Consider the following 57,671-nt stretch of genomic DNA (forward strand, 5'->3'; position numbering starts at 1 on the left):
ACGTCCATCGTCGACGTCGCGCAGTGGACCGTGTCGGACACGCGCCGCTGGATCGATGGGCTCGAACTGCAAGGCCGCGAGGCCGAAATCGCGCGCGATGTGATCAGCGAAATCGGCAGCCGGTTGCAGTTTCTGGAAGAAGTGGGCCTCGGCTATCTGAGTCTCGACCGCGCGGCGCCTAGCCTGTCGGGCGGCGAAGCGCAGCGTATCCGTCTCGCCGCGCAACTCGGCAGCAACCTGCAGGGCGTCTGCTATGTGCTCGATGAACCGACGATCGGCTTGCATCCACGCGATAACCAGATTCTTCTGAACGCGCTGCGCAAGCTCGGTGACAAGGGCAATACGCTCGTCGTCGTCGAGCACGACGAGGACACCATTCGCCGCGCGGATCACATCATCGACATCGGTCCGGGCGCGGGCAAGCGTGGCGGTACGCTCGTCGCGCAGGGGCGTGTCGGCGATCTGTCCGCGCAGTCCAGTTCGCTGACGGGCCAGTTCCTCGCACAGCCGATTCTGCATCCGTTGCAGACCCGGCGCCCGGTATCGGTCGCGACGAAACGCGCGCCTGCCATGCCCGACAACTGGCTGACCGTGCACGGCGCGACGCTGCACAATCTGCGCGACGTGACGGTCGGTATTCCGCTGGGGCGCCTCGTCGCCGTGACGGGCGTGAGCGGGTCGGGAAAATCGACGCTTGCTCGCGACGTGCTGATGACGAATCTGCTCGATGCCGTCGGCCGGTCCGTGCTGTCGTCGCCGGCTGTCCGGCGTGCCCGCAAGGCTGCGCAGTCCGAACAGGGGGAACAGTCGACTGCGGCGAACCGCCGGTCGAGCGTGCTTGCGCGCAGCGCGCCGAAGCCGTCGCTGAACGTCACGCATGCGTGGCAAGGCTGCGAGTGGATCAGCGGTTTCGAATCGATCGACCGCGTGCTCGAAGTCGATCAGACGCCGATCGGCAAAACGCCGCGCTCGTGTCCCGCCACGTATATCGGCGTGTGGGACACGATCCGGCGTCTCTTTGCCGACACGCTCGAAGCGCGGGCGCGCGGCTATACGGCGTCGCGTTTCTCGTTCAATACGGGCGACGGCCGCTGTCCCGCGTGCGAAGGACAAGGCGTGCGCACGATCGGCATGAGCTTCCTGCCTGACGTGAAGGTGCCGTGCGACGTATGTCACGGGCAGCGCTTCAACCCGGAAACGCTCGCAGTCACATGGCGTGGCAAGAACATCGGCGACGTGCTGACGATGGAGATCGACGAGGCCGTCGATTTCTTCGCGTCGATGTCGAACATCGCGCATCCGCTGCAACTGATGAAGGACGTCGGCCTTGGCTATCTGACGCTTGGTCAGCCGTCGCCGACGTTGTCGGGTGGCGAGGCGCAGCGCATCAAGCTCGTTACCGAACTGAGCAAGGTGCGCGACGACATCACCCGGCGCGGACAGAAGGCGCCGCATACGCTGTATGTGCTCGACGAGCCGACGGTCGGTCTGCATATGGCCGACGTCGCGAAGCTGATTCGCGTGCTGCACAGGCTGGCCGATGCGGGTCATAGCGTCGTCGTGATCGAGCATGATCTGGACGTGATCGCGGAAGCCGACTGGATCATCGATCTCGGGCCGGAAGGCGGCGTAGGCGGCGGATCGATCGTCGCGGCGACAGACCCTGAGGGTCTGGTGCGCGTTGCGGCGAGCCATACGGGGCGCGCATTGCGGCCGGTGCTGGCTCGCTCTGCAACCACGTCCGACGAGGACGCCGACGGCAAGCGAGTCAGCGCGGGGTAGGACGCACAACAGGAAGCAAGGCGATGCACACACGTCACAGCGCGGCTTTCACTGCGATTCTGGCGGCCGTCCTCTTCGGCGCGACGACGCCGTTCGCGAAGGCACTGCTCGGTACGTTGTCGCCGTTCATGGTGGCGGGGTTGTTCTATCTCGGCAGCGGGGTTGGACTCGCCATCGCGATTCTGATCCGGCAATTACGGCGCGGGCAGGGCGCTGACCATCCGGACGCGCATCCAATGCCTCTGGCAGAAGTGCCCTGGCTGATCGGCGCAATCGCTGCCGGTGGCATCGCCGGACCGGCGCTTCTGATGTTCGGCCTGAACGCGACACCTGCCGCAACGACTTCGCTGCTGCTGAACCTGGAAGGCGTGTTCACTGCGCTGATCGCGTGGGTCGTGTTCCGCGAGAACGTCGACGCTCAGGTGTTTATCGGGATGGTCGCAATCGTCGCGGGCGGCGTGCTGCTGTCATGGCAGCCTGGAGGAGGCGGAGCGGGCGCGGGCGCGTCGCTGGTCGCCGCTGCCTGTCTGTGCTGGGCCATCGACAACAATCTGACGCGCAAGGTCTCGAACAACGACGCGATGGTCATCGCGTGCATCAAGGGGCTGGTCGCCGGTTCTGTCAACACGGCCATCGCGCTATTGTCGGGCGCGCACGTGCCGGGTGCGGAGCTGATCGTCGCGTCGATGGCAGCGGGTTTTGCGGGCTACGGCGTGAGTCTCGTGCTGTTTGTGGTCGCGCTGCGGCATCTCGGCTCGGCCCGCACGGGCGCGTATTTTTCGGTGGCGCCGTTGTTCGGCGTCGCCATTTCGTTCGCTCTGTGGCCCGAGAGGCCGCCTCTATTCTTCTGGCTCGCAGCGGCGTTGATGGCGCTTGGCATCTGGCTGCATTTGCGCGAACGACACGTTCACGAGCACACGCACGACGCGCACGCACGCTCACTTCCCCGACATCCATCATCGGCACCAGCACTGACGGCAGCCAGCCGATACCGTCGATACGCATACATACGGGCGAGAAGCGCGGACTGAACCCGTCTCACTCAGCTTCGCGCGCAAGAAAGACGGCGCAAGCAAAGACGGCGCAACGCGTCTATATTGACCGTCTGTTTGCCGATCAACGACGAGGACCTTACATGCCTGACCCATCCGTTTTTCCGATCGCGAAGAAGTGGCCCGCCGAGCATCCCGAGCGCATCCAGCTCTACTCGTTGCCGACGCCCAATGGCGTCAAGGTATCGATCATGCTGGAGGAGACGGGCCTTGCGTACGAGCCGCATCTGGTGCGCTTCGATACGAACGATCAGATGTCGACGGAATTCCTGTCGCTCAATCCGAACAACAAGATTCCCGCGATCATCGACCCGAACGGACCTGATGGCGAGCCGCTGCCGCTGTTCGAGTCGGGCGCGATCCTGATCTATCTCGCGGACAAGTCGGGCAAGTTGCTGCCGAAGCGCGCGTCTGATCGCTACGAGACGATTCAATGGCTGATGTTCCAGATGGCGGGCATCGGGCCGATGTTCGGCCAGGTCGGCTTCTTCCACAAGTTCGCGGGCAGGGAGTACGAAGACAAGCGTCCGCGCGACCGCTACATCAACGAATCGAAACGGCTGCTCAATGTACTGAACGAGCGGCTCGCGACGCGCAAGTGGATCATGGGCGACGAGTACACGATTGCCGATATCGCGACCTTTCCGTGGGTGCGCAATCTGGTCGGCTTCTACGAAGCGGCCGATCTGGTCGAGTTCGACAACTATCCGCACGTGAAGCGCGCGCTCGATGCGTTTCTCGCGCGTCCCGCTGTCGCGAAGGGGCTGGATATTCCTAAGCGCGGATAAGCCCCAATCCACAAGCGTTGGACAAAACAAGAAAAGCCCGTACCGTTTTCGACGGCACGGGCTTTCCTTTTCGGATCCTTCCCGTAGAGCGTTACATGCCGAGCGCCGGATCGCTCACGCTTGGCTTGCCCGTCTCGACGTGACCGGCATAGCGGCGCACGAACGACGCGTCGCCATCGACAGTGATCGTCAGGTCGTACCAGCCGTACACGTGACGCAGATCGAGATACACGGTGTCGCTATCGCCGCCGCGAACAGCGTGCTTGACGGGACTGCCCGCGTCGTACGCATTGACGATCGTGAACTGGCAGCGCGCATTGCCGTCGTTCTTCAAGCGCAACTGCAGATTGCCGTTCGCGACATCGTAGCCCTCGACGACTTCCGGTTTCGCGTGATCGTGGCTGTTCCAGAAATGCTGCGTCGTCTGCTTGCCGGCGAAGCGGCGCAGGAAGCCGTTCGGTCCGTGCACCGTGAAGTCGTACGTACCATCGGCATTCACGTTGAGCTGGTCGACGAGGCGCTTGTTCGCTTCGACCGTGTACGTGCGAGGCGCATTCGCGCTCATCGCCGCGAATACGAGGAAGTTCGCGCCGGCCTTGCCCGTATTGACGAAGCGCATCGACAGCTTGCCGCTGCTGCTGTCGTCGATGCGCACGAACAGTTCATACGGCACGGCGCGCGCGGGACGCACGCCCGACTCCTGCTTCGGCACCGAGCCGACGAGGGGCGGCACGGGAATATAGTCCGCGTGACGGTTCTGGTCCTGCGGTTTGTATGAGGTCGTCGACGGCAGCGTCGGGAGTGCATCGTTCGGATTGTCGAAGTTGAACGCCGACGTCAGATCGCCGCACACCACGCGACGCCACGGCGTGATATTCGACTCCGACACGTTGTTCCCATGTCCGAAGCGCTTCTCGATGAAGCGGATCACCGACGTGTGATCGAACACTTCCGAGCACACCCAGCCACCCTTCGACCACGGCGACACGACGAGCATCGGCACGCGCGGCCCAAGGCCGTATGGACCGGGCGCGTACTTGCCGCCGTTGCCGCCCGGATAGATTTCGTTCGTCGTATCGACGGTCGAAAGGCCATCCGCATTCGACGACGGCGCGAACGGCGGCGACACGTGATCGAAGAAGCCGTCGTTCTCGTCATAGTTGATGAGCAGCACGGTTTTGCTCCACACGTCGGGGTTCGACGTGAGAATCTGCAAGACCTGATCGACGTACCACGCGCCGTAATTCGCAGGCCAGTTCGGATGCTCGGAATACGCCTCGGGCGCGACGATCCATGACACCTGCGGCAACTGGTTGCTCTGCACATCCTGACGCAGCACGTCGAAATACGTGCCGCCCGCCGACACGTTCGTGCCCGTGCGCGCCTTTTCGTACAGCGGACTGCCGGGCTGCGCGTTGCGATACTGATTGAAGTAGAGCAGCGAGTTGTCGCCGTAGTTGCCGATGTACGGATTTTCCGTCCAGCCCCACGAGCCGTTCGCGTCGAGACCCGTGCCGATGTCCTGATAGATCTTCCACGAGATGCCTGCGGCTTGCAGCACTTCCGGGTACGTCGACCAGCCGTAGCCCAGTTCCGAGTTATCGACGACGGGACCGCCGCCCGAGCCGTCGTTGCCGACCCAGCCGGTCCACATGTAGTAGCGGTTCGGATCGGTCGCGCCCATTAGCGAGCAGTGGTACGCGTCGCAGATCGTGAACGAATCGGCAAGCTGATAGTGGAACGGGATGTCGTTGCGCGCCAGATACGCCATCGTCGTCGTGCCCTTGTTCGGCACCCACTGGTCGTTGCGGCCGCCGTTCCACGCGCCGTGCGTCGTGGGCCAGTCGTGCGGCAGGTCTTGCAGAAATTGCAGGCCGAGATTCGGCGCGGTCGGACGGAACGGCAACACTTCTCCGACGCCGCCGAGCCCCGGCTGATGCCACACCGGCTTGCCGTTCGGCAGATTGATCGCGCGCGTATCGCCGAAACCGCGCACGCCTTTGAGCGTGCCGAAGTAGTGGTCGAACGAACGGTTTTCCTGCATCAGCACGACGATGTGCTCGACGTCGCGGATGCTGCCCGTTTTGTTGTTGGCGGGAATCGCCAGCGCGTTGCGGATGCCGAGGGGCAGCATGCTCAGTGCGGTTGCGCTGCCGGCTGCGTGGGCGGCGGTGCGCAGAAAATTACGGCGGTTCTTTGAGGTCATGTTGGCTTCGATCGTGAAGAAAGAAACGGAAAGGGACGGCTTCCATGCGGGGGCGGGAGCCGTGCTGGGCAGAACTCAATCGACGGTGTGAATCACGGGTGGTGCGAGTACGACGGAATCCGTTGCGCTGGCGCTGCTGGCGGAGGCGGCCTGTGACTGCGCGGATGCTGACTGCGGGGCTTGAAGCGAGGGGCTCGCGGGTGAAGCTGACTGCGATGGGACGGCGTTGAAGATCGTCGCGAGGGGCGGTTGCGGCTGACTTTGCTGTTGTTGCGGTTGCTGTGCTTGCGGCGGTTGTTGCAGTCGCTGTTGCTGTTGCTGTGCATGCGATGCGTCGGTGGAGATGCCGTCGCTGCACGCCGCGACCGCGATCGATGCCGTGATGACGGCGAGTGCAGCGCGCAAACGCTTGCGACGCTGGCTACATGCGGCGGCGTGCAGAGCGGGCATCGTCATCCTCCGGCGTCAGGCGTGAGAGCCGCGAAAGAATAGCCAGTGCGTATGTAGATATTGTGAAGCGGGGATGGGAAAGGAAATGCAGACGGAACTGCACTGCATAAGATGCAGTGCATATTCAGTGTGACGGCTCAATGACTTGTGTGCGTTATCGGCATGTTGTCCACAGGGTTGGTCACGGATTCTGTGGACAAGGCGTGTGTCAGGTCCGGCATGCGCGAGGTTTCATCAACGGCGCGGTTGCGCAAGCATCGTGTTCAATCCGAATCGCATCAATGACTTGTTCGGGTCTTGCACGGGTTACGCACAACCTTGTGCACGGATTCTGTGGAGAACTTTGATGCAGCGTGTGCGCTATTCGCTGCTGTGCTCGTTGACGAATGCGACGATCGCATCGTTGAGAGCTTGCGGCGCGTCGCGATGAGGCGAGTGTCCGCACTTGTCGAGCCTGGTCAGTTGCGTCTGCGGCGCGTGTTGCGCAATCGTGTCGATCTGCATCATCGTGCCGTAGTGATCGTCGTGACCTTGCACGGCGAGCAACGGGCAGCGAATGCGCTTTAGTTCATCGACGATGCTCCACGACCGGAATGCCGCGCTCAGCCACACATCGTTCCAGCCGTAGAACGCCGAATCGATATCGTCGTGATAGCGGGCAAGCCTGCTGCGCAGGTCGGATTGTTCATACGCCGTTTTCGCGTCGGCAATGCTCGAGACGGAAATGTCCTCGACGAAGACGTGCGGCGCAATGACGACGGCGCCCGCGAGTGCATCGGGGAAGGCGGCAGCATAAAGCAGCGTGATCGATCCGCCGTCGCTGTGACCGATCAGCCACATGCATTGCCGTTCCTGAGCGCTGACATCGAGTGCATCGAGCAGCGCGGGCAGTACATCGCGGGCCTGCACCGACATGAAGTCGACGGGCAGCTTGACATCGTGCGGACGCGGCGTCGAACGGCCGTAGCCGGGGCGCGAGTACGCGAGACCGCGCATGCCGAGCCTGTCGCACAGAACCTGAGGCCAGTCTTTCCACATCGCGACCGATCCCAGCCCTTCATGCAGAAACACGGCCAGCGGCGCATCGACCAGATGCGCGTTGAGCCAGCGGTATTCGATCTCCAACGCGCCGCGGTGCGCATTGGCCGGCAATGCGATCGACGCACTCTTCGCATCGTCGCGCAAGCTCATGACAGGTTCGGACATTCCGTTCATCAGCCGATTGGCTGTTCTCGAAGTTTGAAGCGTTGAATCTTACCCGTTGCCGTCTTCGGCAGATCGTCGACGAAGACGATATCACGCGGATACTTGTGCGGCGCCAGCTTGCCCTTGACGAACGACTTCAGTTCATCCGCGAGTGCATCACATGCACCGGCAGTTTGCTTCAGCACGACGAATGCACGCGTTTTCACAAGACCACCATGATCGACGCCGACGACGGCCGCTTCGAGGACGGAAGGATGTTGCACGAGCACCATCTCGACCTCGACGGGCGATACATACTGTCCGCTGACTTTCAGCATGTCGTCGCTGCGGCCCGCGTACTGATAGCAGCCGTTCGGCAGACGGCAATACTTGTCGCCGCTGCGAATCCATTCACCTAGAAAGGTCGCGCGAGACTTTTCGCGATTGGACCAGTACATCAGCGCCGCGCTCGGCCCTTTGATGAACAGATCGCCCACTTCACCGTCAGGCACGAGATGACCTGCTTCGTCGCGCAACTCCACTTCATATCCGGGCACGGGACGGCCCGTCGTTCCGTATTCCACTTCACCTGCGCGATTCGACAGGAAGATATGCAGCATCTCGGTCGAGCCGATGCCGTCGAGAATCTCGCAGCCGAAATGCGCGGTGAACCGTTCGCCGATCTCGCGCGGCAACGCTTCGCCCGCCGACGCGCAGATGCGCATCGCGACCTGCTCGCGCGGCGGCAGATTGGGCGAAACCAGCATGCTCGCGTACAGCGTCGGCACGCCGTAGAAGATCGTCGGCCGATGCGCGACGAGACGCCTGAAGATCGCGTCGGGTGTGGGCCGCTCCGCCATCAGCACGGCCGTTGCGCCGACCGAAAGCGGAAACGTCAGCGCGTTGCCGAGGCCATACGCGAAAAACAGCTTGGCGGCCGAGAACACGACATCCTGTTCGCGGATACCGAGTACCGGTTTCGCGTAAAGCTCGGCAGTCCAGTACAGGTTCGCATGCGTGTGCACCGTGCCTTTCGGCTTCCCTGTCGAGCCCGATGAGTACAGCCAGAATGCGATGTCGTCGCCGCTACATGCATTCGGTTTCAACATGGGCTCAGCGCCGTCGATCAACCGGTTCAACATGTATTCCGGTGGCGGATCGACCTGCGCTGGCTGCGACGCGATCAGCAGGCAGCCATCGTGTTCCGCTTCGCGCATTGCTTTTTCGACGTTCGGCAGCAGTGCGCACGATGCGATTACGGCGCGCGCGTGGCTGTGCGTGAGCATGTACAGATAGTCCGCGGCCGTGAGCAGCGTGTTTGCGACAACGGGGACGACGCCCGCGTACAGTGCGCCGAGAAACGCGATCGGCAGTTCGGCGGTGTCGAGCATCACGAGCAGGATGCGTTCTTCGGGATGCACGCCGAGCGAGCGCAACGCGGTGGCGAAACGGCGCGCGCGGTCTTCGAGTTGCGCATAGGTGACGACGCTCGCGTCGTCGATGTAGGCGGGTTTGTCCGGGCGCACGTCGTTGAGGCGGAACAGATGCGACGCGAAGTTGAATTGCGCGGGCGGCGCTTCGACTTTTCGCGCGGGCTCGCTCGGGCGCGATTCCAGCAAGGCTTCCATGTGTCCTCCGGCGTGTGTTGAGGCGGCGTGCGTATCAGTGCAGGTGATGCGAGTGCAGGTAGGGCGCGGTTCGGTGCGCTCTCAGGCACTCGACGCGTCCTGTGTGAATTGGATTGCACCTTGCGGCAGCAGATACAGCACGAGTGCCTGTCCGTGTGCGACTGTCGGCCGATGTGCACTGCCGGGCCCATAGACGCACCAGCCGGCTGGGTGCCCGTCGAATGTCGTGCCGTCGGTGAGCGGCATGATCAGATCGATTTCGCCATTCGGATGCATGTGATGCGGACCGGCAATGTCCTGCATGTCGACGACGTCGACGGAAAAACCGTGCGTGTCGGGTGTAGGCTTGATAACACGTCCGTAACGGATGCCGCTGTGCTCGCGGTTGCACAGCCAGCCTTCGGCGACACCCGTGCGGCATGCGTCGGCGAGTTCGCGGTACGTATCGCTGCCGGAAGGCCAGGTCGCGTTGAGCCAGGCAGCCAGCGACGCGTCGAGCGGACGATCCGCCAGTTGCGCGGTGACGCGAGCGATCAGACGCTGAAAGTCCTGGGGGAACATGCTTGCCTCCTTGTCGACCGGAGTTAGCGCTTTAGCTGTCGGCTGGAGTTAGTGCTTCAACACGTGCTCCGGTCCCATGCAGAGCGGTCGACGCGAGTTTGTGCTTTAGCGCTTGCTCCCGTCCCATACCCAGCATCGACGAAAGTTGGCGCTCCAGCGCTGACCCCGTCCAAATGCGGAGCGCCGCCCGGCGTTCACGCTTTATCGCGTCGCTCCGATCCAACGCATCCGCGGTTGATCACCGTCGGCGTGTCGACCGGGTTCGGACGTTGGTACCTGTTACGGGTCCATGCCTCGCTCTGATCATATGCAAGATGTCGACCGACACGCACCTTAGTTCATGTGGTGTGCGACCGATCGTCTCCGATTTCGCCTATGCCATCCGGAAGAGGGCTCGCGGCGTTGTTATTGCATCAATATGCGGCGAAAATTAACCGTTCACCTCGTGCGTGTCAAGCACTATAGTACATATACCTATGCGATGAGGGTTCGCGATATGAATCAAACTTACTCTGCTATAGCGGCCAATGCGACGCCGTCTCCGGGTGCCGACGACGAAGCGCCGAAAGCCGAGCGCGAAGAGCGCGACCCGTTTCTGACGGCGATGGGCGAGCGCGTGCGCCTGCTGCGCGCCCGGCGCGGCATGACGCGCAAGACGCTGGCTACGGAAACGGGCCTGTCCGAGCGGCATCTGGCGAATCTCGAATCGGGTCTGGGCAACGCGTCGGTGCTGGTGCTCCGGCAGATCGCGGCCACGCTGAACTGCCCGCTCGCTGAAGTCATCGGCGACGAAACCACGTCCTCCGCCGAATGGCTGCTGATCCGCGAACTGCTGCAGGGCCGAGACCAGGCGGCATTGCAGCGTGCCCGCGTCGCGCTGTCGGAGATGTTCGCGCAGGCGCCGCGCGATCCGCACCGGAAGGACCGCATCGCTTTGATCGGGTTGCGCGGCGCGGGCAAGTCGACGCTCGGCCGCATGCTCGCGCAGGAGCGCAAGGTGCCGTTCATCGAGATCACGCGCGTGATCGAGCAGATGGCGGGCTGCCCGCCGTCGGAGATCCATTCGCTGTACGGCGCGAGCGCTTATCGGCGCTACGAGCAGCGCGCGCTCGAAGCCGTCATCGGCGAGCACGAGCGGGCCGTGATCGCGTCGCCGGGCGGGCTTGTGTCCGAGCCTGCCACGTTCAACATGCTGCTCGCGCACTGCTTCACCGTCTGGCTGCAGGCGAGCCCCGAGGAGCACATGCGCCGCGTCGTCGCGCAGGGGGATCTGCGGCCGATGGCGGGCAGCAAGGAGGCGATGGAGGACCTGAAGCGCATTCTGGCGGGCCGCAGCGAACTGTACGGACGCGCCGACATGAGCTTCGACACCAGCGAGCGCACGCTGGCCGACGCCTATCTGCAATTGCGCGATCGGCTGGCGGCGCGGCTGGCGGCCGAACTGGGCGACGAAGCGTGATGCATTCGCGCGTCACCAGATGGCGCTTGCCTGCCAGGGATAACCCGGGAACATGAAGTAAAGTGCTTTACATGGGTAATATGGTGCATTATTGTTCCTTCAAGCAATCCGCATCCGCCTCAGGAGACGCCCCATGTCCTCAGCCATGTCTTCAGAAGACGCCGCCGCCGCGCGAGTCGACTACCGCACCGCTCCCTCGCAGTACAAGCACTGGAAGCTCTCGTTCAACGGCCCGGTGGCGACGCTCGGCATCGACATCGCCGAAGACGGCGGCATCCGCGATGGCTACAAGCTGAAGCTCAATTCATACGACCTGGGCGTCGACATCGAACTGCACGATGCACTTCAGCGCATCCGCTTCGAGCATCCGGAAGTGCGCACGGTCGTCCTCACGAGCATGAAGGACCGCGTGTTCTGCTCGGGCGCGAACATCTTCATGCTGGGGCTGTCGTCGCATGCATGGAAGGTCAACTTCTGCAAGTTCACGAACGAAACGCGCAACGGCATCGAAGACTCGTCACGTCATTCCGGCCTGAAGTTTCTTGCAGCCGTCAACGGTGCATGTGCAGGCGGCGGATATGAACTGGCACTCGCGTGCGACGAGATCTATCTGGTCGACGACCGCTCGTCGTCCGTCGCGCTGCCTGAAGTGCCGCTGCTCGGCGTGCTGCCCGGCACGGGCGGCCTGACGCGCGTCACCGACAAGCGCAAGGTCCGGCACGACCGCGCCGATATTTTCTGCACGCTGGTCGAAGGCATTCGGGGCGCGCGGGCCAAGGAGTGGCGCCTCGTCGATGAAATCGTGAAGCCGAACCAGTTCGAGCCGGCGATCGCGGCGCGTGCACTGGAACTCGCGCAGCAAAGCGACCGTCCCGCAGATGCGAAGGGCGTGACGCTCACGCGCATCGAGCGCGCCGAACGTGAGGATGGCCTCACGTATGCGACGCTCGACGTCACGATCGACCGCGCGAAACGCACGGCCACATTCACCGCGAAAGCGCCCGCGACCGATCAGCCGACCGATATCGAAGCGATTGTCGCGAAGGGCGTCAACTGGTGGCCGCTGCAGTTCGCGCGCGAGCTCGACGATGCGATTCTCTCGATGCGCACGAACGAGCTGGAGATCGGCACGTGGATACTGAAGACGCAAGGCGACGCGCGCGCGGTGCTCGCCGCCGATGCGACGCTGCTTGAGCACAAGGACCATTGGTTCGTGCGCGAAACGATTGGCCTCTTGCGTCGCACGCTCGCGCGCATCGACGTCTCGTCGCGTTCGCTGTTTGCGCTGATCGAGCCGGGTTCATGCTTCGCGGGCACGTTCGCGGAGTTCGCATTCGCCGCCGATCGGACCTACATGGCGGCGCTGCCCGCCAACGAGGACGAAGAGCCGGCGATCACGCTGTCGGAAGTCAACTTCGGCCTGTATCCGATGGTCACGCATCAGTCACGCCTCGCTCGGCGCTTCTATGAAGAAGCCGAGCCGCTCGATGCCGCGCGCGCGAAAATCGGCCAGCCGGTGAAAGCGGTGGAAGCCGAGCGTTTGGGTCTTGTGACGGTCTCACTGGACGATATCGACTGGGCCGACGAAATCCGCATCGCGCTCGAAGAACGCGCGGCAATGTCACCCGATGCGCTGACGGGCATGGAAGCGAACCTGCGCTTCAACGGACCCGAGACGATGGAGTCGCGCATCTTCGGCCGTCTGACTGCATGGCAGAACTGGATTTTCAACCGGCCGAACGCCGTTGGCGAGAAGGGCGCGCTCAAGGTGTACGGCAAGGGCAGCAAGGCGCAATTCGACGTGTCGCGCATTTGAGTTCCTAAGCCGCGTCATCGCACGCACATCGACACAACGGCACGACGCCTCTCGCCAGACAACACGCACTGCGCTCAAGGAACCGACATGTCCACGATCAACTACAGCGACAAAATCCCCAACAACGTCAATCTCGCCGACGACCGCACGCTGCAACGCGCGCTCGAACAATGGCAGCCGAACTTCCTGTCGTGGTGGAGCGACATGGGACCGGACGGCTCGCACAACTTCGACGTCTATCTGCGTACCGCGATCAGCGTCGACCCGGGCGGCTGGGCGCACTTCGACTACGTGAAGATGCCCGACTATCGCTGGGGCATTTTCCTGTCGCCTGGCGACCAGGACCGCAAGATCCATTTCGGCGAGCACAAGGGCGAAGCCGCGTGGCAGGACGTCCCCGGCGAGCATCGCGCGAACCTGCGCCGCATCATCGTCACGCAAGGCGATACGGAACCCGCGTCCGTCGAGCAGCAGCGTCATCTCGGCCTGACGGCGCCGTCGCTGTACGACCTGCGCAACCTGTTTCAGGTGAACGTCGAAGAAGGGCGTCACCTGTGGGCGATGGTGTATCTGCTGCATCGCTATTTCGGTCGCGACGGGCGCGAGGAAGCAGAAGCGCTGCTCGGCCGCCGCTCGGGCGACGAAGACAATCCGCGCATCCTCGGTGCGTTCAACGAGAAAACGCCCGACTGGCTCGCGTTCTATATGTTCACGTATTTCACGGACCGGGACGGCAAATTCCAGTTGAGCGCGCTCGCCGAATCGGGCTTCGATCCGCTCGCGCGCACGACGAAATTCATGCTGACGGAAGAAGCGCATCACATGTTCGTCGGCGAGTCGGGTGTATCGCGTGTCGTGCAGCGCACCGCTCAGGTGATGAACGAACTGAAGACGGACGACGTCAGCAAGCTTCGCGCAGCGGGCGTGATCGATCTGCCGACCATCCAGCGCTATCTGAACTTCCATTACTCGGTGACGATCGATCTGTTCGGCGCTGATCAGTCGTCGAATGCGGCGACGTTCTACAGCTCGGGCCTCAAGGGCCGCTATGAAGAAACGAAGCGCGATGACGATCATCAGCTAAGCGGCCTCAACTACAAGCTGCTCGACGTGGAAGACGGCAAGCTCATCGAGCGCGAAGTGCCGATGCTCAACGCGATGAACGAAGTGCTGCGCGACGACTACATCAAGGATTCGATGGCGGGCGTCGCGCGCTGGAACAAGGTGCTCGAAAAGGCCGACATCGACTTTCGTCTGAGCGTCCCGCACAAGGCGTTCAACCGGCAAATCGGCACGTTCGCGGGCACGCATGTTTCGCCCGATGGGCGCGTGATCGGCGAGGCCGAATGGGCAGCGAACGAATCGAAATGGCTGCCGACGCCGGAAGACCGCGCGTTCGTCGCATCGCTGATGGGGCGCGTCGTCGAGCCGGGCAAGTTCGCGAACTGGATCGCGCCGCCCGCGATGGGCATCAACCGGCAGCCCGTCGATTTCGAATACGTGCGCTTCAACTGAACGCAGCGCAGCGCCATCGCAAGAGGGCAGGAGACAGCAATCATGAACGCGCCTGTGTCGATCGAAATCCTGAAGCAGCATCTGATCGATCCGGAGATCTGCATTCGCTGCAACACGTGCGAAGAGACCTGCCCGATCGATGCGATCACGCACGACGGCACGAACTACGTCGTGAAGCCGGACATCTGCAATGCGTGCATGGCATGCGTGCCGCCGTGTCCGACGGGCGCGATCGACAATTGGCGCTCGGTGCTCAAGGCCGACGCGTACAGCATCGACGAGCAGTTCACGTGGGACGTGTTGCCCGAGCAGGGAACGATGGCGCCACCGCCATCCGCCGAATCACAAAACGCGCCGTCAGCAAGCAGCGACGATACCGATGAGGCGGAAGGCATCGAGGTCGATACGGTGCGTGGCGCAGTCGTGCCGCCGTGGTCCGCGGCGCGTCCTTATGTGAATCTCTACTCGCACAGGAATCCGACGACGGCGACCGTCGTCGGCAACTATCGGCTCACGGATGAAGCGACGCAGAGCGACATCCATCACATTGTGATCGATTTCGGACAGATGCCGTTCCCCGTGCTCGAAGGACAATCGATCGGCATTCTGCCGCCCGGCGGCACCGCGGATGGACGCGCGCATCATGCGCGGCAATATTCGATCGCGAGTCCGCGCGATGGCGAACGCCCCGGCTACAACAACGTGTCGCTGACCGTGAAGCGCGTCACGCAGGACTACGAGGGCAATGCGACGAGCGGCGTGTGCTCGAACTATCTGTGCGATCTGAAGAAGGGCGATGTCGTCAACGTGATCGGCCCGTTTGGCAGCACGTTCCTGATGCCCAATCATCCGAACTCGCATCTGCTGATGATCTGCACGGGCACAGGTTCGGCGCCGATGCGCGCAATGACGGAGTATCGCCGCAGACGAAGGCTGAAGGGCGCAACGGGCAAGCTGATGCTATTCTTCGGCGCGCGCACGAAAGAAGAACTGCCTTACTTCGGCCCGTTGACGAACCTGCCGAAAGATTTCATCGATACGAACCTCGCGTTTTCACGCACGCCCGGCGAGCCGAAGCGCTACGTGCAGGATGCGATGCGCGAACGTGCCGCCGACGTCGCGCAGATGCTCAAGGACGACAACACGTACATCTACGTGTGCGGATTGAAGGGCATGGAAGACGGCGTGCTGCAGTCGTTGCAGGATATCGCCGGGCAGCACGGTCTCGATTGGGATGTGCTGTGGCAGAAGCTCAAGCGCGAAGGGCGCCTGCATCTGGAAACGTATTGAACGCGCGGATGAAGTGACTGAAGTGACTCAAAGCAAAGCGCTCAGGTCTTCGCAGAAGGAGACCTGGCGCCGCACGCGCGAATCACGAGCTGCACGACCTGTTCGGTCGCCGCATCGAAGGCCTTTTGCGACAATGCCCGCTTGCCGCCCAGCGCGCGTATCTGCGCATCGAAATCCGCGTAGTGCTGCGTCGTCGCCCAGATCATGTACATCAACGTCTGCGCATCGACGTTCGCGAGCAGTCCGCGCGCGATCCAGTCGTCGATGACTTTCACGCGCGTGTCGAGCCACGGTTTCACGCGCTGATCGAGGATGTCCTGCATGTGTCCGGCGCCGTGGATGATCTCGTTCGCCCACACCTTCGAGCCGAGCGGCCGCCGCCGCGACAATTCCATCTTCGCGCGCACATAGCCGCCGATCGCTTCGACAGGATCGTCGCTGCCTTCGAACGTATTCGCCGCGCGATGCCAGTCTTCGAACAGGTCTTCGAGCACGCGCCGGTAGAGCGCGAGCTTGGTTGGGAAGTAGTAATGGACGTTGGCTTTCGGTAAGCCCGCGCGCTCCGCGATCATCGCGGTGCTCGCGCCTTCGAAGCCTCTTTCCGCAAAGACCGCCTCGGCGCACGCGAGCAGATGCGCTTCGTTGCTCTCGCGAATGTGAGCCTTGCGCCGCCGCAAAGGTCGCGCCGCTTCGTCGTGATTCGTCTCGCTCACCACTGCGTCGTCCACTCGCTTGTCGTCTTTCATCATTGGCCTCGCGCGGTCCGGTGCCGCGTCGCGCTTCATTCTAGCCGCTTGCGCACGCGCCGACACGGACATTCTCGTCGGTGCGCGGCCGCAACAAAGTGCGTTGCTGCGTTGCGACGGGCATGCTTCTCGCTCTGTTTCCGCCGGCACGAAAGAGATTGATTTGCTGATTTTGATCGACTACAACCTGTCCAATCGGACAGGATTCGCAAGGCGCGCCATACCACCCGTCGACCGGGGCACGAACGTATTCACGCGATGCATGCGATGCGTGCATCGATGCCCCAAAGCGAATCCGCTGACGTATCCGACGCACCGGTTTCACGTCGTCGCGAGGCATCGCAAGCCCCTCGCGCCTGAACTGCAAAGCGTGTTGATCCAGAGGAGCAAGACGAATGAATGCGGTATCCGAAGCGTTGAAACAGGGACTCGATACGTCGATAGCCGTGAACGGAAAGCGGCTGTGGGACAGCCTGATGACGATGGCGAAAATCGGCGCGACACCGAAGGGCGGCGTCTGCCGTCTCGCGCTCACCGATCTCGACAAGCAGGGCCGCGACCTGATCGTCAACTGGGCGAAGGAGGCGGGCTGCACGGTGAGCGTCGACCAGATGGGCAACGTGTTCATGCGTCGCGCGGGCGCGAACCCGAATGCGTTGCCCGTGATGACGGGCTCGCATGCCGACTCGCAACCGACGGGCGGCCGCTTCGACGGCATCTACGGCGTGCTCGGCGGACTCGAAGTGATCCGCAGCCTCAACGATCGCAACATTCAGACCGAGCATCCGATCGAAGTCGTGATCTGGACCAACGAGGAAGGCTCGCGCTTCGCGCCTGCGATGGTGGCGTCGGGCGTGTTCGCGGGCGTCTTCACGCTCGACTATGGCCTGTCGCGCAAGGACGTCGACGGCAAGACGATCGGCGAAGAACTGAACCGTATCGGCTATGCGGGCGACGTGCCGTGCGGCGGACGTCCGCTGCATGCCGCGTTCGAACTGCACATCGAGCAGGGACCGATACTCGAAGCCGAGCAGAAAACGATCGGCGTCGTCACCGATGCGCAAGGGCAGCGCTGGTACGAAATCACGCTGACGGGGCAGGAAGCGCACGCGGGCCCGACGCCGATGCCGCGTCGCAAGGATGCGTTGCTGGGCGCGGCGCGCGTCGTCGATCTCGTCAACCGCATCGGCCTCGATCACGCGCCGCTCGCGTGCGCGACCGTCGGCATGATGCAGGTGCATCCGAACTCGCGCAACGTGATTCCCGGCCGCGTGTTCTTCACCGTCGACTTCCGTCATCCCGACGATGCCGTGCTCGCGAAGATGGACGCTGGACTACGCGAAGGCGTTGCGAAGATCGCGGGCGCAATCGGCCTCGAAACGCAGCTCGAACAGATCTTCTACTACGAGCCCGTCAGGTTCGACGCGGCGTGCGTGAAGTCCGTGCGCGCCGCTGCTGAACGCTTCGGCTATTCGCATCGCGATATCGTGTCGGGAGCGGGTCACGATGCGTGCTACCTGTCGCAAGTCGCGCCGACGTCGATGGTCTTCGTGCCTTGCGTCGACGGGATCAGTCACAACGAAATCGAAGACGCGACGCCCGAATGGATCGAGGCGGGCGCGAACGTGCTGTTGCACGCGATGCTGGAGCGTGCTTGCGAGCCCGCATCGTGAGCCGTCGATAACGCTGTAACGCTTTTACCTCGCTTCTAGCTCTATAAAACACGCCGCCCCGGCTTCGTTCACACGAAGCCGGCAGGCACGGCTACGTCCTCACTTTGACGAAGGAACGCGTATGGCCATCAAGCAAACCGGCGACATCGCCGCGCGGCGTTTGTCGTCCGAACAGCTTTCGTGCGAGTTCGCGGACATTGCGCCGCTGCTGGATGCGACGGCAGCCGCCGCGGCCGCGAGCCGCTGTCACTACTGCTACGACGCGCCATGCGTGCAGGCCTGTCCGACGCAAATCGACATACCTGGCTTCATTCGCAAGATCGGCAACGGCAATCTGAAGGGCGCGGCCACCGACATTCTTTCGGCGAATCCGCTAGGCGGCATGTGCGCGCGCGTCTGCCCGACGGAGATCCTTTGCGAAGGCGCGTGCGTGCGCAATCATCAGGACGCGAAGCCCGTCGCGATCGGCGGGTTGCAACGTCACGCGACGGATTGGGCGATCGCGCGCGATGCCGTGCGGTTCAGCCGCGCGCCCGATAGCGGGCGTCATGTGGCCGTGGTCGGCGCGGGGCCCGCCGGGCTCGCGTGCGCGCATCGTCTAGCCGTCGCGGGTCATCGCGTGACGATCTACGACGCGCGCGACAAAGGCGGCGGCCTCAACGAATACGGCATCGCCGCATACAAGAGCGTCAACGACTTCGCCCAGCGCGAAGTGCAGTGGCTGCTGTCGGTGGGCGGCATCGAACTGAAGACGGGTATTGCATTGGGTCGCGACGTGACGCTCGACGCGTTGCGTCAACAGCATGACGCCGTGTTCCTCGCGGTGGGCCTCGCGGGCGTGCGCGCGCTCGAACTCGAAGGCGAGTCGCTGAACGGCGTGATGAACGCGGTCGATTTCATCGAGCAGGTGCGTCAGGCGAAAGACCTGTCGACCGTGCCTGTCGGGCGTCGCGTGGTCGTGATCGGCGGCGGCAATACGGCCATCGATGCCGCCGTGCAAAGCCGCAAGCTCGGTGCGGCGAGCGTGACGATGGTGTACAGGCGCGGCGTCGAATCGATGAGCGCGACATGGGCCGAGCGCGAGTTTGCGCAGACGCAGCGCGTGACGCTCGTCACACATGCAAGGCCCGTGTGTTTGATCGGCAGCGATGGAACGGTGACGGGCGTCGAGTTCGAACGCATCGCGAATGATGACAGCGTGGAGCGCTTCACCGTCCAAGCCGACATGGTGCTCAAGGCGATCGGCCAGACGCTCCTGCCCGTCGGTCTCGATCGCGAACTGCTGACGCTCGACGGCAGCCGCGTTGCCGTCGATGCGGACATGCGCACGTCGTTGGACAAAGTCTGGGCGGGCGGCGATTGCGCGGCATCGGGCGGTGTCGATCTGACCGTGCAGGCCGTGCAGGACGGCAAGCTCGCGGCGGCGTCGATCGACGCGGCGTTTGCGCTCGCAGCCGTCAAGGCGGCCTGAAACGCAAGCACGCGCAACGTCACAACGCAACGGAATCCCACGGAGCCGATCATGGCCGATCTACGCTGCACGATTGCCGGCATCAATTCGCCGAATCCTTTCTGGCTCGCATCCGCGCCGCCGACCGACAAGGCGTACAACGTGAACCGCGCGTTCGAAGCGGGCTGGGGCGGCGTCGTGTGGAAGACGCTTGGGCTCGATCCGCATGTGGTCAACGTCAGCTCGCGTTACGGCGCGGTGCAATGGAACGGCCAGCGCATCGCGGGCCTCAACAACATCGAGCTGATCACGGATCGGCCGCTCGATGTCAACCTGCGCGAAATCACGCAGGTCAAGCGCGACTGGCCCGAGCGCGCGCTGATCGTGTCGCTGATGGTGCCTTGCAACGAGCACGACTGGAAAGGGATTCTCACGCTCGTTGAAGACACGGGCGCGGATGCCGTCGAGCTGAACTTCGGCTGTCCGCATGGGATGAGCGAACGCGGGATGGGCTCGGCCGTCGGCCAGGTGCCCGAGTACGTCGAGATGGTCACGCGCTGGGTCAAGGAGGGCACGAAGCTGCCGTGTCTCGTGAAGCTCACGCCGAACATCAGCGATATCCGCATGGGCTCGCGTGCCGCTTATAAGGGCGGCGCCGATGGCGTGTCGCTGATCAACACGATCAACTCGATCGTCGCCGTCGATCTCGACCAGATGGCGCCGATGCCGACCGTCGACGGCAAGGGCACGCACGGCGGCTACTGCGGCCCCGCCGTCAAGCCGATCGCGCTGAACATGGTCGCCGAAATCGCGCGCGACCCGCAGACGCCCGGTCTGCCTATCTCGGGCATCGGCGGCGTTTCGTCGTGGCGCGACGCGGCGGAGTTCATCGTGCTCGGCGCGGGCAGCGTGCAGGTGTGCACGGCGGCGATGCACTACGGCTTTCGCATCGTGTCCGATCTTGCGGACGGCCTGTCGAACTGGATGGACGAAAAGGGCTACGCGACGCTCGACGATATTCGCGGCCGCGCGGTGCCGAACGTCACCGACTGGAAGTATCTGAATCTGAAGTACGACATCAAGGCGCGCATCGATCAGAACAAGTGCATCCAGTGCGGCCTGTGTCACATCGCATGCGAGGACACGTCGCATCAGGCGATCACGCGCGAGAAGGACGGCAAGCGCCATTTCGAAGTGATCGACGCGGAGTGCGTCGGGTGCAATCTTTGCATGCATGTGTGCCCGGTCGAGCAATGCATCACGATGGAGCGCGTCGACAGCGGCGAGTACGCGAACTGGACCACGCATCCGAACAATCCGGCGCGCGTCGTTGCCGATGCACCCGAATCGGGCCACGCGCAAGCCGATGCGCAGCACGCGGCGAAAGCGGCCTGAGACCAACGTACCGACAGTCAACGAGCAGTCAACGAGCGATCAAGTGGAGATCCATCGATGAAGCAGACAGCGCAATCCGCCGACGCGCCGCACGGCAGCAGTCTCTATAACGACGACCTCGCGCCGACGGGCCCCGCGCAGCGCACATGGAAGTGGTATCACTTCGCGGCGCTGTGGGTCGGCATGGTGATGAACATCGCGTCGTACATGCTCGCAGCAGGTTTGACCGAAGAGGGCATGTCGCCGTGGCAGGCTGTGCTGACGGTCCTGCTCGGCAACGTGATCGTGCTGGTGCCGATGCTGCTGATCGGACATGCGGGCGCGAAGCACGGCATTCCGTATGCGGTGCTCGTGCGCTCGTCGTTCGGCACGCAGGGCGCGAAGCTGCCGGCGATGCTGCGCGCGATTGTCGCCTGCGGCTGGTACGGCATCCAGACGTGGCTCGGCGGCAGCGCGATCTATACGCTGCTCAACATCCTGACGGGCAACGCGCTGCACGGCGCGGCGCTGCCGTTTCTCGACATCTCGGTCGCGCAGCTCGCGTGCTTTCTCGCCTTCTGGGCGTTGCAGATCTACTTCATCGTGCACGGCACCGATTCGATCCGCTGGCTCGAAAGCTGGTCCGCGCCGATCAAGGTCGTGATGTGCATTGCGCTCGTCTGGTGGGCGACGTCGAAGGCGGGCGGCGTCGGCTCGATGCTGTCGGCGCCTTCGCAGTTCGCGCCGGGCGGCAAGAAGGAAGGGCTTTTCTGGGTCACGTTCTGGCCGGGCCTCACGGCGATGGTCGGCTTCTGGGCGACGCTCGCGTTGAATATCCCGGACTTCACGCGTTTTGCGAAGACGCAGCGCGACCAGATCGTCGGGCAGTCGATCGGCCTGCCCGTGCCGATGGCGTTGCTGTCGGTGATCTCGGTCGTCGTCACGTCGGCGACGGTCGTGATCTACGGCAAGGCGATCTGGGACCCGATCGACCTGACGAGCCGCATGACGGGCATCGGCGTCGGCATCGCGCTCATCATCCTCACGCTCGATACGATGTGCTGCAATCTCGCCGCGAATCTCGTCGGACCCGCGTACGACTTTTCGAGCCTGTGGCCGAAGGGCATTTCGTATCGCACGGGCGGCCTGATCACCGCGACGATCGCGATCGTGATGATGCCGTGGAAGATTCTCGCGACCACGCAAGGCTATATCTTCACGTGGCTCGTCGGTTACTCGGCGCTGCTCGGACCCGTTGCGGGCATCCTGATGGTCGATTACTTCCTGATTCGCGGCACGCGGCTCGATCAGCGCGAACTGTTCGACGAAAACGGCGAATACAGCTACACGGGTGGCTGGAACATGGCCGCTGTCGTCGCGCTCGTGATCGGCGTGCTGCCCAATCTGCCGGGCTTTCTGCACACGGCGTTTCCCGCGTCGTTCCCCAACGTGCCTGGGTTCCTCAATACGCTCTACACGTATGCATGGTTCGTCGGACTCGCGCTCGCATCGATCGTGTACGGCATGTGGATGAAGCTGCGTGGCAGTCCCGGCGCGAGCATGGCGAATGCGTGAACACGGGACTTAACGGAGGAGGCAACCGATGACAACCCTGATTCGCGGCGGCACCGTGATCGACGCCGACCGCACGCACAGAGCCGACGTGCTGATCGCGGACCCGCAGGACGGCGGGACGATCCTGCAGATCGACCGCACGATCGATCCGCCCGACGGCGCGAAGATCGTCGATGCGCACGATCAGTATGTGATGCCCGGCGGCATCGATCCGCACACGCACATGGAGCTGCCGTTCATGGGCACGACGGCGAGCGACGACTTCTATACGGGCACGGCGGCGGGCCTGTCGGGCGGCACGACGAGCATCATCGATTTCGTGATTCCGAGCCCGAAGCAGCCGCTGATGGATGCGTTCAAGGAATGGCGCGGGTGGGCCGAAAAGGCGTCGGCGGATTATGGCTTTCACGTGGCCGTCACGTGGTGGGATGACTCCGTCTATCGCGACATGGGCACGCTCGTGCACGAGCACGGCGTGTCGAGCTTCAAGCACTTCATGGCCTACAAGAACGCGATCATGGCCGACGACGAAGTGCTCGTGAACAGTTTCTCGCGTTCGCTCGAACTCGGCGCGCTGCCGACCGTGCATGCGGAGAACGGCGAGCTCGTATTCCAGTTGCAGAAGCAACTGCTCGCGAAGGGATTCAAGGGACCGGAGGCGCATCCGCTGTCGCGTCCCCCCGAAGTGGAAGGCGAGGCCGCGAATCGCGCGATCCGCATTGCGCAGGTGCTCGGGGTGCCCGTGTATATCGTGCACGTCTCCGCGAAAGAGGCCGTCGAAGCAATCTCGCGCGCGCGCAACGAAGGGCAGCGCGTGTTCGGCGAAGTGTTGCCTGGCCATCTCGTGATCGACGAGTCCGTGTATCGCGACCGCGACTGGACGCGCGCCGCCGCGCATGTGATGAGCCCGCCGTTTCGCACGAGCGAGCATCGCGAGGCGCTGTGGCGCGGCCTGCAATCGGGTCAACTCCATACGACGGCCACCGACCATTGCGTGTTCTGCGCGTCGCAGAAGGCGATGGGCCGCGAGGACTTCACGAAGATTCCGAACGGCTGCGGCGGCGTCGAGGACCGGATGTCGGTGCTATGGCACGAGGGCGTGAACCGTGGGCGCATCACGCCGAACGAGTTCGTGCGCATCACGTCGACGAACGCCGCGCAGATCTTCAATCTGTATCCGCGCAAAGGGGCAGTGGAGGTTGGCGCGGATGCGGACCTCGTCATCTGGGACCCGGTCGCGACGAAGACGATCTCCGTGAAGACGCATCATCAGAAGGTCGACTTCAACGTGTTCGAAGGGATGACGGTGCGGGGTGTCGCGATGCACACGTTCACGCGCGGCGCGCATGCGTGGGCCGACGGCGATCTGCGCGCGCAGCGCGGCGCGGGCCAGTATCTGAAGCGTCCGCCCAATGCCGCGTACTACGATGCGGTGCGGGTCGCCAACAAGCTCAAGGAGCCGCGTCCCGTCGAACGTTGAACAACCGCGCCTATCCACTCGGCCCGACCGGCTCGATCTGGCTGCACGACACGAACGGCCGCTTCGCCTCGCAGGGCTGGAGCGGCCGTTGCTATTTTCGGGTATGCTTCCGGCCTCGCTGCGGGAGCGACTTGCGAAGCACCACGGCGCGTGCAAGGAACGAGTAAGGGCGGCAGGAAAGAAGCGGCAAATCGACGCCGAAGCCATCGCGAAGCGATAGCAACGCAAACGCAATGCAAACGCAATGCAACGCAGCGACGAACTGCACGCTAACGCCCCATGCGGCGCAAGGATTCGCGTGCGTCCGTATACTTGCGCATTGCCAACCCTTCTGTTTCGGTCTAGTTTATTCCGCCGCGGCATATATATAAGCCTTCAAATGCGTTGTGGAAATAAAGACCGTTTGCTACAGTCCGCCCACGCTGCCGGACGGGTGTTTCGGCAGACGCACGCACAACCGGATAAAACGAACCTCGGAGCACACATCATGAAGTCGATTCGATCCCTCCTGCTGATCGGCCTGCTGCAAGTCGCCACTGCGACGGCCGCCTTCGCCGCCGACGACCTCTCGAAGATCAAGTCCGCCGGCGAGATCAAGTTCGGCACGGAAGGCACCTACGCGCCGTTCACGTTCCACGACGCGTCGAACCAGCTGACGGGCTTCGACGTCGAAATCGGCCGCGCGATCGCGCAGAAGCTGGGCGTGAAGCCGGTGTTCGTCGAAGGCAAGTGGGACGGCCTGATCGCAGGTCTCGACGCGAACCGCTATGACGCCGTGATCAACGAAGTGGCCGTCACCGATGCGCGCAAGCAGAAGTACGACTTCTCCACGCCGTACATCACGTCGCACGCGGCGCTGATCGTGCGCGCGGACAACAGCGCGATCAAAACTTTCGACGACCTGAAGGGCAAGAAGTCGGCCAACACGCTGACCAGCAACTTCGGCAAGATCGCCGCTGCGCACGGCGCCGAAGTGGTCCCGGTGCAGGGCTTCAACGAATCGATCGATCTGCTCACTTCCGGCCGCGTCGATGCGACGGTCAACGACTCGCTGTCGTTCCTCGACTTCAAGAAGCACAAGCCGGACGCGAAGGTGAAGATCGCTGCGATCGACACGTCGTCGGATAGCTCGGACAAGTCGGCGGTGCTGATCCGCAAGGGCAATCCGGAGCTGCAGGCCGCGATCAACAAGGCGCTCGCCGACATCAAGGCCGATGGTACGTACGAGAAAATCTCGAACAAGTACTTCGGCAAAGACGTTTCGCAATAAGCAAGAAGGGCGAGCCTGAATCATGCCTGCATGGTTGCACCTGATGGGGGAGTCGCTGTGGCCGCTGCTGTATGCGGGCCTCGTGTTCACCGTGCCGTTGACGCTCGTGTCGTTTGCGATCGGCCTCGCGCTGGCGTTCATCGTGGCGCTGCTGCGGCTGTTCGGGCCGGCGTGGTCGGTGGCCGTCGTGCGCTTCTACGTGTGGCTGTTTCGCGGCTCGCCGCTGCTCGTTCAGCTGTTCGTGATCTTCTATGGCCTGCCGAACGTCGGCATTGTGCTCGATCCGTTGACGGCCGCGATCATCGGATTCTCGCTGAACGTCGGCGCGTATAACTCGGAAGTGATTCGCGGCGTGATCGAGTCGATTCCGAAAGGGCAGTGGGAAGCCGCGTACTCGATGGGCATGACGCGCGCGCAGGCGCTGCGTCGCGCGATCCTGCCGCAAGCGGCGCGCGTCGCGCTGCCGCCGCTGTCGAACTCGTTCATCGCGCTCGTCAAGGACACGTCGCTTGCTGCCGTGCTGACCGTGCCGGAGATTTTTCAGGCCGCGCAGCGCATCGCATCGGTGACATACGAGCCGCTGATTCTCTATACGGAAGCCGCGCTGATCTATCTCGTGTTCAGCTCGGTGCTGTCGTCCGCGCAGGTGCGTCTCGAACGCCGCTTCGGCCGCCACGCGCTTTTCACGTCGGGTAGCTGAACGATGATTCGCCTCGAAAAAATCGAAAAGTATTTCGGCGACCATCGCGTGCTGAACAGCGTCGATCTCGCGCTCGATCAGGGCAATGTGACGGCGCTGATCGGCCCGTCGGGCAGCGGCAAGAGCACGTTGTTGCGCTGCGTGAACCTGCTGGAAATTCCAGAGGCCGGTTCGCTCGAGCTCGGCGACCAGCGCATCGCGTTCAGCCGTACGGAAAAACTGTCGAAGGAAGCGGTGCTCGCGATTCGCCGCCGCACGGGCATGGTGTTCCAGAACTTCCAGCTGTTCCCGCATCGCACGGTGATCGAGAACGTGATGGAAGGGCTCATCACGGTGCAGAAGTGGGACCGCGAAAGGGCGCGCGCGCGGGCGCTCGAACTGCTGGAAAAGGTCGGCATTGCGCACAAGGCCGATGCGTGGCCCGTCACGCTGTCGGGCGGCCAGCAGCAGCGCGTGGCGATTGCGCGGGCGCTCGCGCCGTCGCCGGAAGTGCTGCTGTGCGACGAACCGACTTCCGCGCTCGATCCGGGCCTCGCTGCCGAAGTGGTCGAAGTGCTGCGCCAGCTCGCGAAAGAAGGCATGACGATGCTGATGGCCACGCACGATTTGCGGCTCGCTGCATCGATCGCGCGCAATGTCGTGTTCCTGAGCAACGGGTCGATCGTCGAGCAGGGCCATTCGCGCGACATCTTCACGCGGCCGAAGCAGGCGGAAACCGCGAGCTTCGTGTCGACGCTCACGCAGACGCTGCCGGAGGGCTGGGAAGACTGATCGCCTCTTCCGCCCGATCTACGTCAATATATGGATGACAGCGAGGGCGCCTGCGGGCGCCTTTGTTGTTTTTGTTTCGCGCGAGGCCCGCGCTTCAGGCGGGCTTCCGTCGTGCCGGCATCCAACAGCCAGGCTACAATGGCCGTCGCCTTTAGCCACGGAACATCGATGAAGACACGCACTCTGTTGATCGCATGCTGCACGGTTGCCGCCGCTTTGTCCGCGGGGTGCGCGTCCGTGTACAAGAACACGAGCGCATGCGAGCAGATGATGCGGCAATCGGCGAGCGAGCTTTCCGCCGACGATACGTTGAAGATCGTGCACGCGGGGACAGGGATTCACGGCAGCCGAGTCGTCGTGGAAGGCACGCTCGAGCATCCGCAGACGGCGTCGGAAGCGGCCGCCGCCAGGCCACGAAATACGAACATCAACGAAGCCGGGCTGCTCGCGCCCGTCGCGGCCGCAATCGAAAAGACCAAGCCGCGCAAGACCGTGGTGCCGGCAGCCGTCGAATGCACTTATGACGCCAACGGCTTGAGCGCGTTCCGCTGGCTCGCGCCCGCGCGCCTCGCGAGGACGGGCGCGGCCGCCGACGTCGGAGAGCAGACCGGCGAGTGAAGCGGGCGGCGCGGCATGCTGCGACGCACCTGCCACATCCAGGCCGACATGCTAGGATTTCTGCGTAATGCGGGCACGTTACTGCGGGCACGTTATGCATGGGTCAGGAGGGCAGCATGGACGGCTTCGTCAGACATCACATAGAGGGCGCATCCGTCGATATCGACGTGGTGCCCGCCACGCCGCGCGGCTATTGCGCGCGCTTCCGCATCTTCCGCGACGCCGCCGACAAACCCGAATGGCATCAGGTTCACGTGTCGGGCAGCGTGTTCGACACCGCCGAAGAGGCCGAGGAGGCGGCGCGTTCGATGGCACTCGAAAAGGTGCTCGCAGGCGGCGGCGCCTAGCCTTGCGTTTGCGGGCGCATTGCCGGCACTTCCTTATCTTTCCGGTCAGTTTCGTTCGCGTGGCGCGCTAGCGTCGCACGCGTTCCCTTCGTTCTCTTCGATGCGCTCGATGCGTCGCGCATGTTCATGCGCGCACGTTGAGCAACGTCGTCCGCGAATATCGAAGAAATCCGACTTTGGGAGTTTTCTTGTATTGAGGAATTCCCCGTCTCCGTAGGATTTACCCGTCGTAACCGACATCGAAGAAGTGGCGGTACGTAGGAGGCATCTTGCGCAATCTCGGTTCCGTCGTTCGCCGAATACCTTGTCAAAATTGATTTGGTATCCGAAGTAATGAAGGCAGAAGCAAATCGTTCGATGCTGCATTTTGGGGAGAGAAGTGAATTATCCGTATCAAGGTTCTAGATGAGCAATGTGCAGAGCGTAGCGCGCGATCAACGCGCGCCGGTTTCTTCTTTGTCGATTGGTGCGCAAGGCGGCGTTGGCATGATTGGCCGCCGCGCCGCCCTTTATGATGCAGTTGGTCGTTTGGGCTGCTTCGATCACTGTGGACGCACTAGCATGGTCGTCGCAGTGTTGGGAGCGATCGCATGGTTGCCTGCGGCGCACGCGGCGCCCGTCACCGATTACATCGCCGTGAGCGGCAACGTGATGACGGGCGCGCCGACCACAGTGTCGAATGACCTGAACACAATGGCGATCGGCCCATCGGCGAGCGCGTCGGGAGACTATGCGCTCGCCGTGGGCGCTGGCGCGGGCGCGGCACGCGCCGGCTCGACGGCCGTTGGTGCGCGCGTTGCGGCGTTGGGCCTGGACACGACAGTGATCGGCTATAGCGCGTCGACGGGATTCAACGCGGACAGGGCCGTTTCGATCGGCTACATGTCGGCGGCGGACGGCGCGGATTCACTCTCGTTCGGTTCGATGTCAATGGCGCGCGGTCAGCGTTCGACGGCGATCGGCGTGAACGCGCTGGTGGGTGACACTGCCGCCGACGGGGTGGCCTTGGGTTCGAACAGTTCGGTCATGGCAAGCGGTTCCGTCGCGTTAGGCGCGAATTCAAAGGCCGATCGGGCGAACGTCGTCTCCGTCGGCAACGCGACGCTTCAGCGGCAGATCGCCAATGTTGCGGCGGGCACGGCGGATACCGATGCCGTCAACGTCAGCCAGTTGCGGGCCGCGGTATCGGCTGGCGTACCGGACGCGGTCACCTATGACTCGGCGGCTCATGACGCCGTCACGTTGGGTGGCGCAGCAGCGAGTGCACCCGTCCGGCTCGGCAACGTGGCGAACGGTATCGTCGACGCAAGCAGCCACGACGCGATCAACGGCGGCCAGTTGCACGGCTTGAGTGCGAGCGTGGCGTCGGCGTTGGGAGGCGACGCGGCGGTGGCGACTGATGGAACGGTCGTCGCGCCGTCGTATCGTGTCGGCGGCAGCGTGTTTCGCAATGTCGGCGATGCGCTCGGCAACCTCGATGGCCGCGTTGCCAGCAATACGAGTGCAATCAACGATCTCAACGTCGCGCTCGGCAACGTAATGAATAATGGCGTCGAGCCGCGCTATTTCCATGCGAATTCGACGCTCGCCGATTCGCTGGCGACGGGCGCCAATTCGGTTGCGATTGGTGGAGGCGCGCAGGCGGCCTTTGATAACTCAGTGGCGCTCGGCGCAAATGCGATCGCGGATCGGGCCAATTCGGTATCGGTCGGCACGACGGGCGGCGAACGGCAGATCACGCATGTCGCGGCGGGCACGGCGGATACGGATGCCGTCAACGTCGCGCAATTGAAGCAGGCGGGTCTCGTCGATGGAAACGGTCGTGCAACGAGCGCCGTCGTGTACGACCATGCGGGCGATCAGGTGGACTATGCGAGCGTGACCTTGGGTCAGGGCGTGGCTGGCGGCACGATCCTTCACAATCTGGCCAACGGCGTTCTCGCTAGCGACGCGGTCAATCTCGGTCAGTTGAACGACGTGATGAATCAGATCGTCAACGTGCAAACGCAAGGCGCGACGAATCCCTTCGTGAGCGTGAATGGCGACGCTACGACGGAAGCAGCGACTGCGACGGGCACGCATACGACGGCTATGGGCGCGAGCGCAGTCGCAAACGGGGATCAGGCCACCGCGCTCGGCGCAAATGCACAGGCGAATGGCGTGACGACGACGGCTGTCGGCGCGCAAGCTGTCGCGAACGGCGCGAATGCGTCGGCATTCGGCACGGGCAGCCAGGCCGTCGCCAATGGCGCGGTTGCCTTGGGCGCCGGGTCCATCGCGGATCGCGCGAACGCCGTGTCGGTGGGCCAGGCAGGCGGCGAACGGCAGATCGTCAATGTCGCGCCGGGCACGCGCGGCACGGACGCGGTCAACCTGAACCAGTTGAACGCAGCGATCGATCAGACCCATCAGTCGCTTCACGACCTTGACACGAGCACACGAAAGGGGATCGCCGCCGCGTCGGCGTTGCAGATCGTCACGCCGTACTTGCCGGGACGTACGACCCTTAATGCCGGTATCGCTGGCTATCGGGGACAGGCGGCGCTCGGTTTCGGCGTATCGCGCTGGAATGAGAAGGGGACGATCAATTTCAATGCGGGCGTCGCGTCGTCGGGCAGCAACAGCACGATTGTGCGTGCCGGGATTGGCATCGTGCTTGGCAACTGATCGGGCTTGCACGCTGGGCGCAGGCGCTGTCTCACCGTCGCGGTCCCGCCGCGGGCCCGTTCTGGGGGCCGTTGTGGTTCCGCTGTAGTCGGCGGCGCTTGCGTCGGCGAAAGAGGTGAACGGTCGAGAGTGGCGCGCGACACGTCGCTTGCTCAAAACGCGTAGTACGGGCCGTTGCCGGCCGACGTCAGCCTCGACTCGATCGCGGTGTAGATGCGTCGTCCGAAGAAGAAGGGCAGCCCCCAATCGAATGCGTTTGACGGCCCGCCCAGGTTGTTGAATGCGTAGTTGTTGGTGGCAAACAAGCTCTGCGCGTTGGCGATGGAAAAATCCGGTGACGCCGTTGCGCCGTTGACACCCGTCAGTGTCGCCGACAGCGATTGCGTCGACGTAGGGCACCACCAGACGCCGCAGCGCGTAAGCGTCGTGCTTGGGAAAAACAGGCCGTTCGAACCGCTATCGATAAAGCTTTGCGAGTACGGTTGTCCGTTCAGGGAGGTGGTTACATAGCCTGTCGTGGTATTGGCCTTCAGCACGGTTGCGCTGCCGAGCGTGTTGTTGGCCTGTGTGCCGATGCCGAAGATCATCGATCCGTAGATAGTCGCTTCGCCGCCCGGACCCACCGTCGGTAGGTCGATCACAACGCCGTTGTTGTCGAGCGCAAACCGGCTGATCGGGTTGGTGACTTGCTGGTCAAGCGGTTGCGTACTCGATGCGCAATAGCCTGTCATATCGCATGCGTAGTACCAGCGCGGTAGTGCCGACGCAACACAGCCGCCGCCGCAATCGGCGGAGAACAGGCCGACGCCGAGGATGCCGTTCACGCGCAGCGCCGTGGGCGTCATCATCGGCAGGCCGGAGGCCGCGCAGTCGGAAGGGACAGTCGGCACGGACGGATCGGCGATCAGCTGGATCGACAGGCTCGGCGCGAGCTGGCCTGCCATCCGGACGTCGGCCGTTCGTACGGCGCCCCATGTGTAGCCTGTGCCGAACACGCCGCATTCTCCACTAACGCCGTTCGTCGTACCGGAAGGCGTGGTCGCCGGCACGGCGGGCAATGCGAGACTCGCTGGCAATTGCGAAGCGAGTATGCGCAGTCCTTGCGAACCGGTATCGACCTGCACGTTGTCGATCGTCACGCAGTTCGATGTCCCCGGTGCGCATACTGTCACGCTCGTCGTGAGCATGTTCCGGGTCTGCATGGGCGTCGATGTGACGACGACCGGCTGGACATTGGGTATCGTCGATTGAGGAACCGTTACGATGGGTGCGCTGGCCGAGGCAGGGGCGCTGGCCGTCGGCGCGCCACTCGCGCCGCTGCCCGGCGAGGCGGATGTCGTCGGGGACGCGTTGCCAGCCGTATCCGAACTGCCTGAATTTCCGCCTCCGCCGCCGCAACCGGGCAATCCGATGAGTGCTCCCACGAGAAAGCCGAGCGCGAGAAACCGGTTATTTGTCATCGCGCATCTCGTCAGCGCAGATCGGCGAGCGAGATGCCGGATGGAATGGCAGCGGGCAGCCAGGCGCGGCCGACGTAGCTGCGCATCTGACCACCTGACTCGACGATGACTTCCGGTTGCTCGACGCGCGAAGCGTGGAGGTGACTGCGCTCGTTCAGTTGCGCGGCCGCTTTCGCGCGGTAAGGGTCTGCATACCGTCCGAGCATCCGCGTGAGATCGGGCATCGTCGGGCCTTGCCATGTGTAGGCGAACACATAACCGTCGCTAGTCGCGTATTCGTTGATGGTCGTGCCGCCGGCATCGACGGTTGAGCCTATCCGGACCGCACCGCCTGGCAATACGCGTTGCGTCGAGCCGTCGTCCGATCGAATGGCGGAAATCGTGCCGCCGAGTTCCGCATGCGCGGGGTCGGCGAGCAATGGCCCGCCTGCCGCCAGCACGCTGAATGCGGCGAAGATCATCGCCCGATGGTTGTCGATACGCATCATGGTTCTGCTCCCCGAAGGCTCTCGATTTTTATTGAGACGGTCATTTCAAGATATCACCGAGGTTTTGAGACGCGATTGGCGCACACAAAAGGGTCGCATGCCCGTTTCTTCCGAAAGGGCACGATCGATGCGCGTTTAGCCCAAAGAATCAAGGGCATAGCTCATCGCCTGCGGCACGCCCGATTGCGCCGGAAATTGTGGTGGAGTGTTAAATTTCGGCGTGAAATAGGCTCTGGCGCGTCGGCTTTCCAGATGATTATGAGATGATGCGGGCGGCTTTTGCGTTGCGGGCCGCAGTGTCCTGGCTCCGCGCGTTTAGAGCCTCGGCGGCGTGCCGGCAGGGCGTCGCGGAAACGTCGTCGAAAGCGCATCCGCGCGCGGCAAACCCCGCTTTTTGCACTTCGCGACGCCGGACCGGTAAAATGACGGGTTAGTCCACGGACTTGCCGTGGCGTAGCGGAAGGATTTCCAGAACATGACAGATCTTCGTCTCACCAAGCGGTTCGCAGCATTGCTGATGGCAGGCGGTCTGGTCGCCGGCTGCGGCACGTCGTCGCCGACCAAAATCGACTACAAGAGCGACTCGAAGTCGAAGGAAGTGTCACTCGCTGTTCCGCCGAACATGATGGAAGAAACGGCGGACCAGCGTTCGTTGCCGCCGCAAAGCGGTCAGACGTCGCTGTCCACCTTGCAGCAGGTGCAAAGCGATGCCCCGTCCACCACGGCGGTCGCGCCCGTCGTCAGCGGTATGCATATCCAGCGCGACGGCACCGAAAGCTGGCTCGTGCTCGACAACAAGACGCCGGATCAGGCGTGGCCGCAAATCCGCCGCTTCTGGCAGGAGCAGGGCTTCCTGCTCGTCGTCGATCAGCGCGACAAGGGCGTGATGGAAACGGACTGGAACGAAACACATCCGTCCATCAACGACGGTTTCATCCGCAGCACGCTGTCGAAGGCGATGGGCAATTCGTATGTGACGGCCGAGCGCAACAAGTACCGCACGCGTCTCGAAGCAGCGCCGAACGGCGGCACGTACGTGTTCGTCAGCCAGAAGGGCCTGCGTGAGGCGCTGAGCGGCGCCAATAACGACACGAGCAAGTGGGAGCCGAAGCCGAACGATCCGGCGCTCGAAACCGAATACCTGAAACGTCTGATGGCGTCGCTTGCTCAGGCCGATTCGGGCGCGCGCGTGGCAGGTTCTCCGGCTGCGCCCGCCACGGCGCCCGCTGGCTCGCAACTGGCGCCGAACGCCGCGACGAATGGCGCGAAGTCGGCGGCTGCCGCGACGGCTGCGCAAAACGTCTCGCTGTCCGCGCAGACGCCGGTGCCGGATGCGTCGTCGTCGGGCGATACGTCGGCGCAGGCTTCGTCGACGGAGCTGACCCTCGGCGAGCCGTACGACCGCGCATGGCTACGCGTCGGCCTTGCGCTCGATCGCAGCAACTTCACCGTCGACGACCGCGACCGTACGCGTGGCCTGTACTTTGTCCGCTACGTCGATCCGAAGGACTTGTCGTCGGAGGAACAGGGCTTTTGGAGCCAGGTGTTCCACGGGCGCAAGGAGAAGGTCGCCAAGCAATATCGCGTGAACGTGCGCGAGGTGACGCCGAATCAGACGCGCATCGCAGTCGTCGACGACAAGGGCAACATCGACGCGTCATCGCAAGCGAAGCAGATCATGTCGCTGATGGTCGATCAGTTGCACTGAACACGGAACACGGTCGCGCTTTTCGCGCGGCCTCGTATCAAGCCCGCATGACGCTCGCCGTCATGCGGGCTTTTTTGTTGCCGTCGAGTTCATTTCGCGCAGCTGTCTCTGGCGGAAAAAGGATTCTCGTGCCGAACGAATACCCGCGAACGCGGACGTAACGTGACGTTAGGCCGTAACGCTGCGCATCTGCGACCACACAAAAAGTCGTCTTGCATCGTTCCCATCACCAGATCAACGGCTTGCGCGGCGCAAGACACCATGTAAGCGCGGGGCACACGATGCCTTTAACAGCCGCGTCCGCATGAAACCTCGGCGCGCAAGCCTTGTGCGGCCTGCGTCCGAGCCATAGAAGCAACGCTCGCGCAAACGCTCGACGAGTTGGATAACGACGGGCGCGAGAGAGCAACTGTCCGATGGCCTAGTCGCCTATCGCTCGTAGGGGCGATAAAGCCACCCGCGCTCCACGGTTGGAGCGCGGGCTATTTTCCTGCTATCGCGTCAGATCGCGATGACGAAATCAGCAGCGTTCGCTGACGCCGCGTCCGCCAAAGCCCGGAATGCGTTTGACCACGCCGGTTGCGAGCGCGGTACCGACAAGGATCACTGCGCAGCCTTCGAGCATGCCGACCGACACGCGTTCGCCGAGGAACAGCGCGCCCCACAGAATGCCGAAGATCGGGATGACGAACGTGACGGTGATCGCGCGAGCGGGGCCGGCGACGGCGATCAAATGGAAGAACAGCATGTACGCGATGCCCGTGCACGCGACGCCGAGCGCGATCACCGAGCCCCACGCCTTGAGCGACGGCGCGGTTGCCGGCCAGGAGGCCAAGGCGAGCGGCAGCAGCACGATGGTCGCGCCGATCATCGTGCCCGTCGCGACGGTGAGCGCATCGACGCCGGTCAGGTGCTTTTTCGTGTAGCTGGCCGCGATGCCGTAGAGCAGCGTCGCGCCGAGCGCGGCAGCGGCGGCGAGTGCCGTCGTCGTCGGCGATGCGTTCGATCCCGTCGGCGCGGCGATCTGATCCCATACGAGCGTCAGCACGCCCGCGAAGCCGATCACAAGGCCCACACTGCGCAACGCGCTCAGCCGGTCCTTGAGCCACACGAAGGCGACGAGCGCGCCCCACAGCGGCGTCGTCGCGTTGATCACGGACGTGACGCCCGCTGATAGCGTGATTTCCGCGTAGGCGAACAGACAGAACGGCGCGGCCGAATTCAGGATGCCGACGACCAGCAGCGGCAGCGCGCGCGTGCGCAACGTCACGGCGGATTCGCGCAGCGGGCGCCGCACGACGAGCACGATCAGCAGGAACAGCGCGCCGATGCCGACACGCAGCGCCATCAGCGGCGCCACGCCGAAGTCGGCCACGCCGACGCGGATGAACAGAAACGACGCGCCCCATAGCGCGGCGAGAATCAGAAGCTGGAAGACGTTGACTGGATTCATCGTGGAGGTGTCGCGCGCAGTTGAGTCGCGACGCGTACGCATGCTAACACCGGGCATGAACCTGTCGTTTCACGATGGAATGAAATAGCAAGAATCGGCAACCGGGCGGACAGGAAGGGGACTATGAGGCGAACGGAAAGCGGCAAGCAAAAAGCGGGCGCCTGGTACACGGCGCCCGCTTCCATTTTGACCGGCCGAAGCCTCCGGCTAACTCAATGCGGAATCATCCCTTGCAGCACATTCTGTTGCAGCCACACGAGAATGCCGAGCACGATCGTGAGCAGAATCGAGTGCTTGAAGGTCTTCGCGAACACGTAGCCTTCCTTGCCTTTGAGATCGGTCGTCGCGACGCCCGTCGAAATGTTCTGCGGCGAGATCATCTTGCCCATCACCCCACCCGACGAGTTGGTCGCGGCCATCAGCACCGGATTCAGGTTCAGCTGATGCGCGGCCACGACCTGCAGGTTGCCGAACAGCGCGTTACCCGACGTATCGCTGCCCGACAGGAACACGGCCACCCAGCCGAGGAACGCCGACACCAGCGGGAAGAACGGGCCCACCGACGCGACGCCCAGACCCAGCGTGTAGTTCATCCCCGAGTAGTTCATCAGGTACGCGAGGCCGACGATCGTCGCGACGGTCAGAATGGCGATGCGCGTCTGCACCCACGTATCGACGATCGCGCGTCCGAAGTCGGCCACCGACAGCCGCACGACCATAGCCGTGATGATGGCCGCGACGAGAATCGCGGTGCCCGTCGCGAGCGGCTGGAAGTCCCAGATCGCGCCATAGGGCGTGTTGTACAGCGTGATATAGACGGCTTTGTCGAGACCCGGCCACGCCACCTTCACGTCGCCGATCATGAAGATCTTCGCGATCGTCCAGATGATCACGACAGCCGACACGATCAGCCACGGATACCAACCTTCCGCGCCCGTGACCTTGCCGCGCGTCTCGTTCACGCGATCGACGTTGATCGCGAAGGCCGGGTCCGCGGCGGGACGCCAGACGCGCAGGAACGCGATCGTCAGGATCAGGGAAACCAGCGACGACAGCACGTCCGTCAGGCTGTAGTTGATGTAGTTGGACGTGACGAACTGGGTCAGCGCGAAGCTGCCGCCCGATACCAGCAGCACGGGCCACACGCGCAGCATGTTGCGAAAGCCCGCATACACGCCGATCACGTAGAACGGCAGCAGTAACGCGAAGAACGGCAACTGGCGGCCGACCATCTTGGCGAGGGCATCGGTGGGCAGGTGCGTGACGGCGCCGAGCACGGTGATCGGCACGCCGAGCGCGCCGAACGCGACGGGCGCCGTGTTGAAGATCAGCGTGAAGGTCAGCGCTTCGAGCGTCGGGAAGCCGAGCAGGATTAGCAGCGAGCTCGTGATTGCGATCGGCGTGCCGAAGCCCGAGATGCCTTCGAACAGCGCGCCGAACGAAAAGCCGATCACGACGAGCACGATGCGCCGGTCGTTCGGCAGGTTATCGATCATCCACATGCGAAAGGCGGCGAAACGTCCCGAATACTGCGCGATGTTGTAGAGCAGGATCGCGGTGAAAACGATCCACATCACGGGCCAGCAGGCGAATACAGCGCCCGCCGCGACCGAGTTGAACGCGAGCCCCGCGGGAAACTGCCAGCCGAAGATCGCGATCACGAGACCGACGATCAGGCCAGCCAGCGACGCCTGCCACGCCGGCCGCCGGGCCCAGCCGAGCAGCGCAAGCACGACGACGATGGGTAGCACCGCGACGAGAAACGACGGCAGCAGCGAGTTACCGATGGGGGTCAATAGCTGATGGAACATCACGTCTCCTTCGTTGTTGTTCGATTCGACGCGAAGACTGCGCCTACGCGGCGAAGCGGCAGGGCTGGACGGATGAAGACGGCGACGGGCGCTGGGTGTCGACGAAAAAACGCGCGGGGCGCCGGATCACGCAATTAAACAGGCGTTGCACTGGCATCCGCCAGCATAGATAGCGCTGGCGAATCCAGTCAAGCAGGGAAAACGAAGGAGCGCATTGCGGGAATAGAAGCGGGTTCTGCTTCGTATCGGGCCCGCGCGATGACTGCGGCGCGCTCTGCGGTGCCGTCGACGGCGGCGTCGTCGAGTCCGCCATGGGCCCGCCGGACTGTCGCGCGCCGCTCAGTGCGAATGGCCGTGGCCGCCGCCTCCCCAGTAGTGGCCGCCGCCACCGCCCCACCCAGCGTGCATGCCACCCCAGGTGCCATGGCCGCCACTCCAGGTGCCATGACTGCCGCCCCAGTATCCGTGACCGCCCCAATAGCCGTGATGCCCCCAGTAGCCATAATGGCCATGGCTGCCGCAACATCCTCCCCAATACCCGAAGCTGAACGACACCGACGGCCACCAATAGCCCGGCCAGCCGTACCCGTAGCCGTAGTACGGATAGGGATACGGATAGGCATAGGGATACGCGACGGGGTAGTACGCAGGCGCGCCATAGGCGGGAGCCGGCGCGACGTCATAAGCGGGCGGCGGCGCCTCGGGCGACGAGCCGTCGGGCATCGCGAACTGCGCCTGTGGTGCAGGCTGCGACGCGTCGCCAGGGGAAACTGGAATCTCGGACAGCGTGGCTGCCGTCGGAACTGTCGAATAGGGGGGATAAGCGGGGTAATACCCGTAGCCCGGGTAGTAGCCATACGGCGCGTAGTAGTAGCAGCCGGACAGCGTCCCGGACAACACCAACACTGCAACGGCGCTGCCGACGCGCAACGTTGCATCGAGCGGTTTCATGACGTGCTCCTCGTTATCGCGCGACATCACTGGCGGCGCGCGCTTTATCTATTGAGCTTACGTCACGGCTACGTGCTGCACGTCATAAAGTGGTAACGGCTTATTTCACCGCAAGCCTGTTACAGGACATGTCCGGCGCGTACGTGCGCGCCGGACTCTGCCCATCTCCCTTCGGCTTTCGAGCGTCACGCGTACAACGATGCGTGCGTTCGATGCCGTTTGCCCGCATCGCCTTCGATGGCGATTTGTCGTATTCCCGGTTGCGCTTCGCTGGGGCCGTCTGGATCGCGGCAGCGATCGCTGTGGCGCGTCAGCTAAACGTTCGAGTTTGATTCAGTGCTGCTGAGAGCGCGCGCGGCTCACTTGCCGACCTGGTTGCCGACCACGCCGCCGACGGCAGCGCCACCCAGCGTCGACAGCGCGTTGCCGCCGATCACCGCGCCCGCTGCGCCGCCCACGCCCGCGCCGATCGCGGTATCGCGTTGCCGCCGGGTCATGCCGTCGCATGCGGAAAGACTCGCCACCACGGCTACCAGCGTGGCCAGCGCACCGATTCGATGGAACGTTCTCATGATTGCGACTCCCTCTCTCTCTTCTATCGACGGGACGCGCAAGCTGCGCGCCCGCTCCGTTGATTCGTTGAATTCGATGGTATCGCCGCGTGCCGTTTCTGTTTGTATGGGCTTGTCAGCAAAGTGTCCGTTTCGTAATCAAATGTTTCCCCAAACGTTTTCCCTCTACGGCGGCCCGTTGCCGCATGGAACTTCCTTATGCCGTGCTCGCGAAAAACACGCTGCACGAGATAAAAACGGAAAAAAAAAGCCCGCCATCGATGAGGCGGGCTTTGCGTTCCACGAAGCGCCGCGACGCGGCGCCACAAAGATGCGCTGACGGCAGCGCTTGCGTGACTACTGACGCTGATAGATCTCCGCGCCGCTCTTGATGAACTCGACGGCCTTCACTTCCATGCCTTTCTTCAGCGCGTCGCTGTCGCTCATGCCTTCCTTCGCGGCGTAGTCGCGCACGTCTTGCGTGATCTTCATCGAGCAGAAGTGCGGGCCGCACATCGAGCAGAAGTGAGCGACCTTCGCCGAATCCTTCGGTAAGGTCTCGTCGTGGAATTCGCGTGCCTTGTCGGGATCGAGGCCGATGTTGAACTGGTCTTCCCAGCGGAACTCGAAGCGTGCCTTCGACAGCGCGTTGTCGCGCACCTGCGCGCCCGGATGGCCCTTCGCCAGATCGGCGGCATGCGCGGCGAGCTTGTACGTGATGATGCCCGTCTTAACGTCATCCTTGTTCGGCAGGCCGAGGTGTTCCTTCGGCGTCACGTAGCAGAGCATCGCCGTGCCGAACCAGCCGATCATCGCCGCGCCGATGCCCGACGTGATGTGGTCGTAGCCCGGCGCGATGTCGGTCGTCAGCGGCCCGAGCGTGTAGAACGGCGCTTCGTCGCACCAGTCCAGTTGCAGGTCCATGTTCTCCTTGATCAACTGCATCGGCACATGGCCGGGGCCTTCGATCATCGTCTGCACGTCGTGCTTCCACGCGATCTGCGTGAGCTCGCCGAGCGTCTTCAGCTCGCCGAGCTGCGCTTCGTCGTTCGCGTCGTAGATCGAGCCGGGGCGCAGGCCGTCGCCGAGCGAGAAGCTCACGTCGTACGCCTTCATGATTTCGCAGATGTCTTCGAACTGCTCGTACAGGAAGCTCTCCTTGTGATGCGCGAGACACCACTTCGCCATGATCGAGCCGCCGCGCGACACGATGCCCGTCATCCGGTTGGCGGTGAGCGGCACGTATTGCAGACGCACGCCCGCATGGATCGTGAAGTAGTCGACGCCCTGTTCGGCCTGTTCGATAAGCGTGTCGCGGAAGATTTCCCACGTGAGGTCTTCGGCCTTGCCGTTGACCTTTTCGAGCGCCTGGTAGATCGGCACCGTGCCGATCGGGACGGGCGAATTGCGGATGATCCACTCGCGCGTCTCGTGGATGTGCTTGCCCGTCGACAGATCCATCACCGTGTCGCCGCCCCAGCGGATCGCCCACGTCATCTTGTCGACTTCCTCGCCGATCGACGACGTCACGGCCGAGTTGCCGATATTCGCATTGACTTTCACGAGGAAGTTGCGGCCGATGATCATCGGCTCGCTTTCCGGGTGATTGATGTTCGCGGGGATGATCGCGCGGCCGCGCGCGACTTCGTCGCGCACGAATTCCGGCGTGATCTCCTTCAGCGCGTTCGCGCCGAATGCGGCGGCGCCGAACGCCTGGCCGGGATGCTGGCGGCCCATCATCTGCGCGAGCTTGGCGCCGTTCGGGCCGCTCGCCTTCAGGCTTTCCAGATACTCGGCGCGGCGCTGGTTCTCGCGGATCGCGATGTATTCCATTTCCGGCGTGATGATGCCCTGCTTCGCGTAGTGCATCTGCGACACGTTCTTGCCGGGCACCGCGCGCCGCGGCGTGCGATGCAGGCCGGGAAAGCGCAATTGCGCAGTGGCGGGGTCGGCGGCGCGCTCGCGGCCGTATTCGCTCGACAGGCCGCTCAGCGATTCCGTGTCGCCGCGCGCTTCGATCCAGCGCTGGCGCAGGGCGGGCAGGCCTGCGCGGATGTCGATCTTCGCGTCCGGATCGGTGTACGGGCCCGACGTGTCGTACACGTAGATGGGCGGATTCTTTTCGCCGCCGAAGCCCGTGGGCGTGTCCGACTGCGTGATCTCACGCATCGGCACGCGGATATCGGGTTGCGAGCCGCTCACATAGACCTTGCGCGAGTTCGGCAGCGGCGCAACGGCGGCCTCGTCGACGTGCGCGTTCGCGGAAATGAATTTCGGATTGGCGTTCATGCGTGTCTCCATGCAAATGTGGGGCGATACAGCTACGCAGGAGAACGAGACGGAGGGGAAGTTGGCCGGGTTCGCGCGAGGAGGGTGATACGTCAGGTGAAGCGGCGAGCCCGAACGCTTCCCTGCGCTGGCATTATCCAGATCAGGTTCAAAGGGTATTTCTCACCCACGCCGTACGCCCCCCGTTTTGCTCCCCGGTGACGCACAACGCAGGACCCCCGCGTTAGCAGCGCACACGATAACCTGGCGGGGCGGGGTTTGGCAACACATCTCAAAATCAAAAGGGGCGCGCAGGGGTGCAAGGCTTTCGTTTTCCTGAAAGCCGCGCCACGCCCGGCTTTCGTTGTGTTCGCGCTACTCGTGCGTATCACGCATCGAGTCAGTGTGTTATCTCATAAGTGCGGGAAAGACCTCATCCCCCGGTGGATTTCCATCGCTCATATTCAAGATTGCCCGAAGCGAGCCGTTAGACGGATTCAAGGCGGGCAGTTGATCAGCTTGCCTAACAAAAATCAATTCAAACGGAGAGTGCAATGAAAACATCGAAGCTGGCAGTCGATTGGCTTGGCGTATGCGTCGTCGCGGCAGGGCTGGCCGCGCCGCTCGCGGTCGCCGGGGCGCAGTTTTCCACGGGCGGGACCGTCACGTTCACAGGCGCGATCGTGGCGCCTTCATACGGTATCGCAACTTCTGTATCAGAAAATTCTCAAGGATTCCGTACAGATGTGCCGTCAGATAGGAATGCGTCGACGATCGATGTGAAGTTCACGCCCGCGCCCCATACGTCGACGGCTGCGCATGTCTACGTGCTGGTCAACACGGCGTCGGGCGTCGCGGTTCCGCGCATGCTGACCACGCGTTTCGTCGATAACGCAAAGCGCGCCTCGCCGCAGACGGCCGCGCAGTTCGACATGGGCCGTGCGGGCGGCACGCTGTCGATCGCGAGTGGCGCAGCGGGCGAAAAAGCGGTGACGGTGGTGGTGAGCTACGACTGAGCGCGCATTGCGGCGCGCTCGACATCGCACGGGCGGCGACGGATGCCGCCCGTGGCCTTTTTGCATCAGCCTCGGCGCATGGACAAAGCGCGCAAAACCTCTGCGCAAAGCGCTCGCGCGCTCCCGATGACCGGCTTCGTTCCGCCTGCAACGAAAGTTACGATTCTCTTGCCGAAGGGTCGTCCGGATACTGCATAATGCACGGCGGCGCGTCTGCTCGCGCCCGTTGGCCGCTGTCGATGCGTTCTGCATCACGAAGGCCATCAATTCGCGCCATTGACATGGTGCTTCCATTGCCGATCGACGGCTTTCGACTGCCGCTTACCGTTCTACTGCCATGCCCGCCCGCTTTGCCCCTCATGCCGTGTCGCTGACGCGGCGTCTGCCGTCCTGTTCGTGGCTGTTTATCGGGGCTGTGGCGCCATCACCGGCATGGGCGGGCTGAAACGTGGCGCTGAATCTCCCTGAGCGTTTTCCGTTTCGCCTGCCTCAGTCCCACGGTGGACAGATCGCGCTCGCGCTCGGCGTCGTCTATATCGTCTGGGGCTCGACGTATCTGGCCGTGCATGTTGCGCTCGGCTCGTTCCCGCCGCTGCTGATGTCGGGGCTGCGCAACTTCTTCGCGGGCGTCGGGCTCTTCATCTTCGCGATGCGGCGCAAGCCCGTCTGGCCGCCGCTCGCGGAAATCCGCAATGCGGGCCTCGTCGGCACGATGCTGGTCGGGCTGTCGAGCGGCATGCTCGCTTACGGGATGCGCACCGTCGGCACGGGCACGGCGGCCGTGATGGTCGCGACCGTGCCGCTCTTCGCGACCGTCATCGCGGCGGTCGCGGGACGCAAGATCGCGAAGGTCGAATGGTTCGCCGTCGGGCTGGGGCTCGTCGGCATCGCGATTCTCAGTCACGGCGACCAGACGGCGGGCTCGGCGGGCGGCAGCCTTGCGATCCTGTGCGGCGCGCTCTTCTGGGCGGGCGGCGCGCATCTGGCGTCGCGCCTGAAGCTGCCATCCGATCTCTTTCTGTCGACCTCGCTGCAAATCGGCCTCGGCGGTGCGATGTCGACGATGGTCGCGTGGCTCTCCGGCGAGCGAATGATGGACGTCCACTTCCTGCCCATGCTGGCGTTCGTGTATCTGATGCTGATCGGCACGATGGCCGCCTACGTCGCATACGGCTTTCTGATTCGCCATACGAGCCCGATCATCGCCAGCAGCTGCATGTACGTGAACCCTGTCGTTGCGGTGGCGCTGGGCGCGCTGCTGCTCGGCGAGCCCGTGACGCGCTCGACAGTCATCGCAACGGCCGTGATTCTGGCGAGCGTCGGCCTGTCGTTCTGGTTCGACTACCGGCGGCGGGGCACGGCGCGAAGCGGCGCATCGTAAAGCAGCGCGACGTCATGTGACGTGCGCCATCGAGTGCAGCCGTTGCCATCGAAGCGCCTGCAACCCGTTGCTCGCACATCGGCAAGCGCACGCCGCAAACGCAATCGGGTTCCGGGACAAGCGCCTCGGGTAAGACGTGCAACGCACCCTGTAAAGTTGCGTCGCGTATGAACCACACGCGCCGGAGCGCGCCGGGGCTCCACGAAAAATTCCAGTCGCCTTACAGCCCGCAAAGCGCCAGATCCTTTATTCGACCGCCGTAGGTAATAAGCGATGCGGCATGGCGATTGCTGTCGATATTCGTCCAATCGATGCCGGCAAGCGAGCCGAAGCACGCTGTCCGGCCTTCGGGACAAGCGGGCGCGCCGCGAAGGCGAACGCGTCGGCGTGCGGCATCGGCAAATAACGACACTGCAGCGATTCCAGAAGCAATACGGCGGCGTCGACAACGAATGGCCGCATCGGCGCGGGCGGCAAGCCACGGATCAACGGATTCAGGCCCAATCAGGGAGAGGTGGCAAATGAAGGTTATCTGGACCATGGCCGTGCTGACGGGCGCGGCTGCGCTGATGACGGCGTGCGGAGGCAGTTCCAACGATGTCGGCAAGGAAGTCGGCTTGCAGAACCCGTTGATCCATTTCGTGCACGCGATTCCGGGCGGGCCGACCGTCGACTTCCTCGTGAACGGCGGCGCGTTGCAGAAGGGCATCGCGTACAAGAACGTGACGAACTTCGCGAACATCAATACGGGGCAGACGTCGGTTGCCTATGCGACGACGGGTACGACGACGCCGCTCGCGAGCGGCTCATTTCCCGATGTCGCGAAGGGCCACGAATACACGGTGATTGCCGTGCCCGGCTCGACGGGGCCGGACATGGGCCTGATCGACGATCCGTTCGACAAGGGGCTGCTGTCGAACAGCGCGCGCGTGCGGGCGTTCAACGCATCGGTGAATGCGAGCAATCTCGACGTGTATCTGGTGCCGTCGAACAACACCAACATCGCGAGCGTGAGCCCGTCGATGGCGGGCGTGTCGTTCAAGAACGCGGTGCCGGCAAGCGGGCAGGACTCGATCTACGTATCGGGCGGCTCGTACGTGCTGATCGCGACGACGGCGGGCACCAAGACCCCGATCTTCCAGTCGGGCGCATTCGATCTCGCGAACAACGCGGACTGGCTGGTGACGTCCGTGCCGATCGGCGGCGCAGTGACGCAGTTGCTGCCGAACCAGATCCACTTGCTGGTGGCGCAAGGCGGAAACACGTCGCAGCCGGCGCTCGAGTTGACGAACACGTTGAACGGCCAGTAGATCAACAGACACGTCTTTTGACGAAGCGCCAGAGGCGGAAGAAACACGGCGGCTCATGCAAATGAGCCGCCGTTTGTTTGTTCTGGTGTCGTGCCGTTGCGCGGCGCGCCGCGTAGGCAGCGGGCTTAATCCGAGTGCTTCTCCGCCGAGTTCGTGATCGCGTGGCCACCCTTCGAGATATCCTGGCCTGCGCCGGCGACGGTATTGCAGGCCGCGAGCGTCGCCGTGCCGGCGAGCAACAAGAGTGCGATGAGTCGTCGAGTCATGGGTTCTCTCTCCCTATCAGGTACGCGCGCGAACGCGTCGAGGTGCACGCGGAAACGCGTCGGTCGATTCGCGCTTGCCGGCCTGTGCCGATCCGACATCCGCCCGTGTCCGGCGTGCGCGCGTTGTTGTCGACCGGGGCATCACACACCAGCCGATCCGGTCTGATTTCATGGTACGAGACGCACGCCCGTGCTGCTGTCAGTCTCGCGACGAATTTCATGTCGGCGCAATCCTACGCAGTCGAACGTTGACCGCGCGATGGGTCACGAACGCATTGCATCAGTGGTCCTCCATGCTTGCATGTCCCGCTGGCGTGTCGGTGCGAGCCGCTTGCTGCGCTGGGCTGACTGCGCTCATATTCGCGACGGGCAGCACGACGCGAATATCGGTGCCGCGCGGATCGCCGCGCCGGATGTCGAAGCGCCCGCCGCGCGCGGCCACGCGCTGACGCATGCCCATCAGCCCATGCGTATGGGTGCGCTTCAGGTCCACCGGCAGGATGCCGATGCCGTTGTCCGCGATATGCAGAGACACTTCGCCGCCGCCCGCCGACAGGCCGATCGTCACCTGTGTCGCGCGCGCGTATTTGGCCGCGTTGGTCAGCGACTCCTGCGCGACGCGAAAGAGCGCGATTTCCGTTTGCTCGTCGAGCTGAAGCTCATCGGCGGGCAGTTGCAGGTCGAGCAGCCAGCCGTTGCGCTGCGCGGCTTCGTCGCCGAGCGTGCGCAACGCGGTGACGAGCCCGAAGTTCGCGAGCACCGTCGGCCGCATGTCCTCGATGATGCGGCGCTTCAACGCGATGCCCTGATCGAGGGTCGCAAGCGCGCGCGCCAGTTTCTCCGCGATGACGGGATCGGTGTCCTGCAGCTTGCGCCTCGCCCATGCGACGTCCATCTTGCTCGCCGTGAGGATCGCGCCCAGTTCGTCGTGCAGTTCGCGCGCAAGCTGCGTCTTTTCGTTTTCGCTGACGGCCTGCAGATGCCAGCCGAGTGCTTCGAGTTGCCGCGTGCGTTCGTTGACGAGCTGATCGAGTTCTTCCTGCTGCGTGATCAACTGCTTCTGCGCGCGCGCCTGACTGTCGATCTGGATGCCGAGATTGCGGAACAGCAGGATGAACAACACGATGTTGAGCGCCGACAGCCCCGCCGCGACGAAAGTCGACACACGCTGATCGGCGCGGCTCGCATCGAGCGCGCGCTGCGCGCGGCGTTCTTCGTTGTCGCGCAGCAAGGCGAGCGTGCTCGTCACGAGCGACGCATCGACGGCGCCTTCGGCCTTCGCGCTGCCGCATGCGGAGAGCTCGAGCGGACGGGATGCAGCGCGCTGCATCGCGCGCGCGCCGCCGCCGATGCGTTCGTCGATCAGCGCGGCGATCTGCGTGAAGGCAGCGAGTTCGGCGCTGTCCGCGGCGCGTGTGAAGTAGCTGTCGAGCGAGCCGACGGCCCGGCGGATCTCGCTCGCGCTCGCGCAGTAGCTGCGCGCGTCGCTATCGCTGCTGGTCAGAAGAAAGCGGCTTTCGTGCGCGCTCATCTGCGCGAGATGGCGGTCGAGATCGCTTAGCTGCACGGTCGCGCTGCGTGCATCGAGGGCCGCTTCGTATTCCGATGCGATGCGTTGCCGCGCCGTTTCCAGAATGACGAGGCCGCCGCACGTGATGACGATCGCGACCGTCATCGCGATGGCCCAGCTGCGCGTGCGCATCCAGTCCGTCAGCCTTGTCGCGAGTCCTGCTTCGGCTACGCCCGACACTGCTGTCTCCCTGAGATTCCGTCATCGACAGTGTAGCGTCGCCGGCGCTTCCGCGTTCCCGTAACAGGCATGAATCGCGCGCCGAAAGCCGGTGTCGGCGGATTCCCACATGAAAAACAGCGGGCCTCCGAATGCGGGTACGCAACGTGCTCCCTACGATAGGTGTTAGCGATCGTTTATCCAGGGAGGTTGCCATCATGCTGAAGTGGGCGTTGTTCTTTGCCGTGATTGCCGTGATCGCAGGACTGCTCGGCTTCACGGGCATTGCGGCGGGCGCGGCGGCCATCGCGAAGTTCCTGTTCGTGGTGTTCCTGATCCTGTGCGTCGTGTTTCTCGTGCTCGGCTTCATCGTGACGAAAAAGATCGTCGATTAGCGAAGCCGGCCCGATGCAACGCAACAGCAAAGCGAAGCACGCACCACTCGTCGGACCGCGATAACAACATCGCTTAAACAGGAAGGAGCGTCGTCATGCTGCACTACGCACTCGTATTCTTCGTGATCGCGATCATCGCCGCCATATTCGGCTTCACCGGCATTGCCGCCGGCGCCGCCGAAATCGCGAAGATTCTGTTCTACATCTTCCTGGTTGTGTTCGTCGTCACGCTGCTGCTTGGCGTGTTCCGAACGTAGCCCAGGCATCACTTCCCCAGCGCGCACGAGCCGCTGCTGCACATCTCAGACGGCGGCCCGGTGCGCATTTCCCACGATACCGGAACAAGGAGTCAGTCAATGTCGAAGTCATCGAAAGGCGAGTTCGTGATGGACCTCCAGAAAATTCGCGAGCAGGCCCGCAAGGACATGGATGAGGGTCCCGTCACGCAAAGCTATGGCGCGGACCGCGAAACGGTGCTCAAGCTGCTGAACAGCGCGCTCGCGACGGAGCTGATCTGCACGCTGCGCTACAAGCGCCACTATTTCATGGCGAAGGGCATCAATTCGGAAGCCGTCGCGCAGGAGTTTCTGGAGCATGCGACGGAAGAGCAGGGCCATGCGGACCAGCTCGCCGCGCGCATCGTGCAACTGGGCGGCGAACCCGACTTCGCACCCGACAGCCTGACGGCGCGCTCGCACTCGGAATACAAGGAAGGCCGCGACCTGACCGACATGATTCGCGAAAACCTGGTCGCGGAACGCATCGCGATCGATACGTATCGCGAGATCATCCGCTATCTCGGCGATGGCGATGTCACGACGCGCCGCATTTTCGAGGAGATTCTCGCCGTCGAGGAAGAACACGCGGACGACATGGCCGATCTGCTGGCGGGCCGCGGGTAGGGCGAGCGCATCGCGCGGACGCGGCTCGTGCGCGTGTGCAAGTGCTGCTTCTGCGCGTTGAACCGTATCGATGACTACGTAGGCAACTGTGCCTGGTTGGGCGGACAACGAACGATGATTCGAGTGTTGATAGCCGACGATCACGCGATCGTCAGGGGCGGGTTCAGACAGTTCGTCGCCGACGAGCCGGATATGTGCGTCGCGGCGGAAGCGTCGACGGGCGACGAGACGATTCGCCTCGTGCGCGAGCAGCCGTTCGACGTCGTGCTGCTCGATATCGCGATGCCCGACAAGAACGGCATCGACACGTTGCGCGTGATCCGCCAGATGCGCCCGGAGCAGGGCGTGCTGATCCTCTCCGGCTATCCCGAGAGCCAGTATGCGATCAACCTGCTGCGCGCGGGCGCGAACGGCTATCTGAACAAGGACTGCGAGCCCGGCGAGATCGTGCGCGCGATACGTTCGGTGGCGCGCGGGCATCGCTATCTGTCGGAGGCCATCGCCGACACGCTCGCGAACGGTCTCGACCGGCCCACTGCCGCGCATCCGCATGAACTGCTGTCCGGGCGCGAGTTTCAGATTTTCTGCAAGCTCGCGTCGGGGCAGATTCCGACCGACATCGCCGAAGAACTGAACCTGTCCGTGAAGACGATCAGCACGTATCGCGCGCGCGTGCTCGACAAGATGCACATGACGAACAACGCGGACATGACCTACTACGCGATCAAGAACGGGCTGATCGAATGAAGCCGCGATGAACTGAGAGCATGGAACGCCTCCAATGAACGCCGACTCCGACACTGCACACGACGAATCCGGCCACGCGCCGCTGCGTGTGCTGCTGATCGAGGATTCGCCGCTGATTCGCCGCAGCATCGTCGAGGCGATCGACGCGTCGGACGTGATGCGGGTGGCCGCGCACGCCGAGTCCGCCGACGAAGCGATTGCACTGCTCGACGGCGAAGCGTTCGATGCCGTGATCGTCGATCTGCAACTGAAGGGCGGATCGTGCGTGCCTGTGCTCGCGTACATGCAGAAGCAAGGGCTGATCGACTCCACCTTCGCCGCCGTGCTGACCAATCACGCGCTGCCTGCCTATCGCGAGCGATGCGAGCAATACGGCGTTCGGCACTTCTACGACAAGTCGTTCGAGTTCGATCGCGTGATCGACGCGTTGCACGAGTATGCGCAGGCGCGTCTCGACGAGCGCTAAGGTGGTGATGCCGCTAGCGCTGCGACCGCGAGCGCGAAAGCTGTTGGCGCGAGGCAACAACGGCACGATAGCGGAACGACAACGCAACGATAAGGAACGGCGGCCGGCGACGGCAGGGCTCACTCGGCTGTGCCGGAAGCCGCTATCGGCTCTGGGCGGCCGCGCATGTGATTGAAGCCGGCCGCAGCCGTGAACAGCAAACCGGCGATGCTCACGCCGACCCATCCGAACAGCGGCCACACGAACGCGCCGACCGCCGACCCCGCCGCGCCGCCGATGAAGTAGCAGACCATGAACACCGTGTTGACGCGGCTGCGCGCTTCGGGCTTGAGCGCATAGATGCGCGACTGGTTCGAGATCTGCGCGGCCTGCACGCCGACGTCGAGCACGATCACGCCGATCACGAGGCCGATGACGCTCGTGCTTGACAGCGCGAACGCGACGAACGAGATCGCTGCGAGCACGATCGACAGCGAAACGATCGCGCGCGGTCCGCGCCGGTCGGCGAACTTGCCGGCGAGCGGCGCGGCCATCGCGCCCGCCGCGCCGACGATCCCGAACAGCCCCGCCGCTTGCGGCCCGTAGTGAAACGGCGCGCCCGCCAGCAGCAGCGCGAGCGTCGACCAGAACAGGCTGAATGCGGCGAAGAGCGCCGCGCCCGTCAGCGACGCCTCGCGCAGTCCGCGCAGTTCGACGACGAGATGCCACATCGAGCCGATCAGCTTGCCGTAGGCGAGCGTCGACGTCGGCTTGCTGTGCGGCAGCTTCGAAATGATGACGGCGGCGAGCGCGATCAGCGCGATGATCGAGGCGCCGAATACCGCGCGCCAGCCGAAGTACTGGCCGACGAAACCGGCGGCAGTGCGCGCGAGCAGAATGCCGAGCAGCAGGCCGCTCATCACCGTGCCGACGGCCTGGCCGCGGCCCGAGGGCGGCGCGAGTTCGGCGGAAAACGGCACCGCTTGCTGCGCGATCGTCGCGAGCACGCCGATCGCGAGGCTCGCGAACACGAGCACGACGAGATTCGGCGCGGCCGCCGCGAACAGCAATGCGACGCACAGGCCCGCGATCTGCAGCAGGATCAGTCTGCGCCGATCGAAGCGGTCGCCGAGCGGCGCGAGCAGCAGCATGCCCGCGGCGTAGCCGAGCTGCGTCATCGACGGCACCACGCCGATCCACGCTGCGCTCTGTGGAAACGACTTGCGGAAGTCGTCGAGCAGCGGCTGGTTGTAGTAGATGTTGGCGACTGAGACGCCCGCGATCGTCGCGAGCAGCAGCAGAAGGCCGTGCAGCGAGCGTTGCGACGTGACCGTGTCGGAGGAAGATGTGGACATGTTGCGGCGGCCGGCAAGCCGCCGGCGCGAGAGAAAGTCGAGCGTGCCGATCATACCGGAGCGGAGCGGAATTTGCTGGGGGCGTTCCGCCCTCGACCCTTTCGCAACACGCGCGCCCTCAATCGATCAACGTCCCCTCCGGCTCATAGAACGGGTAGGGCCCAACCGCTGCATCGACATACGCATGATGCGTGATCAGTCCGTCGACGCTGTCATAGCGATGCAGCGCGAACGCTGGCGGTTCCATCATGAACGCGGACGGTGCGTCGTCGCGCAGATCGAGCGCCACCTGGTGCGCGGGCGCGGGCACGGCCGAAGCGATCGTGCCGCCGAAGCGCACGAACATCGGACGATGCACGTGTCCGCAGATCACGCGCTCGACGTTCGGATGACGCGCGACGATGGCCGCGAGCCTGTCGGCCGACGTCGGCTCGAGCCGCAGCGCATCCATATGACCGATGCCCGTCACGAACGGCGGATGATGCAGCGCGACGATCACGGGCTTGCCACGGGCGGCGTCGAGCTGTACTTCGAGCCACCCGAGGCGCGCATCGCAAAGCAGCCCCGCGCTTTGGCCCGGTACCATCGAATCCAGCGCGATCAGGCGCAGCGGACCGATATCGACGGCGTACTGCACGAACTCGCCGCCCGTCTGCAATTCTTCGCGCTCGTTGAACGCATCGCGCAGCGCCTGTCGGTCGTCGTGATTGCCGACCAGCAGGTAATACGGGATTTCGAGCGTCGCAAGCAGCGACTTCAGATGCGTGTACTGTTCAGGTTCGCCCTGATCGACGAGATCGCCCGTCATCACGATGGCGTCGGGACGCGGATCGAGCGCGTTCAGGCGCTCGATGCAGCGCGCGAGGTGGGCGGCCGTATCGACGCGCCGATAGGCGAGAGCGCCGGGGTGTTTGATGTGCAGATCGCTGATCTGGGCTAGAAGCATGGAGAATCCTTTTCTGTTGGTGTCTGCGACGCTGTTTGCTTTTTTGCCTTTGCGCGCGCGCCGCGAGGCGCAACGCGGATGCCAACGAAAACACAAGCAAACCAAAACAAAAACTCACAATAACGCAATCAGCGCATCCTGCGCGACAGAAATACCGACGCGCGTACCGCGCGCCAACTCAACGCGCCCCGGCACATCGACGATCAACGCATCGGGCGCCGCATCCCGGATCGTCAACCGCGTGCGTTCGCCGAGAAACGCGGAAGCATCGACGGTGCCGCGCAACTGCGCGCTCTGCGGATCGGCGAGCCACGCGTCTTCGGGGCGGAAGAAAACTTCATCACCGTGGCTGGCGATGTTCATCGCGTGCATCGGCGGCAGCGGGATCATGCCGCCCGTCGTCGCGAGCATGCCGTCGCGCGCTTCGCCCGACACGCGGTTGATCGTGCCGACGAACTGCGCGACGTTGCGGTTCGCGGGACGGTAGTAGATGTCGCGCGGCGTGCCGATCTGCTCGATGCGTCCCGCGCTCATCACGACGATGCGGTCGCCCAGTTCCATCGCTTCCGCCTGATCGTGCGTCACGTACACCGTCGTGATGCGAAGCTCGCGCAGCAGCGCATTCATCTCGCTGCGCAGCGTGTCGCGCAGCCTTGCGTCGAGTGCCGTCAGCGGTTCGTCGAGCAGCAGCACGCGCGGCTGCGGCGCGAGCGCGCGTGCCAGCGCAACGCGCTGACGCTGGCCGCCCGATAGCTGATCGATCGGTTTGTCCGCGTGATCGGCGAGACGCATCATCGCGAGCAGTTCGTCGACGCGCTGGCGTGCCACGTCCGCGTTCACGCGCTTGATCTTCAGGCCGTAGCCGATATTGCCGCGCACGGTCAAATTCGGAAACAGCGCATAGCTCTGGAACACCATGCCGACCTGACGCTTCTCGATGGGCAGCGCGGTCACGTCTTCGTCGCCGAACGCGACGCGGCCTCCTGCATCCGGCTGTTCGAGCCCGGCGATCATGCGCAGCGTCGTCGTCTTGCCACAGCCGGACGGTCCGAGCAGCACCAGCGTTTCGCCCGCGCCGATGGAGAGATCGAGCGGTTCGAGCACGCGCGTGCCGCGAAACGTCTTCGCGCAGCGCGTTAGCGTGATGGGAATCGAGTCGAGTTTCATGGCTGGTCCAGTGCGCCCGCTTGCGTATCGGCGATGCGCGCGTTTTTCTGCTTCGTCTTCTGCCTGATGCTGCGCTGGCCCGTCGCATCGACGCCGAGCCATTGCATCGCGACGAGCAGCGGCATCGTCATGATGAAAAAGAGAATGGTGTACGCGCTGCCGATCTCGATGCGCAGCGACGCATAGGTGTCGGCGAGCCCGACGGGCAGCGTTTTCGTTTCGGGCGTGTGCAGCATCCACGTCAGGTTGAATTCGCCGATCGACAGCGTGACGACGGCGAGCGCGCCCGCGACGATGCCGGGCCGTACGTTCGGCAGCACGATCGTCACGAAGCGCTGGAAGAAGCCCGCGCCGAGACTCGCGGCGCCTTCTTCGAGCGTGCGCAATCCCGAGCTCGCGCACACGGCCGCGACGGCGCGCACCATGAACGGCAGCGTGAACACCACATGCCCGACGACGATGAACGCGACGCTCATGCGAAACATTGTGAATCCGCCGTACACGACGAGTAGCGCCAGCGCGGACGCCAGTCCGGGCAATGCGATCGGCAGTACGAGAAATTCTTCGATGATGCGCGAGAGGCGCGTCTCGCTGCGCGCGAGCGCATAGCCTGCGGGCACGCCTGTCAACAGCGTGATGACGAGCGTCGCGAGCGCGACTTCGAGCGATAGAAAAACGGACGCGTGATACTGCGTCCACACCTCGCCGAGCCAGCGCAACGTGAGGCCGCTCGCGATGCCCTGAAAGTAGTTGACCGTGAGCCCCGCGAGTATCGACATCACGACGGGCACGATCAGGAACGCGCACAACAGCAACGTGACGAGCCATTGGCCCGCCGCGAGCCACGCGCGCAGCGAGGGCAGGGCGAACGCGCGCGGGCGGCTCGCGGGCGGCGTATCGGTGGCGTTGGCAACGGTATTCATGCGAGTGCCTTCATCGGACATGAAAGAAAATCAGGCCGTCGCCGCAACGGCCGAGCCGCTGACGCTGCGCGCCGCATACAGCACGACCCACGTGACGATGCCGAGCACGATGGAGAGGCCGGCCGCCGTCACCATGTTCGCGTTCAGCGTGAACTCGGTGTAGATCGTCATCGGCAGCACGTCGATGTCGGTGGCGAGCGTGAAGGCGGTGCCGAACGCGCCCATCGCGGTCGCGAAGCACGCGGCGCCCGCCGCGATCAGCCCCGGCGACAGCGCGGGCAGCACGATGTCGCGCATGATCCGCCACGGCGAGGCGCCCAGCGAGCGGGCCGCCTCTTCGAGCGACGCATCGAGCTTCGTCGCCGACGCCATCACCGTCACGATCACGCGCGGAATCGAGAAGTACAGATAGCCGAGAAAGAGCCCCGTCATCGAATACGCGAACACCCACTTGTCGCCCGTGAGCTTGAGCGACAGCGCGCCGATCAAACCCTGGCGGCCCGCCAGCATGATCACCATGAAGCCGACGACGACGCCTGGGAACGCGAGCGGAAACGTCAGCAGCGCGAGCAACACGCGCTTGGCTGGAAACTCGCGGCGCGCGAGCAGCAGGCCCGAGATCACGGAGAGCGCGAGCGTCGTCGCCGTCACGGCTGCCGACAGGACGACGGTTGCGAACAGGCTCTTCATGTAGCGCGCGTTCGCGAGCATCGCGGCGTACGTTTTCAGCAGATGACCATCGGCGCTCACTTGCACGAGCGCCGTCATCGGCAGCAGCCAGAACGCGATGAACACCGCGAGCGCCGGCGCGATCAACGCGATGCGCCAGTGCAGCGGGAACGTGATGTCGTTCAATGCATCACCTGCAGATACTGCTCGCCGAACGCCTGCTGCTTCTCGGCCATCTTCGCGAAGTCGACGGCACGCGCGCGCGCATAGTCGCTTGCAGGCAGGAACTTCGCGGCGGCATCGGCGCTCATCGCGTTCGCGCGAACGGGGCGCAGATAGGCGTTCGCCCACAGCTTCTGGCCTTCGTCCGACAGCACGAAATCGAGCACCTTCTTGCCGTTCGCATCGTGCGGCGCGCCCTTCACGAGGCTCATCACATACGGGACTTCGATCGTGCCTTCCTTCGGAATCACGAACTCGACGTTCGCGTGATCCTTGTACTTCGCGCGATACGCGTCGAAGTCATAGTCGAGCAGGATGGGGATTTCACCCGACAGTACGCGCGCATAGGCGGTCTGCTTCGGCACGATCGGCTGGTTGGCCTTCAGCTTCGCGAACCAGTCGAGGCCCGGCTTGAAGTTGTCGAAGCTGCCGCCGAGCGCCTGATTGACGGCCACGGCGCCCGCATAGCCGACGAACGCGCTCGACGGATCGAGGTAGCCGATCATTCCCTTGTACTCGGGCTTGAGCAGGTCGGCCCACGAGCGCGGCACGGGCTTGCCTTCGAGCGCGTCCTTGTTGACGAAGAAGCCGAGCGTGCCCGAGTGGATCGCGAACCAGTAGCCTTGCGGGTCCTTCAGATTCGCGGGGATGTCGTTCCAGTGCGCGGGCTTGTACGGCGCGATCACGCCCTTGTTCTTCGCCTGGAACGCCGACGACACGCCCAGATACACGACGTCGGCCACGGGGCTCTTCTGCTCGGCCATCAGCTGCGCGATCGCCTGGCCGGAGTTCTTGTTGTCGAACGGCACGTGGATGCCCGTCTTCTGCTGGATCGCATTGATCTGGCTCGCCCAGTCGGCCCATTCGGGCGGGCAGTTGTAGCAGATCGCGGTTTCGTCGGCCTGCGCGACGGATGGCGCGGCCAGCGTCAGCACGAACGACGATGTCAACACGAACGACGATGCAGCCAGTGCGGCGCGCGCAACGCGCAACGCTGCGGTACCGATGGAGGAACGGCGGTTCACGGCAGGTCTCCCGGAGATGGAAAGGAAATTGTTCTGAAAGCGATGGTGCCCGTGGTGGTGCTGGTATCGGGCGTCACGCGAACGAGCGTGCGTGGCGATCCGGGGATGCGCCCGCCAGGTCGGAGATCGCGGCGATCGTCGCGCCTTCGCGCAGCGTGTGCGGCAAGGTCAGCGACAGCGACGGCGAGCGCAACGCGTCGTCGAAGCCTGCGGGCTGAGTGCCGTCGAGGCGCGCGATCAGCCGGCGCCACGCGGCGCAACCGATCTCTCGATTCGGCGCGCAGACGCTCGCAAGCGGCGGTGACAGCAGCTCGCCCATCGCGAGACCGTCGAAGCCGAGAATCGACATGTCGCCGGGCATCTCGAAGCGCGCGCGGCGCAGGCCTCGCATCACGACCATCGCGAGCAGATCGTTCGAGCAGAAGAGGGCGGTCGGGCGATTCGGGCCCGTCGTCAGATGATTGAGCACGGAGGGCGCGAGCTCGTCCGCGTTGAAATCGATTTCGAGCGCGGGCGCGGGCGTGAGGCCCGCCTGCTGCATCGCCTGCGCGTAGCCGAGATGGCGCAGGCGCGCGCGGTCCGATGCGGCGAGCGTGCCCGCGAGCATCAGGATGCGGCGATGGCCGTGCGCGATCAGCATGCGCACGCCGTCATAGGCGGCAAGCCGGTTGTCGACGGACACGGACGGGCGGCGCACCGTATCGTTGTGCATCAGCACGTACAGCATGCCGTCGCGGTCGAGATCGTCGAGGAGGGGATGCGTGTCGGCGTCCGCGACCGTCAGGATCAGGCCTTCGACGCGCTGTTCGCGCAGCGTCTCGATGGCATGGCGCTCGCGGTCGGCGTCGTACTGCGTCGTCATCAGCATCAGCCGGTAGCCTTGCGCGGACGCAAGTTCATCGATGCCTTGCAGGCATTCCGCGAAAACGGGGTTGGCGAGCGTCGGCAGCACGACGCCGATCAGGCGCGAGCGCTCGCCGCGCAACTGACGGCCGAGCGGGCTCGGACGGAAGTTGAGGGCGTCGATCGACTGACGCACTTTTTCGAGCGTGACAGGGTTGACCGTGTGCGGCGCGTTGATCGCGCGCGAAACGGTCGCGATCGAAAAGCCCGCGTGGGCGGCGACATCCTTGATCGTGGGCGTCATCGTCGGGTTCCCCTTGGTGGCTTGTGGCGCAATCCGCGTCGAGCAGCGGGCGCTGTTGTAAACGTTTTCGTCGGCGGATTATCGGGAACGTTTGTGACGGGTCGATGAATGCGCGCGGCGCGCGGAGGACTCGGGTATGCGCCCGTTTGGTCAGGGTGAGGCGCGATGGTAGAATCGCGTCCGCCCTGCCGGGGTGATGAAATTGGTAAACATAGCGGACTTAAAGCATTGAGTGCCCAGCCGGAAACGGCCGGTGCAGAACCCTTCAAATTCGGCGAAACCCCTGACGCGCGCGATGCGCGTTCGAGGCAACGCCGAGCCAAGCCGGTTTTTCATCCTGCCGACAGCGGGACGGAAGGCGCCGGAAGGTGTAGAGACTAGACGGGGGGCGCCTAAGGCGATGGCGTGCAATACGCGCATCGCGATGGCGAAGGCATAGTCCAGCGCACGAACGTGGCTGCCGAACGATCGGGTCGTTTTCGATCATTCTTGATCGTTTTCGACCGTCGTCGATCATGGTCGAGGCAGACGGCGTCGAAAGACGTAGTGTGACGAAAATCCGCCGCTTAACAGCTTGCCGGTTCGAGTCCGGTCCCCGGCACCACGCATTTTCGCGACGTTTTTCCGACGCGCTCGCATCTTTCCAAAGCACGCTTCCGTCCTTACATTCGACCTACGCGTCGCGCCTTCAAACCACCCCTTCGCCCAACCCTTAAGCCCCTGATAAGCCTCGATCCCTACAATCGCGACGATGCGATCAGCAGGCAACATCGGAGGCAACAACTCGCGATAGCGGATGGAGGATGGCGACATGCACAAATGTCACTACCGGTTCCTGTGGCGCACCCGCACAGACGAAGTCCGATGGATTTGCCGTGCGTGCGGGACGCTGATGGTGCGGGGAAAGCTCTACGAACCGCTGTGAACCGCGCG

General features: G+C 63.8%; 50 protein-coding genes and 1 pseudogene (1 of these 51 cut by a window edge). 28 read left to right on the forward strand and 23 right to left on the reverse strand.

Annotation, left to right across the window (positions count from 1 at the left end):
- The 3 genes and pseudogenes from uvrA to AABE10_RS09685 form a co-directional block, all read left to right on the forward strand.
- A protein-coding gene (gene uvrA, locus AABE10_RS09675) for an excinuclease ABC subunit UvrA (protein WP_342933020.1) crosses the window boundary here: on the forward strand, positions 1–1,782 show its final stretch. Its footprint begins 4,143 nt before the window's first position; only the last 1,782 of its 5,925 coding nucleotides appear in the window; its start codon lies beyond the left edge, outside the window; its stop codon occupies positions 1,780–1,782.
- 23 nt (positions 1,783–1,805) lie between these two features.
- Positions 1,806–2,757: pseudogene (locus tag AABE10_RS09680) on the forward strand (DMT family transporter).
- A gap of 160 nt (positions 2,758–2,917) precedes the next feature.
- Positions 2,918–3,622, forward strand: coding sequence for a glutathione binding-like protein (locus tag AABE10_RS09685; protein ID WP_342933021.1), 705 nt, complete (start codon positions 2,918–2,920; stop codon positions 3,620–3,622).
- Between the two features lie 91 nt (positions 3,623–3,713).
- Here AABE10_RS09685 and AABE10_RS09690 read toward each other — a convergent pair whose 3' ends face one another.
- The 5 genes from AABE10_RS09690 to AABE10_RS09710 form a co-directional block, all read right to left on the reverse strand.
- Positions 3,714–5,828 (reverse strand): phosphocholine-specific phospholipase C, encoded by a 2,115-nt coding sequence (locus AABE10_RS09690; protein ID WP_342933022.1) that lies wholly within the window; start codon positions 5,826–5,828, stop codon positions 3,714–3,716.
- Positions 5,829–5,903: 75 nt separating this feature from the next.
- The gene (locus AABE10_RS09695) at positions 5,904–6,278 is read right to left on the reverse strand and encodes a hypothetical protein (RefSeq protein WP_342933023.1); all 375 of its coding nucleotides are present in this window, start codon (positions 6,276–6,278) and stop codon (positions 5,904–5,906) included.
- Positions 6,279–6,638: 360 nt separating this feature from the next.
- Positions 6,639–7,484, reverse strand: coding sequence for an alpha/beta hydrolase (locus AABE10_RS09700; protein WP_342933024.1), 846 nt, complete (start codon positions 7,482–7,484; stop codon positions 6,639–6,641).
- Between the two features lie 8 nt (positions 7,485–7,492).
- On the reverse strand, positions 7,493–9,091 hold the full coding sequence (locus AABE10_RS09705; RefSeq protein WP_342933025.1) for a benzoate-CoA ligase family protein: 1,599 nt from the start codon (positions 9,089–9,091) through the stop codon (positions 7,493–7,495).
- Between the two features lie 81 nt (positions 9,092–9,172).
- Entirely contained in the window at positions 9,173–9,652 is a 480-nt protein-coding gene (locus AABE10_RS09710; RefSeq protein ID WP_342933026.1) for a DUF4863 family protein, read from the reverse strand.
- 496 nt (positions 9,653–10,148) lie between these two features.
- On the opposite strand from AABE10_RS09710, the gene AABE10_RS09715 reads away from it, so the two are divergent.
- The 4 genes from AABE10_RS09715 to boxA all read left to right on the forward strand — a co-directional run bounded on the left by AABE10_RS09715 (position 10,149) and on the right by boxA (position 15,732).
- Positions 10,149–11,111: a helix-turn-helix transcriptional regulator gene (locus tag AABE10_RS09715; protein WP_342933027.1), complete on the forward strand. Its 963-nt coding sequence runs from the start codon at positions 10,149–10,151 to the stop codon at positions 11,109–11,111.
- Between the two features lie 133 nt (positions 11,112–11,244).
- Positions 11,245–12,927 carry a 2,3-epoxybenzoyl-CoA dihydrolase gene (boxC, locus tag AABE10_RS09720; RefSeq protein ID WP_428983284.1) on the forward strand — a complete coding sequence of 561 codons (1,683 nt, stop codon included), beginning with the start codon at positions 11,245–11,247 and terminating at the stop codon, positions 12,925–12,927.
- Between the two features lie 87 nt (positions 12,928–13,014).
- A complete protein-coding gene (boxB, locus tag AABE10_RS09725) occupies positions 13,015–14,442 on the forward strand; it encodes a benzoyl-CoA 2,3-epoxidase subunit BoxB (RefSeq protein WP_342933028.1) in 1,428 nt (475 codons plus the stop codon).
- A 42-nt stretch (positions 14,443–14,484) separates the two neighbouring features.
- Positions 14,485–15,732: a benzoyl-CoA 2,3-epoxidase subunit BoxA gene (boxA, locus tag AABE10_RS09730; protein ID WP_342933029.1), complete on the forward strand. Its 1,248-nt coding sequence runs from the start codon at positions 14,485–14,487 to the stop codon at positions 15,730–15,732.
- A 41-nt stretch (positions 15,733–15,773) separates the two neighbouring features.
- Here boxA and AABE10_RS09735 read toward each other — a convergent pair whose 3' ends face one another.
- Complete coding sequence (locus AABE10_RS09735) at positions 15,774–16,478, reverse strand: TetR/AcrR family transcriptional regulator (protein ID WP_342933030.1); 705 nt, start codon at positions 16,476–16,478, stop codon at positions 15,774–15,776.
- 395 nt (positions 16,479–16,873) lie between these two features.
- On the opposite strand from AABE10_RS09735, the gene AABE10_RS09740 reads away from it, so the two are divergent.
- The 11 genes from AABE10_RS09740 to AABE10_RS09790 all read left to right on the forward strand — a co-directional run bounded on the left by AABE10_RS09740 (position 16,874) and on the right by AABE10_RS09790 (position 30,403).
- Positions 16,874–18,151, forward strand: a complete 1,278-nt coding sequence (locus tag AABE10_RS09740; RefSeq protein ID WP_342933031.1) for a Zn-dependent hydrolase — start codon at positions 16,874–16,876, stop codon at positions 18,149–18,151.
- A 121-nt stretch (positions 18,152–18,272) separates the two neighbouring features.
- Complete coding sequence (locus AABE10_RS09745; protein WP_342933032.1) at positions 18,273–19,622, forward strand: NAD(P)-dependent oxidoreductase; 1,350 nt, start codon at positions 18,273–18,275, stop codon at positions 19,620–19,622.
- Positions 19,623–19,673: 51 nt separating this feature from the next.
- Positions 19,674–20,996: an NAD-dependent dihydropyrimidine dehydrogenase subunit PreA gene (gene preA, locus AABE10_RS09750; protein ID WP_342933033.1), complete on the forward strand. Its 1,323-nt coding sequence runs from the start codon at positions 19,674–19,676 to the stop codon at positions 20,994–20,996.
- Between the two features lie 57 nt (positions 20,997–21,053).
- Positions 21,054–22,550 (forward strand): NCS1 family nucleobase:cation symporter-1, encoded by a 1,497-nt coding sequence (locus tag AABE10_RS09755; RefSeq protein ID WP_342933034.1) that lies wholly within the window; start codon positions 21,054–21,056, stop codon positions 22,548–22,550.
- A 28-nt stretch (positions 22,551–22,578) separates the two neighbouring features.
- Positions 22,579–24,030: a dihydropyrimidinase gene (gene hydA, locus AABE10_RS09760; RefSeq protein WP_342933035.1), complete on the forward strand. Its 1,452-nt coding sequence runs from the start codon at positions 22,579–22,581 to the stop codon at positions 24,028–24,030.
- Between the two features lie 487 nt (positions 24,031–24,517).
- Entirely contained in the window at positions 24,518–25,300 is a 783-nt protein-coding gene (locus AABE10_RS09765) for an amino acid ABC transporter substrate-binding protein (protein ID WP_162497881.1), read from the forward strand.
- Positions 25,301–25,322: 22 nt separating this feature from the next.
- The gene (locus AABE10_RS09770; RefSeq protein WP_090872065.1) at positions 25,323–26,000 is read left to right on the forward strand and encodes an amino acid ABC transporter permease; all 678 of its coding nucleotides are present in this window, start codon (positions 25,323–25,325) and stop codon (positions 25,998–26,000) included.
- Positions 26,001–26,003: 3 nt separating this feature from the next.
- Positions 26,004–26,771, forward strand: coding sequence for an amino acid ABC transporter ATP-binding protein (locus tag AABE10_RS09775; protein ID WP_342933036.1), 768 nt, complete (start codon positions 26,004–26,006; stop codon positions 26,769–26,771).
- Positions 26,772–26,939: 168 nt separating this feature from the next.
- Positions 26,940–27,389 carry a hypothetical protein gene (locus AABE10_RS09780; protein ID WP_342933037.1) on the forward strand — a complete coding sequence of 150 codons (450 nt, stop codon included), beginning with the start codon at positions 26,940–26,942 and terminating at the stop codon, positions 27,387–27,389.
- 116 nt (positions 27,390–27,505) lie between these two features.
- On the forward strand, positions 27,506–27,736 hold the full coding sequence (locus AABE10_RS09785; RefSeq protein WP_342933038.1) for a hypothetical protein: 231 nt from the start codon (positions 27,506–27,508) through the stop codon (positions 27,734–27,736).
- Positions 27,737–28,297: 561 nt separating this feature from the next.
- Positions 28,298–30,403, forward strand: a complete 2,106-nt coding sequence (locus AABE10_RS09790; protein WP_342933039.1) for a YadA family autotransporter adhesin — start codon at positions 28,298–28,300, stop codon at positions 30,401–30,403.
- A 152-nt stretch (positions 30,404–30,555) separates the two neighbouring features.
- On the opposite strand, the gene AABE10_RS09795 is transcribed toward AABE10_RS09790, so the two are convergent.
- Both AABE10_RS09795 and AABE10_RS09800 read right to left on the reverse strand, forming a co-directional pair.
- Positions 30,556–31,863 (reverse strand): DUF3443 domain-containing protein, encoded by a 1,308-nt coding sequence (locus tag AABE10_RS09795; RefSeq protein WP_342933040.1) that lies wholly within the window; start codon positions 31,861–31,863, stop codon positions 30,556–30,558.
- 11 nt (positions 31,864–31,874) lie between these two features.
- On the reverse strand, positions 31,875–32,351 hold the full coding sequence (locus AABE10_RS09800; RefSeq protein WP_342933041.1) for a DUF2844 domain-containing protein: 477 nt from the start codon (positions 32,349–32,351) through the stop codon (positions 31,875–31,877).
- 475 nt (positions 32,352–32,826) lie between these two features.
- Between AABE10_RS09800 and bamC the strand changes: the two genes are divergently transcribed.
- Positions 32,827–34,059: an outer membrane protein assembly factor BamC gene (gene bamC, locus AABE10_RS09805; protein WP_342933042.1), complete on the forward strand. Its 1,233-nt coding sequence runs from the start codon at positions 32,827–32,829 to the stop codon at positions 34,057–34,059.
- A gap of 520 nt (positions 34,060–34,579) precedes the next feature.
- Here bamC and AABE10_RS09810 read toward each other — a convergent pair.
- The 4 genes from AABE10_RS09810 to AABE10_RS09825 all read right to left on the reverse strand — a co-directional run bounded on the left by AABE10_RS09810 (position 34,580) and on the right by AABE10_RS09825 (position 38,846).
- A complete protein-coding gene (locus tag AABE10_RS09810; protein WP_342933043.1) occupies positions 34,580–35,554 on the reverse strand; it encodes a DMT family transporter in 975 nt (324 codons plus the stop codon).
- Between the two features lie 170 nt (positions 35,555–35,724).
- Positions 35,725–37,323, reverse strand: a complete 1,599-nt coding sequence (locus AABE10_RS09815) for an L-lactate permease (RefSeq protein ID WP_342933044.1) — start codon at positions 37,321–37,323, stop codon at positions 35,725–35,727.
- A 339-nt stretch (positions 37,324–37,662) separates the two neighbouring features.
- On the reverse strand, positions 37,663–38,274 hold the full coding sequence (locus AABE10_RS09820) for a hypothetical protein (protein WP_342933045.1): 612 nt from the start codon (positions 38,272–38,274) through the stop codon (positions 37,663–37,665).
- Between the two features lie 359 nt (positions 38,275–38,633).
- Positions 38,634–38,846 (reverse strand): glycine zipper 2TM domain-containing protein, encoded by a 213-nt coding sequence (locus AABE10_RS09825; RefSeq protein ID WP_342933046.1) that lies wholly within the window; start codon positions 38,844–38,846, stop codon positions 38,634–38,636.
- Between AABE10_RS09825 and AABE10_RS09830 the strand changes: the two genes are divergently transcribed.
- Positions 38,845–39,165 carry a hypothetical protein gene (locus AABE10_RS09830; protein ID WP_342933047.1) on the forward strand — a complete coding sequence of 107 codons (321 nt, stop codon included), beginning with the start codon at positions 38,845–38,847 and terminating at the stop codon, positions 39,163–39,165. The two genes, AABE10_RS09825 and AABE10_RS09830, sit on opposite strands and share 2 nt — an antisense overlap.
- 17 nt (positions 39,166–39,182) lie before the next feature.
- Here AABE10_RS09830 and thiC read toward each other — a convergent pair whose 3' ends face one another.
- Entirely contained in the window at positions 39,183–41,114 is a 1,932-nt protein-coding gene (gene thiC / locus AABE10_RS09835; protein ID WP_342933048.1) for a phosphomethylpyrimidine synthase ThiC, read from the reverse strand.
- Between the two features lie 533 nt (positions 41,115–41,647).
- On the opposite strand from thiC, the gene AABE10_RS09840 reads away from it, so the two are divergent.
- Entirely contained in the window at positions 41,648–42,109 is a 462-nt protein-coding gene (locus tag AABE10_RS09840) for a hypothetical protein (RefSeq protein ID WP_342933049.1), read from the forward strand.
- 448 nt (positions 42,110–42,557) lie between these two features.
- Positions 42,558–43,490, forward strand: coding sequence for an EamA family transporter (locus AABE10_RS09845; protein ID WP_342933050.1), 933 nt, complete (start codon positions 42,558–42,560; stop codon positions 43,488–43,490).
- Positions 43,491–43,710: 220 nt separating this feature from the next.
- On the opposite strand, the gene AABE10_RS09850 is transcribed toward AABE10_RS09845, so the two are convergent.
- Positions 43,711–44,031, reverse strand: coding sequence for a hypothetical protein (locus AABE10_RS09850; RefSeq protein ID WP_342933051.1), 321 nt, complete (start codon positions 44,029–44,031; stop codon positions 43,711–43,713).
- Here AABE10_RS09850 and AABE10_RS09855 point away from each other — a divergent pair.
- Entirely contained in the window at positions 44,012–44,800 is a 789-nt protein-coding gene (locus AABE10_RS09855; protein ID WP_342933052.1) for a DUF4397 domain-containing protein, read from the forward strand. The genes AABE10_RS09850 and AABE10_RS09855 overlap by 20 nt on opposite strands.
- 125 nt (positions 44,801–44,925) lie before the next feature.
- Here AABE10_RS09855 and AABE10_RS09860 read toward each other — a convergent pair whose 3' ends face one another.
- Positions 44,926–45,066 (reverse strand): entericidin A/B family lipoprotein, encoded by a 141-nt coding sequence (locus tag AABE10_RS09860; protein ID WP_087735566.1) that lies wholly within the window; start codon positions 45,064–45,066, stop codon positions 44,926–44,928.
- Positions 45,067–45,346: 280 nt separating this feature from the next.
- Positions 45,347–46,768, reverse strand: a complete 1,422-nt coding sequence (locus AABE10_RS09865) for a sensor histidine kinase (protein WP_342933097.1) — start codon at positions 46,766–46,768, stop codon at positions 45,347–45,349.
- Positions 46,769–47,013: 245 nt separating this feature from the next.
- Here AABE10_RS09865 and AABE10_RS09870 point away from each other — a divergent pair, with 245 nt between their 5' ends.
- From AABE10_RS09870 to AABE10_RS09890, 5 genes are all read left to right on the forward strand, one after another.
- A complete protein-coding gene (locus AABE10_RS09870) occupies positions 47,014–47,190 on the forward strand; it encodes a DUF1328 domain-containing protein (protein ID WP_152765980.1) in 177 nt (58 codons plus the stop codon).
- A gap of 95 nt (positions 47,191–47,285) precedes the next feature.
- The gene (locus AABE10_RS09875; protein ID WP_090872098.1) at positions 47,286–47,447 is read left to right on the forward strand and encodes a DUF1328 domain-containing protein; all 162 of its coding nucleotides are present in this window, start codon (positions 47,286–47,288) and stop codon (positions 47,445–47,447) included.
- Positions 47,448–47,546: 99 nt separating this feature from the next.
- Complete coding sequence (locus AABE10_RS09880; protein ID WP_342933053.1) at positions 47,547–48,092, forward strand: ferritin-like domain-containing protein; 546 nt, start codon at positions 47,547–47,549, stop codon at positions 48,090–48,092.
- Positions 48,093–48,206: 114 nt separating this feature from the next.
- Complete coding sequence (locus tag AABE10_RS09885) at positions 48,207–48,839, forward strand: response regulator transcription factor (RefSeq protein ID WP_342933054.1); 633 nt, start codon at positions 48,207–48,209, stop codon at positions 48,837–48,839.
- A gap of 34 nt (positions 48,840–48,873) precedes the next feature.
- A complete protein-coding gene (locus AABE10_RS09890; RefSeq protein ID WP_342933055.1) occupies positions 48,874–49,305 on the forward strand; it encodes a response regulator in 432 nt (143 codons plus the stop codon).
- A gap of 119 nt (positions 49,306–49,424) precedes the next feature.
- On the opposite strand, the gene AABE10_RS09895 is transcribed toward AABE10_RS09890, so the two are convergent.
- From AABE10_RS09895 to AABE10_RS09925, 7 genes are all read right to left on the reverse strand, one after another.
- Positions 49,425–50,639, reverse strand: a complete 1,215-nt coding sequence (locus AABE10_RS09895; RefSeq protein ID WP_342933056.1) for an MFS transporter — start codon at positions 50,637–50,639, stop codon at positions 49,425–49,427.
- A 118-nt stretch (positions 50,640–50,757) separates the two neighbouring features.
- Positions 50,758–51,585, reverse strand: coding sequence for a phosphodiesterase (locus tag AABE10_RS09900; RefSeq protein WP_342933057.1), 828 nt, complete (start codon positions 51,583–51,585; stop codon positions 50,758–50,760).
- 114 nt (positions 51,586–51,699) lie between these two features.
- Complete coding sequence (locus tag AABE10_RS09905) at positions 51,700–52,752, reverse strand: ABC transporter ATP-binding protein (RefSeq protein WP_342933058.1); 1,053 nt, start codon at positions 52,750–52,752, stop codon at positions 51,700–51,702.
- Positions 52,749–53,675 (reverse strand): ABC transporter permease, encoded by a 927-nt coding sequence (locus AABE10_RS09910; protein WP_342933059.1) that lies wholly within the window; start codon positions 53,673–53,675, stop codon positions 52,749–52,751. The genes AABE10_RS09905 and AABE10_RS09910 overlap by 4 nt, the downstream gene beginning before the upstream one ends.
- Positions 53,676–53,705: 30 nt before the next feature.
- Complete coding sequence (locus AABE10_RS09915) at positions 53,706–54,530, reverse strand: ABC transporter permease (RefSeq protein ID WP_342933060.1); 825 nt, start codon at positions 54,528–54,530, stop codon at positions 53,706–53,708.
- On the reverse strand, positions 54,527–55,591 hold the full coding sequence (locus tag AABE10_RS09920) for an ABC transporter substrate-binding protein (RefSeq protein ID WP_342933061.1): 1,065 nt from the start codon (positions 55,589–55,591) through the stop codon (positions 54,527–54,529). The genes AABE10_RS09915 and AABE10_RS09920 overlap by 4 nt, the downstream gene beginning before the upstream one ends.
- A 73-nt stretch (positions 55,592–55,664) precedes the next feature.
- Positions 55,665–56,738, reverse strand: coding sequence for a LacI family DNA-binding transcriptional regulator (locus AABE10_RS09925; RefSeq protein WP_342933062.1), 1,074 nt, complete (start codon positions 56,736–56,738; stop codon positions 55,665–55,667).
- Between the last annotated feature and the right edge of the window lie 933 nt (positions 56,739–57,671).

The organism is Paraburkholderia diazotrophica, assembly GCF_038900755.1.
Classification (GTDB): domain Bacteria; phylum Pseudomonadota; class Gammaproteobacteria; order Burkholderiales; family Burkholderiaceae; genus Paraburkholderia; species Paraburkholderia diazotrophica_A.

Bases quoted from the DNA above. Each gene is read 5' to 3' on its own strand.
- AABE10_RS09875 (WP_090872098.1), top strand. From the start codon at position 47,286: ATGCTGCACTACGCACTCGTATTCTTCGTGATCGCGATCATCGCCGCC.
- boxB (WP_342933028.1), top strand. From the start codon at position 13,015: ATGTCCACGATCAACTACAGCGACAAAATCCCCAACAACGTCAATCTC.
- thiC (WP_342933048.1), bottom strand. From the start codon at position 41,114: ATGAACGCCAATCCGAAATTCATTTCCGCGAACGCGCACGTCGACGAG.
- AABE10_RS09685 (WP_342933021.1), top strand. From the start codon at position 2,918: ATGCCTGACCCATCCGTTTTTCCGATCGCGAAGAAGTGGCCCGCCGAG.
- AABE10_RS09710 (WP_342933026.1), bottom strand. From the start codon at position 9,652: ATGTTCCCCCAGGACTTTCAGCGTCTGATCGCTCGCGTCACCGCGCAA.
- boxA (WP_342933029.1), top strand. From the start codon at position 14,485: ATGAACGCGCCTGTGTCGATCGAAATCCTGAAGCAGCATCTGATCGAT.
- preA (WP_342933033.1), top strand. From the start codon at position 19,674: ATGGCCGATCTACGCTGCACGATTGCCGGCATCAATTCGCCGAATCCT.
- AABE10_RS09895 (WP_342933056.1), bottom strand. From the start codon at position 50,639: ATGTCCACATCTTCCTCCGACACGGTCACGTCGCAACGCTCGCTGCAC.
- AABE10_RS09850 (WP_342933051.1), bottom strand. From the start codon at position 44,031: ATGGTCCAGATAACCTTCATTTGCCACCTCTCCCTGATTGGGCCTGAA.
- AABE10_RS09815 (WP_342933044.1), bottom strand. From the start codon at position 37,323: ATGTTCCATCAGCTATTGACCCCCATCGGTAACTCGCTGCTGCCGTCG.
- AABE10_RS09840 (WP_342933049.1), top strand. From the start codon at position 41,648: ATGAAAACATCGAAGCTGGCAGTCGATTGGCTTGGCGTATGCGTCGTC.
- hydA (WP_342933035.1), top strand. From the start codon at position 22,579: ATGACAACCCTGATTCGCGGCGGCACCGTGATCGACGCCGACCGCACG.
- AABE10_RS09775 (WP_342933036.1), top strand. From the start codon at position 26,004: ATGATTCGCCTCGAAAAAATCGAAAAGTATTTCGGCGACCATCGCGTG.
- AABE10_RS09880 (WP_342933053.1), top strand. From the start codon at position 47,547: ATGTCGAAGTCATCGAAAGGCGAGTTCGTGATGGACCTCCAGAAAATT.
- AABE10_RS09820 (WP_342933045.1), bottom strand. From the start codon at position 38,274: ATGAAACCGCTCGATGCAACGTTGCGCGTCGGCAGCGCCGTTGCAGTG.
- AABE10_RS09695 (WP_342933023.1), bottom strand. From the start codon at position 6,278: ATGCCCGCTCTGCACGCCGCCGCATGTAGCCAGCGTCGCAAGCGTTTG.
- AABE10_RS09780 (WP_342933037.1), top strand. From the start codon at position 26,940: ATGAAGACACGCACTCTGTTGATCGCATGCTGCACGGTTGCCGCCGCT.
- AABE10_RS09890 (WP_342933055.1), top strand. From the start codon at position 48,874: ATGAACGCCGACTCCGACACTGCACACGACGAATCCGGCCACGCGCCG.
- AABE10_RS09860 (WP_087735566.1), bottom strand. From the start codon at position 45,066: ATGACTCGACGACTCATCGCACTCTTGTTGCTCGCCGGCACGGCGACG.
- bamC (WP_342933042.1), top strand. From the start codon at position 32,827: ATGACAGATCTTCGTCTCACCAAGCGGTTCGCAGCATTGCTGATGGCA.
- boxC (WP_428983284.1), top strand. From the start codon at position 11,245: ATGTCCTCAGCCATGTCTTCAGAAGACGCCGCCGCCGCGCGAGTCGAC.
- AABE10_RS09795 (WP_342933040.1), bottom strand. From the start codon at position 31,863: ATGACAAATAACCGGTTTCTCGCGCTCGGCTTTCTCGTGGGAGCACTC.
- AABE10_RS09785 (WP_342933038.1), top strand. From the start codon at position 27,506: ATGGACGGCTTCGTCAGACATCACATAGAGGGCGCATCCGTCGATATC.
- AABE10_RS09770 (WP_090872065.1), top strand. From the start codon at position 25,323: ATGCCTGCATGGTTGCACCTGATGGGGGAGTCGCTGTGGCCGCTGCTG.
- AABE10_RS09865 (WP_342933097.1), bottom strand. From the start codon at position 46,768: ATGCGCACGCGCAGCTGGGCCATCGCGATGACGGTCGCGATCGTCATC.
- AABE10_RS09790 (WP_342933039.1), top strand. From the start codon at position 28,298: ATGGTCGTCGCAGTGTTGGGAGCGATCGCATGGTTGCCTGCGGCGCAC.
- AABE10_RS09715 (WP_342933027.1), top strand. From the start codon at position 10,149: ATGAATCAAACTTACTCTGCTATAGCGGCCAATGCGACGCCGTCTCCG.
- AABE10_RS09755 (WP_342933034.1), top strand. From the start codon at position 21,054: ATGAAGCAGACAGCGCAATCCGCCGACGCGCCGCACGGCAGCAGTCTC.
- AABE10_RS09705 (WP_342933025.1), bottom strand. From the start codon at position 9,091: ATGGAAGCCTTGCTGGAATCGCGCCCGAGCGAGCCCGCGCGAAAAGTC.
- AABE10_RS09745 (WP_342933032.1), top strand. From the start codon at position 18,273: ATGGCCATCAAGCAAACCGGCGACATCGCCGCGCGGCGTTTGTCGTCC.
- AABE10_RS09740 (WP_342933031.1), top strand. From the start codon at position 16,874: ATGAATGCGGTATCCGAAGCGTTGAAACAGGGACTCGATACGTCGATA.
- AABE10_RS09910 (WP_342933059.1), bottom strand. From the start codon at position 53,675: ATGAATACCGTTGCCAACGCCACCGATACGCCGCCCGCGAGCCGCCCG.
- AABE10_RS09825 (WP_342933046.1), bottom strand. From the start codon at position 38,846: ATGAGAACGTTCCATCGAATCGGTGCGCTGGCCACGCTGGTAGCCGTG.
- AABE10_RS09700 (WP_342933024.1), bottom strand. From the start codon at position 7,484: ATGTCCGAACCTGTCATGAGCTTGCGCGACGATGCGAAGAGTGCGTCG.
- AABE10_RS09690 (WP_342933022.1), bottom strand. From the start codon at position 5,828: ATGACCTCAAAGAACCGCCGTAATTTTCTGCGCACCGCCGCCCACGCA.
- AABE10_RS09810 (WP_342933043.1), bottom strand. From the start codon at position 35,554: ATGCGTACGCGTCGCGACTCAACTGCGCGCGACACCTCCACGATGAAT.
- AABE10_RS09900 (WP_342933057.1), bottom strand. From the start codon at position 51,585: ATGCTTCTAGCCCAGATCAGCGATCTGCACATCAAACACCCCGGCGCT.
- AABE10_RS09905 (WP_342933058.1), bottom strand. From the start codon at position 52,752: ATGAAACTCGACTCGATTCCCATCACGCTAACGCGCTGCGCGAAGACG.
- AABE10_RS09925 (WP_342933062.1), bottom strand. From the start codon at position 56,738: ATGACGCCCACGATCAAGGATGTCGCCGCCCACGCGGGCTTTTCGATC.
- AABE10_RS09885 (WP_342933054.1), top strand. From the start codon at position 48,207: ATGATTCGAGTGTTGATAGCCGACGATCACGCGATCGTCAGGGGCGGG.
- AABE10_RS09735 (WP_342933030.1), bottom strand. From the start codon at position 16,478: ATGAAAGACGACAAGCGAGTGGACGACGCAGTGGTGAGCGAGACGAAT.
- AABE10_RS09830 (WP_342933047.1), top strand. From the start codon at position 38,845: ATGATTGCGACTCCCTCTCTCTCTTCTATCGACGGGACGCGCAAGCTG.
- AABE10_RS09855 (WP_342933052.1), top strand. From the start codon at position 44,012: ATGAAGGTTATCTGGACCATGGCCGTGCTGACGGGCGCGGCTGCGCTG.
- AABE10_RS09800 (WP_342933041.1), bottom strand. From the start codon at position 32,351: ATGATGCGTATCGACAACCATCGGGCGATGATCTTCGCCGCATTCAGC.
- AABE10_RS09765 (WP_162497881.1), top strand. From the start codon at position 24,518: ATGAAGTCGATTCGATCCCTCCTGCTGATCGGCCTGCTGCAAGTCGCC.
- AABE10_RS09870 (WP_152765980.1), top strand. From the start codon at position 47,014: ATGCTGAAGTGGGCGTTGTTCTTTGCCGTGATTGCCGTGATCGCAGGA.